This window comes from Paradesulfitobacterium aromaticivorans (assembly GCF_054657415.1).
Genome location: NZ_BAAHYT010000010.1, coordinates 517,719 through 575,389 on the forward strand (window position 1 = coordinate 517,719; position 57,671 = coordinate 575,389).

Below are 57,671 nucleotides of genomic sequence, written 5' to 3' on the forward strand. Positions count from 1 at the left end.
GGAATCGGAATCTTTTTTACGGTTTATGCCATTACGATTACCCTCAGCCGGCCAATGCTTGGGCGTATCGCCGACCAACATGGTTTTGATCTCGTGATCATTCCCGGGCTGGTCATCGTAACCCTGACTATGATTCTTTTCTATCTCTCTCAAACCTTAACGATGTTTATCTTGGCCGGGATTGTCTTCGGAATCGGGTTCGGCGCTGTCCAGCCAAGCCTGCAGGCCCTGTCCGTGCTCAATGTCCCGCCGGAGCGGCGCGGCGCAGCAGTCGGCACCTACTTCACAGCATTCGATATCGGAGTGGGCCTTGGTTCCGTGGTATGGGGAATAGTGGCTGATGCAGCGGGTTACAGTATGATGTATCTATTGAATGTCATCCCGGCGGTACTGGCTCTGGCATTCTACCTGGCATTCAGCCGCCAATCCCAGGTCGTACCAAAGAAACAGCCTTAGCCGCATCCACAGCCATGAAGCCAAGGTGAGTGCAGCCCTCCCCGCCCCCGGTCGCTTTTAATATATCTTTTTCTTTAGCGCCGGCTAAAGACGCTCCCTCCATGTCCTGCAAATTTGATACAGCCTGTTTGCATATTCGATCCGGGCAGCGCAGGATTGTCCCTTCTATCTCAGTTACTTGAAAATCTTCCCCACGACAGCTCAGATTTAAAATCATCTCGTGAAAAGAGTCATTAAAATTCACAGTGATTTGCCATCTCTCAGGCTGAGTTTGATAAACTGCTGTGTTTCTAAAGCGCGTAAACAAAGAATCTGTTCTCTCTTTCGGCTCAATGTGTTCCATGAACCGAGTGTTGACCAAGTCTAAGTTGCTGTAATACTTGCAAGACCCCTGGAAATTCTGATTCCAATAATCATCATAGGCTTCAGGGGTTGGGAAACCTCTGTCTTTATAAAGATAAGCTTCGGCCTGGATCACCGCCATGATGTTCTCCAGTACCAGCTCAACCAGCACCTGATCCCCTTTTAGGGCTTCTTTGACCTGCCTGCCCGACCCAAAGTAGGCTTGGATTCCTTGCAAGTTAGGCTTAATAATTCGTGGTTTAATTAAATGTTCCCCCTGTTGGCGGTAACATTCGATCTCTCCGCCCAAAATAACGAGATCACCGACCCCCACCCTGAGCCCAACCCGATATTCACTCTGAGTATCTAAGTAGGTCGTAACCACCAAAAGCTCACGCGTATTTACACGCGTGACGGAATGGTTCCAGAAACGCTGGTAAACCAGTTTCATCTTCTTACTCCTCCCACTCATCTGGATTGTCTGAGGCTGGCATTCAGCAAAATTATAACTCTTTTTCTTGAAGTCCGGCACTAATTTCAGCCTGAGCGGTAGGTTTCAGCTTCTTAACGGCCAACCTTCTTCTCCGATCAAGGGCACAAAACGGACCAAGCCCAAGCTTTCCTCCTGGTAATCGTGTTCTCCGTTCCGGCGCACTCTGACGAGTTCCTGCATTTTTTCATTCCCCACAGGTATGACCGGACGGCCCCCGACCTTTAGCTGCTCCTTAAGGGAGGCCGGTAGTTCCGGCCCGCCGGCGGTAACCAGGATTGCCTCAAAGGGAGCCGCCTCCGGCAAGCCTTTGGTTCCGTCCCCTAGGCGAACCTCGATATTCACATAGTTCAAGCGCGCAAAGCGTTCCCCGGCCTGAGTGGCCAGCACTTCATGGCGTTCAATGGTATACACTCTGGCTGCCAGCCGGGAGAGCACAGCCGCAGAATACCCTGAGCCCGTGCCGATCTCAAGCACCCTGTCTCCGGATTTTAACTCTAAGGCCTGGGCCATCAGCGCCACCACATAGGGCTGGCTAATAGTCTGCCCGGCCTCAATGCGCAAAGCCTCATCATCATAGGCATAATCGGCCATGTCCTTGGGCACAAAGAAATGGCGCGGCACTGCCTGCATTCCCGCAAGAACCGCTTCATCCGTGATGCCTTCCCGCTTAAGTCCTTCAACCATCCATCGCCGTTCTTCAGCCCGCTCTATCATCGGATCTTCAGCTTTCATCCTAATCTCTCCATTAAGGGTCTAAACCCACAGCCAACGGGCCCACCTGAACTTAACAAGTTGGACCATTTCGCCAGCGCAACCACCTGCCGCTTATCGCTTCGAATCAAAGGCTAGCCAACGGCTGGCTCACCTTAGGATATGCCCCGGACGCTTAAAGTATTATGCTTAAAGTATTTATAAGCATTATCCAATACCAAAGTATCGTTACTGTTGTAATGTTGATGGCTTGCCTTCCCTTCGACTTAGAAGACAAGAAAAGTGCACAGCTTGTGCTTCTATCCCTGGCCGAAACGGTAGGCGCTCGTCTGCGGCAAGCCGGTATGCAGGGAAGGTTGGTTTCAATAAGCCGCTGCACCAATGAATTTTATGACTATAGGACTTTTTTTTGCTTGCTATTTACACCTCGAATTTGGCAACGGCCGAAGATAACTCGTCAGCATGACCACTTAGTTGTACCATGGCCTGGCTCACCTTCTCCAGTTCAGCAGACACTCCTGTCGCCGCCGCAGCCACTTCCTGCGCCCCTGCGGCCCCCTGGCTGATCGTCTGAGTGACCCTGTCAATGGCTGCTTCCACGGAATTCACCATTTCGTTAAGTCTAGCCGCCGTACGTGCAAATTCATCCGTGAGGTTTAATATCGTACTGGCATCCTGCCCATACTGATTTCCAGTTTCTACAAGTTTATTATAGTCGGGAGCGACAACTTCGTTAATAAAGCGCAAACTGTTTGCTGCACCCATGGACAAATCTTCTTGGGCCTTGATAACTCTGCCAACCAACTCCTCTATCTCTTTCACAGTCTGGGAGGATTGTTCGGCCAACTTGCGCACTTCCTCGGCCACAACGGCAAAACCCCTGCCGTTTTCTCCCGCCCGAGCGGCCTCAATGGCAGCATTCAAAGCCAATAAATTCGTCTGGTCGGCAATAGCGGAGATTCCCTGAGTGAGGGCGGCGATCCTTTGCACAACTTTGGATTCCTCAATGGCCTTTTCCAAGGCCTCTTTTTCCTTTTCATAGATGCTGGTGGCCCTTGTTTGGGCTTCTTCAGCCTGCCCTTTAAGCTCCTTAGCTCGTTTTTCAATATCCTTGGCAACAAAGTTTCCATTGGTGGCGTTGTCCTCCAGTGCGCGAAGGGAGTATTTTAACTCATCACTGGAAGAAGCAATTTGTGCAGCCGCCACTGAAATTTCCTGGAATCCGCTCGATACTTGTTCGGTAGAGGCAGCGATCTCCTCCGAGCTGCTGGCCACATTGGCCACTGCTTCGGCCGAGTTTGTAGCCGCCTGGTTGACATCCTTGGTTATATCTATCGCCTTTGTGACCATTTCCCTGAGATTATAAGCTGCCTTCCCGAGATTAGCGACAAGCTCTCCAATCTCGTCTTTCCCGGCCTGAACTTCAACGACGAGGTTCCCTTGAGCCAGTGCTTCCGCCACCGTTTGACCTTTGGCAATGGAACTCTTGACTGAGCGGATCATCAAGACCAACACTATAATGGATATTATTACTGCCGCCACTAACATGACCAAGGCAAAAATGACAATCCTGTTCACCAAGGCTCGGACGTGGGCTGCCTCACTTTGCAGCATACTATCTTGGTAGGTCGCGAAATCGTTGATCGCCTTCACAGCCTCTGCATTGAGGGATGCGACAGCATTGGACATATATTGGACTGCCACCGCCTGCCCCTGAGTTTTGTAGAGGTCAAGCTGTATCTGTTGCTCAGGGGCATACTTGTCAACTTCGGTTTTAACGGAGTCTAACTTAACCCTCTCATCGGGCCTGACTGTGGTTAGCAGAAACTGTAAATCGGCGTCGCCTTTCTGCTTAGCGTCTTGGTAAGTCCGGATAAATTTTTCTTCACCTGTGGCTAGATACCCGCGGACACTCTCTCCCTGCGAAACAAATTGGAGGGCTAGGTCCTGAGCAGCGGTTTGCATGGGAACTCGGTAACTTGCCATGGCTTGCACAACTCCGCCCATGCTATTAACCATATAGTAGACAACGCCCACTATAATTGCCATAAGCAAAATAAGTATTGTGCAACTAGAAATAAGTTTTGTCGACAGTTTCACAATCCATTCCCCCTTAACTCTAAGTAATGGGCTGCTGAACAGTGAATAAATCCATCTAAAATTCTAATCCAGCCGCCCCCAAAATACACTCTGAAAATTTCGAGCAAAAGAATCCGGAGTCTGTCTTCCCACGGTGGGCCACTTAGCCTTATATGATGTTTCTTACAGAACTAAAGGTTTTCTCGATTGCGATAGATCTTGTCAGCCATCACCGCTTCAGGCTAAAAACCGTATTTTTGGTAGTAGTTTGTTAAAAGAAAAAATGCTATTTCCATGTACTATGATACCGAAAAACCGGTTAAACCCAGTATTTATGCGGTTTTTGCTGTTATTCAGCAGCCCCTGTTTAGAAAAAAATCTCCCGGCAGGCCAGGAGTTATTGCCATTTCTAGCCCATGATGCTAAACAGGGTCTAAATATGGCCCAAGGACAAACACCCGAAGGCGTTGTCCTTGTCACGATTACTAAAGGGCATATACTAGCAGCGCCAGTTTGCTTATCTTTCGACAACCATCGAAATTCCCTGTCCGCCACCGATACAAAGGGTTGCTAATCCCCGTTTAACCTCCCTGCGCTTCATATCATATAGCAAAGTTACAAGAATGCGTGCTCCTGAAGCACCGATGGGGTGGCCTAGGGCGATCGCTCCACCGTGAACATTAGTTTTATTCAAATCGAGGTTGAGTTCCTTGATAACTTCCAATGCCTGGGAAGCAAAAGCTTCATTAGCTTCTACGAGATCTATGTCTTCAATTTTTAATCCGGCCTTGGCCAAGGCCTTACGGCTGGCCGGAATCGGCCCTGTCCCCATGATGGCAGGGTCAACACCTGCCGAGGCCCAGGAAATAATCGTCGCAAGGGGAGTTAACCCCAGCTCTTGTGCCTTGTCACTGGACATCACCACCACGGCCGCTGCCCCGTCGTTAATCCCGGAGGCATTGCCCGCCGTCACAGTCCCATCTTTTTTAAAAGCTGGTCGCAATTTAGCCAGAGCCTCAGAAGTGCTGCCAAACCGTGGAAACTCATCCTGGCTGAAAATAACGGGGTCGCCTTTACGCTGAGGAATAGTTACCGGCACAATCTCATCCATGAACTTTCCCGCTTTTATGGCAGCTTCTGCCCTGTTTTGGCTTCTGACAGCCAATTCATCCTGTTCTTGACGTGAAATCGTAAACCTTTCCGCAATGTTTTCAGCTGTAATCCCCATGTGGACATTGCTGAAAGCATCGGTTAAACCGTCATTAACCATGGTATCTATCAGCATATCGTTTCCCATTCGGTAACCGGTACGTGCTTTAGTCAAGGCATAAGCTGCCAGGGACATGCTTTCCATCCCACCCGCGACGATGATATCGGCGTCACCGACCATGATCGCCTGGGCCGCACAAACTACAGCCTTCAAGCCCGAACCGCATACTTTGTTAATTGTCATGGCCGTAGCTTCCTGCGGAATTCCGGCCTTGATCGCAGTTTGGCGGGCCGGGTTCTGACCAAGAGCAGCGGTCAAGGCATTACCCATAATGACTTCGTCTACTTGCTCAGGCTTGATTCCCGCACGCTTAACCGCTTCTTTAACAACTAGTGCTCCTAGTTCGACTGCCGGCACCTGTCCCAAAGCTCCAGATAAGGAGCCTATGGGTGTACGCACGGCACTTACAATAACTGCCTTTCGCATTGTTTCCCTCTTTCTCCTCTTAACACAGTTTATCTTAGTCCCACAAGCTAAAGTGAAATCCGTCTCAACATTCAGCTGAAACCTCGCTTAAAAATTCTTAAAGACCTAGCATTTTTTAGATTGTGAAAGTTGAAACATAGGAGAAAATTAGTGTTCGCCCCCTAAATAGGCCGACTGAACCGCGGGGTTAGCAATTAAATTGGACGAAGTATCACTCAGAACAATCCGTCCGTTTTCTATCACGTATCCCCGAGTTGCGACCCGCAGAGCCATATAGGCATTTTGCTCTACGAGCAGAACCGTTGTTCCTTTTGAATTAATATCCCGTATAATCTTAAACACTTGTTGGATAATAACGGGCGCTAAGCCTAATGAAGGTTCGTCTAGTAACAACAGCTTGGGTTTAGCCATTAAGCCACGACCGATGGCTAACATTTGTTGTTGCCCCCCGGACAAGCTCCAACCCGGCTTGTCCGCGAACCGTTCCAGTTCCGGAAAGACGCTAAAAACATATTCGACATCTTTATTCATTGCTTTCATCGATGAGTTCTTAATTGCACCACCCAAGAACAGATTCTCTTTTACTGTTAAACCAGGAAATATCTTTCTGCCCTCGGGTACGTGCACCAAACCGGACTTTACAATAGCTTCCGGCTTTGTACCATCGATCTTAGTACCTAAGAATTCGATGGTACCCCGATTAGGCTTAAGCAATCCGGATATCGTCCTTAAAGTGGTTGTTTTTCCTGCTCCATTAGCTCCTAATAGAGCTACTATTTCCCCTTTAGAAACTTCTAAGGTAACATCTCGTAAGGCCTGTACTTTACCGTAAGAGGCCTCAATACTATTTACTTTAAGCATTGTCCTCCTCCTTCCCCAAGTACGCCTGGACGACCTTAGGTTCATTTAAGACATTTTCCGTTTCGCCTTCAGCAATTTTTTGGCCGAAATTCAAAACAATTGCCGACGTAGCGAGTTTTTTAACCAGGGACATGTCATGTTCAACCAAAAGCATGGTTAATCCAAACCCGTTTAGTTTTCTTAAAAGAGTAACTAGTTCATCAGTCTCGGAAGGATTTAGCCCAGCCGCAGGCTCATCAAGAAACAGTAACTTTGGTTCGGTAGCAAGCGCCCTAGCAATTTCAACCAGGCGTTGTTGCCCATAAGATAAGTTCTTAGCCACTTGGTTAGCCTTATCCAATAACCCAACAAATTCTAATGCGCTATAGGCTTTAGCCCTAATTCTATTTTCCTCTTCCTTAGCCCGAAAGTTAGGCACAAGTACACTAAATAGCCCCTGCTTTGTTCTACAGCTTTGTCCAACCATTACGTTTTCCAGTACAGTTAAATTGGAAAATAACCTGATATTTTGGAAGGTCCTGGATATGCCATTGGCAGTAATATTTTCAGGCCGTTGGCCACTAATATCCTTGCCTAAGAAGCTTATCTTCCCACTCGTTGGTTCATAAAGTCCGCTGCATAGATTAAGCATAGTAGTTTTACCTGAACCATTAGGACCAATCAAGGCTTTAATTTCACCGGCCCGAACTTGAAAATCTACCGAATCCACAGCCCGTAGACCTCCGAAATGTTTGGCCAAACCTTCAACTGTTAAAACGTTTTCCTTCATCTCTGTCTTTGGCAGGAGTTCATCTATCGCAGCCGGTGCTATTTTTGTTTGCCGTTCAAAAAATCGTTTCAATGGCATAGTTAAACCCCAAAGACCTTGAGGCATAAACAAGACACACAGAATTACCATTAATCCGTAAACGGCTACATAGATATTTTTCAGAAAGCGCAGCCATTCAGGTAAGAAAACGAGGAGCACTGAACCTACCAGTCCTCCAAAGACCGAGTTAGTCCCACCCACCATGGACATTGTCAAAAAGACCACGGATTGCTCAAAGCCGAAATTAGAGGGGCTGATATAATTGGCCCCTGCCGCATAGACAACTCCACCCAATCCAGCTAGTGCGGCAGACAAGATAAAAGCCATTACCTTTATACGATAAGTACGCACACCGGTTACTGCGGCGGCCATTTCATTTTCTCGTATCGCTTCTAAATTACGGCCTAAGCGGGAATGTTTTAGGCGGTAAGCAAACCAAGCCACTATCGCCACCACTACTAGGCAAAAGTAGAAATAGTTAGTATCCTGCCTAAAGTCTATCAACCCAAATAAACTAGGTCGGGGGATTTTGGATATGCCATCAGGACCATGAGTAACGCTGATCCAATTGTTAAATACAAGGGTCGCGATAATCTGAAAACTGATTGTAACCATGGCCAAGTAATGACCGCTCAGCCGTGACGTAGTTAGTCCAATAATCAAGCCAAAGATTACAGGGGTAATCATGCCTGCTATCAAGCTAGGCCAAAAGGGCCAACCCATACGCACCGTTAAAATCGCAAACGTGTAGGCACCTAATCCAAAAAATGCTCCTTGGGCCAAAGAAAGTTGTCCGGTGTATCCAAGCAAAATATTTAAACCGATAACAACAATCGAATAAGACATGGCCAAAAGCACCAAACTCATTGTATATCCCGATACATCTAATAACGGAAAACTGGCAGCCAAAATAAAGACCACAAGTACTACGCTAGTAGAAAGGGAAGGAAATTTGCGCTTAGGCCATTCTGTTTTGAGTTCTGTGTTCATATCTTGATTCCCCCTAAGCCTTTTCGGACACTTTTTCGCCAAAAATTCCTTGTGGCCTGAACAATAAAATCAAAATCAAGAGTATAAAGGCGAAAGCGTCACGGTAAGAAGCTGAAATATAGCCTGCTCCAAGTGCTTCAATAATCCCTAGACCCAGACCGCCGATGATAGCCCCGGAAATACTTCCGAAACCACCAATAATGCAGGCAGCAAAGGCTTTGAGCGAAATCATCACTCCCATTCCGGCAGTCACATAAATAATGGGAGCTACTAATACCCCAGCCACACCTCCGACAATAGAGCTATTAACAAAAGTTATTGCGATCATTAAATTAATTGGAATCCCCAATAACCTTGCTGTTTCCTTGTCCTGAGCGGTGGCTTGCAACTTCTTTCCAAGGAGAGTTTTCTCAAAGAAAAAGTATTGGACAACGACTAAAATTGCCGTAACAGCGATGACCAGCAGATACTGAGGGCCGATTTTTACACCGAGCAAATCTACAACCGTAGCTGTAAAGGGTGTCCCTGCTTGACGCGGTGAGGGACCAAAAATATATAGGGCTAGATTCTGCATAAAGATACTTGCACCAATAGTACTAATAATCACCGGCAAAAAGGATCTGTTCCTTAGAGGGTAATAAACACCGAGTTCAAACAGGATACCCATCACGGCCAAGATAATTACGGCTGCCATAAAAGCCACCCAGAAAGGTACATGCAAATTGAGAGTTAACACCGAGATAGCAAAAGCCCCAGCCATCGCGAAATCTCCCTGGGCAAAGTTTACGACGTTGGCGGCACGGTAAATGATAATCATGCCCAAGGCTACTAAAGCGTAGATGCTTCCTATTGCAGCTCCTGTTGCTAAAAGTTGAACCAATATGTCCAAACCGACTCGCCCCTTCTTGAAGGTGGAGAGGAGTCACCGAATGGTGACTCTCCTCTCCCTCCAGCGTTTAATTAGTTAGCCTTAATTACCTTGACAAAGATTGGATTACCGTTCTTATTCTGGGTTACTGTGTATGCATGCAAGCCATTGCCTTTGACATCAAAGGCGTATTCCCCTTCATTTCCAGTCCAGCCGCTAAATGACTTCAGGCCTTGCTGAACCTTATCAGGCGTATCACCGTTCTTAGCTATAATCTTTGAAAGAATGTGAACAGCATCATAGGCATAAGCAGAATACATATCGGCAACCGCACTGAATTTGGCTTTAAATTGCTCCGCATACTTCTTAGCGACTTCGTTTTGTTCGGGGAAGTAGTCTGTCACGCCATATAGCCCCTCCGCATTGGCTCCGGCCAGTTTTACGGTATTGGCGCTGGCTACTGCAGCTGAACCGATTTTAGCGGCATTAACACCCTGTTCGTGCGCTTGACGCATGATAATTGCCCCATCTTCTGGGTAAGGGCTCAAAATAACCATTACATCCGGACCGTATTGCTTCACATTGAGAATTTGAGCTGTATAATCGCCCGCGTGACTCGCCATTCCGATAGCTTTGGTGTCCACCCCAGGGTAATTCTTGGCTTCCGCCTCTAAGCTCTTTTTCCCATTTGTTCCGAATGCATCGGTGTCGAATAAAATAGCAATTTTCTTGGCCTTAATGTCATTAACAATGAATTGCATCATTACTTTCATTGCAATGCCATCGTCAGGGCGTATGCGGAAGATCCAAGGGTTACCGCTCTCGGTAATTGACGCTTCAGTTCCACCCACTAATACCGGGAGTTTACTTTTCTCCACGTAAGGCAAAATAGCCTGAACTTGAGTACTAAAGACCGGACCGATTACAGCTACTAGGTCTTTTCCCACAACCTTCTGGAAGGCTGCCACCGCACCGGGATTAGTGGACTGGCTGTCCTCGACCACCAGTTCAATCTGACGACCATCTACTCCCCCTGCAGCATTAATTTCCTCTGTTGCCAGTTTTGCACCATTAACTTCCATTTGGCCGGGTAAAGCGCCCGCACCACTTAGACCAGCTACAACACCGATCCGAATAGGCTGTTTACTAGTTTGTGCGCTTTCTGTTGAGCCGCATCCAGCTAGAAATAACAAGAGCAACGATAAACTTACAGCTAATAGTTTTTTCATTCTCCCAACCTCCTTAGAAATCTCGGTTTTCGATAAGCCCTCGTGACCTTCCCTCCCTTTCTATATTTAATTAAGATTTTGGAAACCGTTATTAAAATAACTCACAAAAAAACACACAAAATAACCTGACACTAGAAGCCAAGTAACTGTAAAATCTTATTTTTCAGACGAGGGCAATTCATTATATATGCAAACCCTGTGCCAGCTTGAATTGGTTTGAAATCACTGGATGATAAAGAGATTTTAAGCGTTTATGAATGTAGCATTCCTTGTAGCATTCTGTTGCGCTACAAAGTAATGTAGTGCTCCCCTCTGTCTCTACATATTTTGAGATAAATAACCTACAGGTTTTCTTTTTGTGAAATTATGTTCTTACAGTTTGCAAACGACCTTCTATTCCTCGTCGAACCGTACCTACCCTATATTAAGTCAGACGGCTCTCCGACTCATTCATATTAAGCATTCACAGGTTAGCCTTTAACTAATGATAAACATTCAACAAATTTCTAACTTTTCCTACAGGAAACCGGAATTTTTTCACTCAGCAGATGCACTGCATGAGAAGCAAACCTTGGTTCCGGCGGCTACAAAAATGGCGTGCCGGCGGCGAGGGTACAGTTAGCGTTCTTAAACGCAAATATGGTTTATCCATGAACTCTTGAACTCGGGTCTATCTCATTTTGGGATTTATAACACCCGACAAAACCGTTTTCAGCTTTCTGCAACTCCAATCCTCCCGTATGAATGCCATATTTATTTAGCTTACGATAAATTGTCGTTCGGGCAACCCCTAATTTTTTCGCCACCTTAGTAATATTACCATTATACTCGTCCAATAAATTAGACAGCGACTCCTTGTCACTATTGATTAAAATAACCTTGTCAAATGTGTCTCTGGTCTTCGTAAGTTCGGCCGGAATCAAGTCGAGCGTAATTACATTATTCGGAGCGATATTAATAGCCCGTTCAAGCACATTTTGTAATTCGCGAACATTTCCGGGCCAGGAATATTCCAAGAACAATTCTTCGACATGAGGAGAAAGACGTAATAGAGGTTTATTAAGTTGCCTACACATCTTTTTTATAAAGTGCTCCGCTAAAGCCAATATGTCATCCTTTCTCTCTTTCAGGGGAATCAGCTCTATACTGATTACGTTTAACCGGTAGAAAAGATCTTTACGAAAAGTACCTTTTTTTACTTCTACCGATAAATCCCGATTAGTAGCAGCAATAATGCGTACGTTAATTGGAATCACTTCCTGACCACCGATCCGAGTTAAGGTTTTCTTTTCCAAAACCCTAAGTAAAAGCGTCTGAAGTTCTAGTGGTGTTTCACCAATTTCGTCCAGGAATATCGTTCCTCCATCTGCCAATTCAAATTTCCCTGGGTTACCACCTCGTTTTGCTCCGGTAAACGCTCCATCTGCATACCCGAATAATTCACTCGCCATAAGTTCTCTGGGAATTGCTCCACAATTAAGGGCGATAAAAGGTCCATTTCTCCTGTTGCTTTCATTATGAATTGCTTGTGCTAACACATCTTTGCCTGTACCACTTTCACCCAAAAGCAAGACGTGGGAGTTACTCTTGGCCGCCACTTGACCTAAGTGTACACTAGCTAACAACTTTTTGTTTTGACCAATTAAATCATTAAAAGTAAGTTTAGCCTCGGTTCCATGCATTCTCTGCGCTTGCCGTCCTGATTTCGTTATTTCGTTGATTACGATTAATAACCCTTCGAGAATTTTATCCTGCCCAACCAGCAAACGACTCGTTACACAATAACACTCACATTTTTCTTTAATAAAAAGCTCAACCTCATAGTCTGTAACTTCCTTCATCTCAAGTACTATATGGACTAGAGGACTTGTGTTATCGGCCCAAATTTGTTTAATTTTTTTCCCTATAACATAGCTTTTTTCCCAACACAGTATCTTTGCTGCCACCTCATTTATGTGAGTCAAATAACCATCTAGGCCGAAAATCATGATTCCTTCTGCGATGGATTCAAAGATTACTTTTTTAGAATTCTCCGCGATTGTATAGTTAGCCTGAACTTGACGTAAAAACAACTCATTCTCAATAGCTTTGGCTGCTGCAACAACCATGCCTAGGGTATAGGAATGAACTTTATCATAAGAAGCCCTTGCATCAAGAACTCCGAGAATTTTTCCCTGAGCATCGTGAATGGGGGCAGCTGAACATGTCCATCGGTGAAAACAGCGAGAAAAATGTTCATAACTTAGTACCTGAACGGGGAAATCTTTTTGTAAACTTAGTCCAATTGCATTTGTCCCGACACTCTTTTCTGACCAATTGGCACCAATAATAAAGTTATCACTTTTATGACTATTCTGTGCATCGTCATCACCAATGATTTCCAATAAGTATCCGTCAGCGTCAGCGAAAGCAATGATAAACCCAGAATCTTCTACTAACTGACTCAGGTTTCTCATTACCGGAACACTGACTGAAATCAAGTCTTTATAGACTGACCGCCGTTGCTCAAGTTCATCCTTTGTTAGTATGTCATTTACCTTTTGGGCATAGGGGTTAAGCCCTAATTCCTTGCAAGTTCGCCAAGAGTCTAGAACCAGTGGTCTTACCGAATTGATGTCTGCCTGACCCGTTTGTACAAATTGTTGCCATACGGATCCTTGATCTTCTGTCATCTTGCTTACCTCCTAAATAATTCTTGGATGTTGCACCACTTGTTCCGCTTGAACAAATTTTATTCACGTTCTCATTCCGGAATCGAATAAAACCCCCCATACAGATGATGATGACTTGTGAACGTAATCAAATGGTCTATATATATAATTTGAGCATAAGACTTCTCTCACACACGAAGGAAAAACATATCGTTCAACATATTTAACGTGTCATCAACATGGCGTTCCGCAGCTTTTCCTGCCTCTTGCGGTTGGCCAGCCGAAATAAAGTCAGTGATTAATTTGTGCTGATTTAGAGATGACTGCATTTGACCCGGGATAGCCAGAAGCCGTAAACGGTACATGTAAACTCTTTGGTGTAGACTTTTGACCAATTCCAGCAATTCCACATTCCCGGTTTCCTCCGCAATTTTATAGTGAAATTCTTGATCGAAATAAGCGTAGGCCGGAACATCATTACGTTCAATAATCTTGGCAGACTGCTCTATAAGGTTATTTAATTCAAGTACTAAATCCTCGTTTCCACAAACATTTTCAACAGCCATCTTTTCCAAGGCTGCTCTTATTTGAAATAAGTCGCTAATTTCCTTTTTTGAAAGTACTTTAACAACTGCCCCTTTGCGCGGAATTATTTCAACAAGACCCTCAGAAGCTAAACGCTGCAAAGCGCTTCTTACCGGCGTACGACTGACTTCAAACCTATTCGCTAATTCAGGTTCAAACAGACGTTGTGCCGGTAGTAAACGTTGCTTAATAATATCTTCCCTTAAAATACTGTAGACAACGTAGTCAGATAAATTCGTTGTGTTTTCGGATGCTTGACTATAAGCTTCTTTTAGTAGTTTCTTCATTTCACAATCTCCCATATACATTTCGGTATACTAAACTGTATACATCTCTGTATATTATACTTCGCCACTTATACGAAAATTCCTTCTTAGTCTGAATCTTAAAATATAAATGTCAGCACTTTTATTTATAAAGGATATCTCGCCCCCATGGTAAAATCCTCATTAAAGACACTTGCCCTTGACCGTGGTTCTTCTACCAAAAACAAAGGGAGTTCCCTCTTTTGAACTGTAATCAGAGGGAACCCCCGAATTTGTGAAAGCCAAACTCCCTTATTCTCAAAACATCCTAGCTGGATAGAGATGTGTCAAGAGCAACTACCTATTCGTACCATTTTGATCCTTTAATAACGTTGTTCCACACCGTTATGTCATGATTCGGTAACAAAAACCCTTCATTGCGTTCTGCAATAACCTTTAGTCTGCGTAAAGATTGGTATGCTAGCGAGGGATTCCAGACCCCAGGTGCTACCACATCCCGGTCAATGTTTTCCAAAAGAGGTACAGCATCGGCTGCCAAAATTATAGTCTGACCAGAAGGAAGATCTATTACTACGGATTGATGCCCTGGACTATGGCCGCTGGTTAGAACAATGGTTATACCTGGCACTAAAATCTGGTCACCATCAATTAACTCCCATTTTAATCCTGGATGAGAAAACTCTTCTCTAAGATATCCACCTGAGTAAACATCTGGATGGCATGCATAACGATACTCTGCCTTTTGTACGATAACCTTAGCACTTGGAAATAATCTCAGCCCACCGGCATGGTCAAAATGAAGATGCGAAAGAATCACATGGGTTATTTCATCCGGCGTGAGGCCTATTTCGGATAGCCTGTTTACTGGATGATTTGCCTCTGAAATCTGGGGAATAAATACTTTGGCAAGGGAACCCCACGTTCTTAGCGGATCGCTCATCACATCTGGATTACAACCGCAATCAAACAAAATATTGTAGTCTTCAGTTTGTATGAGGTAAAGAGGAATAGGGATAATTATCCATCGATCCGTTCTTCTTGTGCTGATCGCAAGCCGGTTTTGATCAACTTTTAATGCGCCGCCATCCAAAACGTATAATCTTTTTACAGTAGTCTTTGGCATTTTGTTCACCTCTTAGCGAACTGGCCCCTCGCCGAAATGCACTTTGACCCACGCCTATCTGCCCTTAAACTCTGGAAGTCTATTTTCCATGAAGGCCTTTAAGCCCTCGAGAAAATCGTTACTTTCGAAGCACTGGTTTGCAGGATCTTCTTGAGCTTCTCTTATTATACCCGCACTCCAAATGTTTCTTTTCATGGCCTTTAAGGAGATTGGGGCATTTTTAGCAAGTGTCATAACCAAGTCATTTGTACGTTGCCATAAAACTTGTCGGTTCACAACTTCGTTTACCAGACCCCACGCCATTGCGGTTGAAGCACCAATGGTGTCACCTGTCAACAGCAGTTGCGATGTACGGCTAATTCCTATCATTTGTACTAAACGTGCTGTGTTTGAACGCGTTATGGAGATTCCTCTCCTGGCTGCAGGGATTCCCAATTTACAATTGTCCGAAGCGACCCTAAGATCACAGCCTAAAACCAGTTCTAGACCTGCCCCGAGAACATAGCCTTCTAAGATTGCCACGACAGGGAAAGGAAATTCTTTGAAGACAGATAATACCTGTTCCAGTTTTTCATGAAAGGTATGGACACGACCTGCCTGCAACTCTTGAATATCAGCACCCGAGGCAAAATTTCCACCTTCGCCGGAAATGATCAAAACCCGGACATCGCTTTTTTGTAGTACTCTATGACAATGAAGATTAAGTTCTTCTAACATTGACACCGTTAGGGCGTTTTTCCGCTTTGGATTTGAGAGTAAGATCCTGGCCATTGGTGGCTCGACAATTAACTGTACTCTTGGCGTTTGATTTCTCCCCCTCGAATAATCAATTCGGTTCCTCCCCATACCAGAAAAGCATGATATCTCAAAGTCCGGTTACAACTAATATTGGTAGAAACCTCGGCCTGACTTCCTACCTAAATAGCCAGCGCGAACCATCTTTCTTAACAACGGGCATGGGCGGTATTTGTCATCTCCGAATTCAGATTGCAATACTTCCATGACTGCCAAACATACGTCCAGCCCAATCAAATCAGCTAGGGCTAACGGCCCTAAGGGATTATTAGCGCCTAGTTTCATCGCAGTGTCTATATCTTCTGCGGATGCAACTCCCTCAGACAGGATGAAGGCAGCTTCATTAATCATGGGGATAAGCATTCTATTTACGACAAATCCCGGGGCCTCTTGTACTGTAACCGGTGTCTTGGCTAATTGTTTTACTAAGTCCTTGATTTGCTCGTAAGTCTGATCAGAAGTGGTAGCACCCTTAATAATTTCTACCAATTGCATTACGGGCACCGGATTGAAAAAGTGCATACCGATCACTTTATCCGCGCGTTTGGTTGCACATGCAATCTCAGTAATACTTAAGCTGGAGGTATTAGAGGCAAGAATCGTTTTCTCCGGGCAAATGGAATCCAGTTGCGCAAATACTTTTTTCTTCAGTTCCATATTCTCATTAATGGCTTCAATAACAAGGTCAACATCTTCGGCGCCTTCAAGTTGGGGGGTAGTTTTAATTCGCCGAGTAATGTTTTGGTACTCTCCTTCATCAATCTTTCCTTTTTCAACCATTCTGCTTAGGTTTTTCTGGATATTTTTAATGCCCTTTGCCAAAATCTCGGCCGAAACGTCGTATAAAACTACATCCAATCCAGCCTGAGCTAAAACCTGGGCAATACCTGAGCCCATGTTTCCGCCCCCAATTACTATTGCACTTTTCATAAACCAATCACCTCGTTTCTCCGTATTTGTCCTTAATATTAGTAACCTAAAGAAACCTGAGAAATATATTATTACTTTCTTCTAGACCCTTTCTAGTGCTACGGCCATCGCCGGACCACCGCCAACACATAAAGAGGCAACTCCTATTCCACTGTTCCTACGTTTCATTTCATAGAGCATGGTAACGATAATCCTGATACCGGTGCACCCTACCGGATGACCCAATGCAATTCCTGAACCGTTGGCATTAACTTTCTCCAAGTCCAGGTTCAGAATTCGATTGACAGACAAGAACTGAGCAGCGAAAGCCTCATTTATTTCAAAGTAGTCGACATCTTCCAGCTTCAATCCTGCGTAGTCCAAAGCTTTCGGAATGGCATAGGCAGGACCGATACCCATAATTTCAGGTGCTACGCCGAAAGATGCTGTCGCTAGCACTCGAGCTAAGGGTTTAATGCCCAACTCCTTGGCCTTTTCTAAGGACATTAAAACTACTGCTGCCGCCCCATCGTTGATACCTGCAGCATTGCCCGCGGTAATAGTTCCATTTTTCTTAAACGCCGGCTTGAGTTGGCCCAAGTTATCCAACGAAATATCCGCACGCGGGTGTTCATCGGTATCTATAATGGCTGTTCCCTTTTTAGTCGCGATCTCGACGGGAACAATTTCGGCGGCAAATTTACCACTTTTAATTGCACTTATAGCCCGGACATGACTGGTATATGCTAGTTGGTCCTGTTCACGGCGGGAAATATTATACTTTTCAGCAAGGTTTTCAGCCGTATTTCCCATATGATAGTTACAAAATGGGTCTACGAGCGCGTCAAGCAATAAGCTATCTTCAATTGTCCCATTTCCCATTCGCAAACCTTGGCGAGCATTCATGAGGAGATAGGGTACTCTAGACATACTTTCTAAGCCGAGAGCAACACTAATGTTTGACTTGCCCAACAATATTTGTTGAACAGCAATTTCAAAAGCACGCATTGCCGATGCACACTGCTGGTCTACCGTTGTCGCAGCTGCTTCAATCGGAATGCCAACCGCCAGCTGAACTTGCCTGGCGGGATTACCCTTAGCTCCAGCCTTGTAAACCATTCCAGCTACTACGTCTTCAACCTGTGCGGGCAATATGTTAGCTCTTTCAAGTGCCACTCGCACTGCTGCGACACCAAGTTCAACTGCCGGAACATCTTTAAAATACCCTAAAAAATCACCTATTGCAGTCCGGGCTGCCCCCACAATCACAACTTCTCGCACTCGCGTCTAACCTCCTTGAATATAAATAGCAAATTACCCTAGGAAGGCTAAAATTAGTTTTACTGTTATAAGACTTAACACAGTTGTAACAAAGGTAGCGCTGGACACGAGTTCAGGCTTGGAGTTAAATTTTACGGCCATGGTATTAGCAGCTACCGCCGATGGAGTTCCCGCCATTACAACGAGGACCTTGCCGGTAACATCGAACGGATAGCCAAAGATCAGAAATACTAGTATCACGGCTATGACAGGTGCTATGAGCAACTTAATCCCAATTGCGCTTATTATGAGTTTATAGGAAGGAATAATCGTGCTCGCTCTGGAAAGCTGAAGGCCCAACAAAATTAATTCAGTTGGAACGGTTGCATCACCCAGGAGACTTACCGTTCTTAATATAATGTCCGGAGGCGTAACTTTCATTAAGTAAAGGCTTAGTGCTAGGATAAACGCATAAATTGAAGGCATTAAAAGAATGTTCTTAAGAGCCGTTTTGGTGGAGTCAACGTCCCCGCGCGAGGCAATGTACACGCCAAATGAATTAATAATTAACACACTTACCATCAGGCAGAGTACACCCCGTTCAAAGCCCCTTTGCCCATAAGCGAAAAGAACGATAGGCAAGCCATAATTACCTGAATTGGGAAAAAGCGAACTGAGTAGATAAGCGCCTTTGGTTTCGATATCAATCTTCAACAAACGGCACAGGCCCAATCCCACAACCCACAGGCTGAAAAAAACCAATGACATAACGACGATAATCCCCGCCAAATCCGCCGGCTTAATATCCGCCTGGGAGAGAGAGGTAAAAACCAATGCAGGTGTAAAGATATAAAGGCTGGAATTCGCAAGGGTCTTTGGATCAAGGTTCAATGTTTTCCCAACCACGTAACCGACTAGAATTGAAATAAATACTGGACTTAATGCTTCCATTCTCTTTCCCCGATTTAGATTTATCTTCCAGTCCGTTCGGCCAAAGCTTCAAAAAAAGCGTCTATTCTGGTCTTTACCTGTGCTTCCGAAAAATGCCGCGCATCAGCCATGTCTGAATCAATAATCAAACCTGGCAATCCAAGCTTTTCGTAAACAAGATTCTTTAGATCAACCTGACCAATACAATATGCCCTACAACTCCAATTGGAGTGCAAAACGATACCGTCTATCTTATACTCCTGCGCAGCCCTCAACACAATATCTTCTTTAAGAGTTAAGGGCGAGTTGCCCCAAGTCAGAGAAATATACTTCCGAGCAAGGCTTTCAAAAGGTTTCTTCTTGTCTAACCTGCATGCCCACTTTAGAGTGAAATATTCTACCGGAAAGACTGCCCCTTTTTCCTCAAAGTAGTTAAGAAGGGACATATTATACCACATTGGCAGCCAGTCCCAAAGTAAACGGTACTTCTCCTCAGCGATTAGACTAACACCTTGTTCCACTCTCTCCCTAACTTCGTCCCTTAGTTTAGTAAAATATTCCACTGCTCCTTCGGTTCCGGCATTACTTACCAATAAATACACGGCCGTGAAAGCATCCTCTGCACCCATTGGCGTTGGTTTATTCTTTCTGTATTCAAGAATATCTAGCCATAGAGCACCGGCTTGGTCCGATAATTCTATCCTACGTTCTAATTTCTGTGCATCAAACTTCTTGCCAGTATGTTTCTCCAGAAAAGCAATAAGATCTTGAAGTTGATCCACATAATAATCAATGCTTTTTTGGTCTACATCCTCAACTCCGCCGCAGGATACATTATAAGGCACGTCAAGCACAAATAACGGACGGTTAAAGTACTCACTAAGATATTCAAACCATTTCAAGTGGGGATCACAGTTTCCTGTAGTTGCTAACAAAAAGTCCGGTTTAGGCAGATCGTGCCGTAAGGTCGACTTTCCCGTCAGCAAAGAACCTACAGTCGTTCTAAAGTAGGAACAAAGGTCTTTAGAATAGCCCTGGCTTTCAGCAACTTGACAAAAATTAACCGATTCCCCCTTGGCTGCACATAAACAGGAGTAATTCTCCGGGTACATTATCGGAATATCAAAAGCATAAACCAATTCAGCGGGAAAATAGGCAGTTGACCAGGCAACAGGCTGGTTAGCCTGGTTAGCCTGGAAAGCCGCCAAGTAATCGTTCTTGGCAATTCTCCCTTGTTCCCGCGTGCTATTTAATTGCCTCGTTGCCCGCCTAAGCGCACTATCGTTTTCCATTTTTACCCTCCTGTCAATTAGCAAGTTTGCCAACGCGCTTTTAGCCCCATGGGTTCTGGCTTAAACAGTGCGGAATCCATTAGCTTAAGATCCTTTGAAATCACAGGAACAAAGTTCATTTGAGCAAGTATGTCTTTTTCCAGATCAACTCCCGGAGCAATCTCAGTCACTACTAAACCCTCTTCTGTTAACTCAAAAACGCAACGTTCGGTAACAAAGATAACCGGTTGCCCCTTTTGAACGGCTAATTTAGCGTTAAATGTAATCTGCTCAATTTGATCCATGAATTTCTGTTTTGTTCCATCTTTTTTGATACACATTTGCCCGTTATTAATTTCGATCTCGCTGGATCCTGCGTTCATTTGACCACAGAAAACCACCTTTTTGGCGTTTTGAGTCAAGTCAATAAATCCACCGGCACCCATGGCCGTCTTCCCAAATTTACTGACATTAACATTGCCCTGACAATCAACTTGGGCAAACCCCACGAAAGTATGAGTCAGTCCCCCACCGTCATAAAAATCAAACATGTAGGGCTGGTCAATATAGGAATCGGCATTAATCGCTGCACCCAGCCCGAGACCTCCATAAGGCACGCCTCCTATTGTTCCTGATTCTACCGTCATGGTAAGAAAGTCATTGCAACCCTCTTCCAATAAGACCATCGCCATATCGGCAGGTATTCCGACCCCTAAATTTACAATGGCGTCCGGATACAACTCTAAAGCAGCCCGCCTAGCAATAATTTTTTTGGCGTTTAGAGGCAGTGGTTTAACTGTATTTATCGGGACTTTTATATCCCCACTCCATCCTGGTTGTTCGGGAAGAGCACACGACATTCTAAGGTTCTTTTCGTCCTGAACAACTACTATGGCATCAACAAGAATCCCCGGAACCCGAACTTGTTTAGGATTTAGACTGCCGGCTTTGACTAAACGGTCCACTTGCGCAATAACAATGCCGTTTGAGTTATGCGCAGCCATAGCCATGGCCAAAAGTTCCAAGTGCATCGGTTCTCGTTCAGTCGTCAGATTTCCTTTTTCGTCAGCCGTAGTGGCTCGAATAATAGCCACATTAATAGGAAAGTACTTGAAAAAGAGTAGTTCTTCGTTATTGATCTTAATCAACTGGACCATTTCGTCTTTGGATATCGAATTCCAGCGGGCGCCCTGTTGGCGAGGATCGACAAAAGTGTTTAAGCCAACGCGGGTTACTACACCGGGGCGTTTGGCAGCGATAGCACGGTAAAGGTCACAGATTACCCCCTGGGGTAAATTGTATCCTTCAACTTTATTTTCTCCTACCATATTAGCTACTCTTGGCGCCAGGCCTACATGACCCACAATTAGTTTTCTTACAAAACCTTCGTAACCGAAATGGCTGTTCCCCCTAGCTTCAGGGCCATCGTCTCTATCCCCCGGGCCGGCGGAACACATAATACCCAAGTTCTTCGGGTTTCCGGTTTTCAAAAACCTTTGTTTAAGCGCAATCACCACTTCTTCTGGATAGCAAAAACTAACAAAGCCGCTTACTGCTACTAAATCATTATCTTTTACGAGTTCTGCCGCCTGTTCTGCGGTGATAACTTTGTTTTTCATTCCAAACCCACTCCTGCGTTTCTTTTCACAATCAATAAGAACTAAATATCTATGGTCAATTCCGATACGCAAGAAAATGCTTCATGTCAGCCTATTTTTTCACCTAACTTAATACTGTCTGCAGCCAAAAATTCTTTAGCCATCATTTTTTTCCCATCGCCTAGTTGCAGTCGCTCTATAAGTATCCCTCCGTCTATTGTTGCCACTATGACACCCTTGTCAGAGACATCGACAATAGTACCTGGCTGCTCTGAGGGATATGTGCTGTTTACCTTCTTGGCCTGCCAAATCTTTAGCGTCTCGCCGCGAAAAGTGGTCTGTGCCCCTGGCCATGCATCGCTCGCCCTGATCGTGTTGTATATTTGTTGGGTGGGCTGGGACCAGTCTATCGTAGCTTCTTTGATGCTGAATGGATTATTATAGGTAGATTGGGAAAGGTCTTGCACGATGCGCGGGGCCTTTCCTTCCCTGATAAGCCTAACGGCTTGGGAAAGCAAATCCACACTTTTTTGCAGTACGCAACCAAAATATATACTCTTAAAGGTATCATCCGGTCCAAGCGGTACTGCTTCTTGTAAAATAAGGTCACCTGTGTCAATTCCTTCGTCGCAATAATGAATGGTTATCCCAATCTCCGGTTCCCCTTTGTATATTTGCCAGTTAATAGGGAATTGACCCCCATTTTTGGGTAATAGGGATGAATGGTAATTCACTGCTCCAAGCCGGAAACAATCTAACACTTGGCGGGTAAAGACATACCTCTTATTACCGGCAGAAATCGCCAGGTCTGCCTGCCAATTCTTAAGTTGTTCCAAAGCCTCCGGAGTTTTAATGTTCTTCCACTCATACACTGGGATGTTATGCTCAAGGGCTGTCTTCTTCAGCATAGCGGCTCGATGGTTCTCAGGCTTTAAGGGCGGAATAACCACAGCAATGATGTTTTCTTGCTGGTTTAATAAGGAGACGAGACTTTTTTCCCCAAACTCAAACTCTGACGTAAAGAATACTGTGCGCATGTTCCTACCTCCGTTACTTCTTAATCTTACTCTTTTTTCCGATCTGTCGGAATTTCCCTCGGTGCAACCCCTGTGTATTTGGCGATTACATCGGGTAAAATACGGAAAGGCACTCCGTCCTTCATTTCCTCCAAGGTACTAGCAAGAATGCCCGGCAAGAATGATATACCAACCAGAACCTCCATGTGCAAAGGATCATAGCCAAAATCAGCCAAAAGAGCTCCTGCCGCACCGTCGGCGTTAATTACTATTTCCTTGCCGCGCAAACTCATAAACTCGCTGTGAATAGCTTTATATAGTTTGGTCTTCAACCCAATGACATTGTATTTTTCTGCTAGTTGAAACAATCTAATTGCTCTAGGGTCAGCCGTATGGATGGGATGGCCAAACCCAGGAATACGACGTTTCTGGGCCACACACTCTGCGGCAACTTCCTTAGCAACATCCGCTAGATTTTCCCCGTTAGATTCAAGCTTAGCAAAGGCTTCGTTAATAAACTCAGCTACATACCTAGTTGCTCCGGCCTGATAGAAACCGATCCCCAAAAGACCGGCAGCACAAGCAGCGATAGGATTGGGATTACCTGCCGCGACAAAACGAGCAATTGCTTCCGAGCTGTCTATAAAACCATGGCTAATCACACTGGATAAAATAGCATCGGTAACCTTCGCTTCTCCCTCACTCGGCAATTCTCCTTTTAAGGTTAAAGCAACGATTTCAGGATAGCTGAAATTCCCCATCAAGTCCTGCAGGGCGTATCCCCGAATACGAATCTCATTGGGCTTGACATCACAAACGGAACTTCTGAAATACCCGTCCCATTTTGCTAGCCTTTCTGCTGCATCCATTCTTATTCCTCCCTACTTATTTAAGACTAACAAAGTGGCCTCTCCATCGAGAACTAATTCCCCACTTTGAGTAGTACAAGTGGTACGCAAACGAACCCGTTGTTTCCCCTCTATCTTTTCAACTACTTCCGCTGTCGCCACAATGGTGTCTCCCGGCCGTACAGGTGCCAAAAAACGGAGTTCTTGCTTTAGATAGACAGAACCAGGGCCGGGAAGCTTGTTGCCTACAACATTGGTGATTAAGGCAGCTGTAAAAAACCCATGGGCTATTTTCCCTTTAAACATGGTATTTTTCGCATATTCCTCATCAGTATGCAATGGGTTAAAGTCGCCACTGACCCCCGCAAAATTCACAATATCCGCTTCCGTGATCGTACGCCTTATACTTTCTTTGTCTCCAACCTGGATTTCGCTGAATCTCTTCTCTTTATACATCTGAAATCTCCCTTCCTATTTCGCTGTTTTTTGCATTATGGTTTCTTGGGCGATCAATGCTGCTCCTAAAGCCCCCATAATTTGTGGATTTTCCGGCACATTGATGGAATAGCCAAATTTCTTTTCCAGACTTTTTACAACCCCTTGGTTCTTGGCAACACCTCCGGTCATCACAATATCAGGGCGGGCACCCAAACGTCCGGCCATGGCAAAGATTCGGTCGGATATGGCATCATGCAGCCCGGCAATTACCTCGACCCGGGGGGTTCCTTGAGAGATCTGGGAAATAACCTCTGATTCGGCAAACACAGTGCAGATGCTGCTAATCTGCACCTTCCTGCAAGCAGTACCGGACAAGCTCCCCATTTCCGCAAGATCCACATTCAAAACCCTTGCCATATTTTCTAAGAACCTACCGGTTCCGGCAGCACATTTTTCATTCATCTGAAAATCTACGACTCTACCCTCTTCATCCAACCAAATAATTTTACTGTCTTGCCCACCAATATCAATAATGGTGCGCGTTGATGGAAATAAATAATGTGCTCCCTTGGCATGACAACTTATTTCGGTGACCACCTTGGTAGCAAAGGGGACGTTCGCCCGGCCGTAACCGGTAGAAGTTACTGCATTAAGATCTTGAAGCTTGAACCCATGTTGGCTGATAATCTTTTCGATTGTTTTGATGTTTTGACTTGGGTCAGGGTGGGTCGGGACAACCTCAGCAAATGATACCGTTTTGTTGCTTAACAACAGAACCTTGGTGGTTGCCGAACCAATGTCAATTCCAAGTGCATACATCTCACTCCCCCCCTTTTTCACTAGTTAGTACCTTCTGCTCTTGATTGCTTCGATAAAGGCTTGTATTCTAGTCTTTAGCTGACCATCCCCAATAGAAACATGGTCGCTTTCTATAAACAAGGTAGGCACGCCATCTTTCGTTAAATCTTTCTGGATTCCCGGGATCTGGTGAAGATGTGTGTCACAGAACTTTAGACTATAAAGTATAACCCCTTCAGCCCTATAATCCTCAATTTGTTTTTTGATGTGGTCAGTCCGGTCATCAGGATGCATGCAAGGGCACGGTACTTTTTCCAAGTAACCCTTAGCTAACGCCTCCAGCGGGGATAAGTTTTCATCGATTAAATCCCCGAAATAGCGTCCTCCGGTACATGTATCATCGTATACAATGTCAACTCCCATTTCCTCCATGAACTCATATAAACGGGTGTCATCTAAGGGCGCGCCGGTAACTAACAATCTAACATTGTCGTTTGAGGATGGTTCCTGAGTTGCGAACAACTCTAAAGCCTCTTGTAAAAGACTAATACTTTCTTTTTTAGGCAGAGTCATTGAAAATAAAACAAGGCTGAGAAATTCAGACCCTTTGATCTTGGGCCGTTTACTTTTGCGTAATGCCGACAATTGTTGGAGCAATTGACGATATGAATTGTGTTCCTTTACAGCACGACTTAGAGCTGCATCGTCAATAACAACACCAAACTTCTCCTCCAAAGCAGCAATCAGTTTGCTTAACTCAGTTTGGAAAAACTTTTGGGCCCTTGGAGTAGTAATATGCGGATTATTTAGTTGATAGAAAAACGGCATTTGGACATTGGATCTCCAAACATCGTATAACTTACAAAACGTATCACAGGTATTAGCCATTACTATACCTTCCATGAAGGAATGGTCTCCCCTTAACCCGCGCTCAAAACAACTTCTGGCAAAACCACAAACGTTCACCTGCAAATGCTGATCGGCCAATGGAGTAGGTTTCTCATCCCCTGTCACATTGTATGGGACCATACCTGCAGCGCTGATAATCTCTTCCGGAGTATAAATGCACGTCCACCCTAGGTATTTATAAGAGTTCTGCGTAATTCGCGTGCGGTACCGCAATATTAGGTCCTGCACTTTTGACATGTGACTCCCCTCTTTTCCGATTGTTGTCAATGATCTTTCATTTCGTTTAAGATGCAATTCATATACCAATGTTTAGTGTTTTATCTCATCTGGCACATAAAAAGTCTGTAAAGAACGCTAAAATAGTTATAAATTCCGGTTTTCTTGCCCTTAATTGCAAAATCTCTATCAGAATTTAGAGATGGGACTTCGAACTTTATAGCTCAAAAGTGTTACTTTTTTGTACCATCCCATTGTAGCGTTTCATACCGCTACAGTTAAATAATCCTGCAAGGCTTAAGTTGGATAAACGAAAAACCCCTTGCCCGTCTTTCGTCCTAAATAACCGGCTCTGACCATTTTTCGAAGCAAAGGACAAGGGCGATACTTTGCTTCACCAAATTCCCGGTGATAGTTATCCAATATATCTAAACACACATCTAACCCAATAAAATCGCCCAAAGCCAAAGGACCGATAACTAAACCCCCACCTAGCTTCATGGCTTCATCTATGTCTTCAGCCTTTCCCACACCCTCGGATAGTAGATAGCAGGCCTCATTAATCATAGTGATCAGTAAACGGTTCACGATAAAACCCGGGGATTCATTGACAATTAAACATTTTTTACCCAGTAGTTGTAGAAAATTAACCGCCTGCTCGATTACCGCCTGGGTTGTACAAGGAGAAGGAATTACTTCGATTAGGTGCATACGGGAGACCGGACTAAAAAAATGCAAACCCAGAAAACGTTCCGGTAATGTAACAGCCCTAGCCATTTCGCTCACACTAAGAGAGGACGTATTTGTAGCTATTATGGTTTCATTAGACACAAGCCGTGACAACTCGCCTAGCACCTGTTTTTTTATCTCTATTTTTTCCGTTACTGTTTCCACCAACATTCCGAAGGCGCACGCATCGGAAAGATTGTTGAGCAAATGAATCCTGCCGCTAATCCGCTCCAGCTCTGTAGGTGTTAATTCTTTCTTCTTGACTTGTTTTTCTAGCCTTTCGGTAATACTCAAATAACCCTTCGCCAATTGAATTTCTGAGATATCATAAAGATAGACCTCAACCCCTGATTCAGCTAAAAATTGTGAGATACCCGTACCCATGGTTCCTGTTCCAACCACAAGTACACTGTTTATGTCCATTCACTCACACCTTCCACGATGCCCTTCTCTCATCAATCAACTGGTTGCCGCTTCAGTGAGACCTTACCTTTTCAAACCGGCTAAATCTCTGGCGAGTTTCTTCTTATATTCCAGATTAGCCATACGGCCAATCATAATTCGTTGTGCTTGGGGAGAGCCGGCACCGTGCATCGACTCAGTCCGATAACCGACTGCAGCCGTACCTAAGGTAAGGTTTTCTACCAAGCGCAGCAAACGAACTCTCTCTTCAGTTGAAATTTCCGCAATACCCTGTAGGTACTTTTTCAAGTAAGGTCCCATGGTAGGGTGAGAAAAATCTTTTTCCGAAGGAAGGGTAACCATGAGCCCCCCGGCAATATCCTCGGCGAGTCGGGTTATCTCATAGGGAAACCGCGTCACGTTTTGTTTGCATACATTGGCCAGTAAAATGTCCACTAAATAAGTGCCTGAAGGAGTCGCATTTCCCTTGGCCGAACAAGCTATTCCGCAGGCGTAGAGAGTTTCATTAAGGTGTACCATTTCCACCAATTTGTCCTTGATGTGGCTGGCACGGGCGGTACCTTGGCATTCAGCCAACGCAGCGGCCGCTCCGATTAAGACATCGCCAACACCAACCTTGCATCCGCCATAACTCTGGCGGTGATAGGCCGCAAAACGTTCCACCATGCTCCCGCTAAAGCGGTACTCCCCGCACATAAATACCCGCTCCCAAGGAACAAAGACATCATCGAAGATTACAACCGCTTCCTGTCCCCCATACCGGGCATTACCAACATCAATATGGCCGTTTTCTAACTTGCGGGTGTCACAAGACTGGCGTCCGTAAACATAAAAAATACCTTCCGTGTCCGCCGGCAGGGCAAAACATACTGCGTACTCGGCTTCATCCTCTCCCATCGTCACAGTAGGCATCACAATAATTTCGTGAGAATTTACAGCCCCAGTTTGGTGGACCTTGGCCCCCCTCACAACTATCCCTTGTTCGGATTTATCTACTACTCGCAAATACATGTCAGGATCTTGTTGCTCGCGGGGGCGCTTACCCCTGTCCCCTTTCGGATCAGTCATAGCGCCGTCACAAACCAAATCATTTTCTTGGACGTAGGCCAAGAAATCATTAAATCTTTTATGGTACTGGGTTCCCAGTTCCTTATCCATCTCGTAGGTTACGCTAGCAATCGCGTTCATTGCGTCCATACCCACACAGCGTTGAAAACAGGAACCAGTTTTTTGACCTAAGAGCCTTAACATATTTACTTTTTTAATTAAGTCTTCCTTGGATTGGTGGATATGGGTAAAACGGTTTACTGTTTTACCGCTAAGATGAGATTTCGATGTCATTAATTCTTCACATTGAGGATCGTGGGCAAGTTCATAAGTTAAGGCAACAGAGTTACGGGAAGGGGTGATGACCGGATTGTCCCCTATATCAGTTATTTCCTCCCCAAACATAAAGACTTTAAAATTCATTTGATTTAGGCTATCTAAATACTCAGATCCGATTTTCAAAACACGCGACTCCTTTCGATTTTTCCCTTTATTCAGCCAACCATCCGCCGTCAACAACTAACGTTTGTCCTGTCATGTAACTAGAGAGGTCTGAACCTAAATACAAGGCAGCTCCGACCAGTTCACTCACATCACCAAGCCGTCTCATTGGAATTTTTCTAATGATGTGCTGATATAACTGTAAGTCAGAAAGTTCTTCAGAATTCATTTCCGTTTTTACATATCCGGGGCAAAGAGCATTGACCCGGATATTGTATTTGGCCCACTCCAAAGCAAGGGCCCGCGTGAGTTGGATCACCCCCCCTTTTGATACGCAATATGGTAATATACTTCGTTCACCAACCAGACCAAAAATTGAGGCCACGTTGATAATTTTGCATCCCCCCTTCTGCATCATCTTTTTGCCTACCGCCTGGCTACAGAAAAACAGCCCCTTAAGATTAAGATCCATTACCCTGTTCCATTCAGAGGGGTTAATCTCCACAGCCGGTTTAGTGACTGCTGTCCCAGCGTTATTGACTAAAATATCTATTTGGCCAAAGTATTCATAAACTGTGTCAACAAGTTTATGAATACTGTCATAGTTAGAGACATCAGCTGGCACAGCCAAGGCACTTAGACCTTGACTGTTTATTTCTTGCGCTACTTTCAAACATTCGTCCTGATGACGACTTACGACTACAGTGTGTGTGCCCGCTTCAGCAAAAGCACGTAAGATCTCATAGCCGATACCTTTGGTACTACCAGTTATAACCGCTACTTTTTCCTCTAGACCGAAACTTACCGTTGTCAAATATCCTCACCATCCCGTTGTTTCGTGTCCAATTCTGCTATACAGGCAACAATACGGTTTAGTAGTTGGTTTGATGCAACTTCCCAACCATTGAAAGTCTGCCCAGCCACCACTATGACCGGTCCTGTAAACGGTGGACGAGTTGCACAGTCCCTAGCACAACCGCTTAAAACTATGAGAACTTTGATACCGTCCTCATCCCAACGTACAAACTGTTTATTTGGAAATTCACACTTTAGTTTGGCTGCCAATTCACCGGTGTTAATGGCCGGATTACAGTTACCGCAGTATTTCAGTCCAATTTTGTCAATCATAGTGGGCCCGGATCAACAATTCTCTTCCCCGATACAAGCTAAACATTTGGCAAACAGTTTTTTGTTCTCCAAATTAGCCTGGCGCAAGATCTGTACCCTTTGGGCTTGGGGTGAACCGGCTCCATGCATGCTTTCAACAAGCGCCGTACCGCCGGTCATATTTTCTATTAAGCGGGCCATTTTAATCCTGCTCTCAGGTGGAATTGTGTCTACACCGCTAAAATATTTTCTTACATATCGACCGATTTCTGGGTCGTAAAGGTCTTGCTCCGACGGGAGAGTAGCAATGAGACCGCCTGCGAGGTCATGGGATAAACGACAGATTTCATAGATATTGCGGGTAACTTTCAGTTTGACTATATTGGCCAACAGCGGGTCCACTAGAAACGCTCCTGATGCGGTAGGCCTTCCCTCAGCAGAGCAAGCAATTGAACAACAGTACACGCTTTCAGTAAGATAAACCATTTCAGTAAGTTTGTCCTTAACATGGGAGGCATTGGCCGTTCCGTTGTAGTCCGCCATCGTAGCAGTCGCGCCTATAATGATATCGCTTACCCCACCCTTGCAAGCGCCGTAGTTTTGCCGGTGATAAGAAGCGAATCGTTCAACCAGTTTGCCCGCAAAGGCATATTCGCCGCACATAAAAACCCGTTCCCAGGGAACAAAGACGTCTTCCAAAACTGTTAAGGCCTCTCCACCAACTACTCCATATTGAGGATTGCCTTGGTCTATCCTGCCATTTTTCCTGTCATCGTTGGTTTGACGGCCGAAAATGTGGATTACGCCTTTGGCATCTGTCGGAATAGCACAGGCAACGGCATAGTTCTTATCGTCCGGACCCAAAGCGACAGTGGGCATAACCACCATCTCGTGGGAGTTGACTATCCCGGTTTGATGCACCTTGGCTCCTCGAATGATAATGCCTTCCCTGTTTTTATCCACAAGATGAACATACTGGTCAGGATCCTTTTGCTGGCTGGGTTTACGCCCCCTATCCCCTTTAGGATCAGTCATTGAACCGGCAACCATCAGGTCATTTTCCTGCACATACTGAAGATAGTGACGTAGGCGCTGATGATACTCAGTTCCATATTCGGCATCCATCTCATAAGTAACACTGTAGATTGCATTTAAAGCATCCCAACCAACACAACGTTGAAAACAGGAACCAGTGCGTTGTGCTAGCATCCGAAGCATTTTTATCTTTTTGACTAGGTCTTCCGAACTTTGGTGAATGTGAGTAAACCGATTAATCGTTTTTCCGGACAAATGCGAAGTGGCAAGGATTAGGTCCTCAAATTCTTCTTTGTGGGCCAATTCATACGTCATAGCCGCTGAGTTAATGTGAGGCCTAATTAGCGGGCTGTCGACGGGATTATCAATTCGTTTGCCCATAGCATAGACCTTCGTCTTTAAGGTTCGGAGGCTATCAATATAAGCCGCCCCGTTCTTTAACGTCACTTTTCTTCCCCTTTCTTACCTTCGATACTCTGTATCCTGTACTAATCACTTAACATTCGCAAACAGTTTTGTGCCAACGACTATATGCAATTTTTGTGCCAATGAGCCTGTGCTAGAAATATGCCTCTGAGAAAAGCAAGTTCTACGGGAAAAATCCAGTAATTCCACTCATTATAAGTGCAAGGCATATTCATACTACAACCTATACACGTACTAAACTGTAGCGACTTCATGTAACAATTCACTGTAGCGTAACAGTATAAGCGAAAGCGAAAGCGAAAGCGAAAGCGAAAGCGAAAGCGAAAGCGAAAGCGAAAGCGACAGGACCCCTATTCGTTAGAGGTTCTGTCGCCTTTTTCAAAAGACTATTTTCCCAATACTCAAATTGTACTTTCCTGATCTTATATCCTGTTAAAGAATCTTAGGAAAAGCAAATGTACCTACTTTCCTCCCGCACCTACGGAATCGTCAACGGCCCCAGCGGCATCACCGCAATTTTACAATCCGGGCCGTAGTTAGCCCGCAACTCCTGCACAGTCTGTGCGATATCCGCACATGGCTTAAGCATAGCCTTGCGCACCTGCTCTTCCGGCAACGCAGAGTAGACATAGACATCGGCCCAGAGCTGAATGATGGCTTGCTTCTGAACCTGCCACTGATCGAGCATGGAAAACGAAGGATCATTAATCAGGTCCAAGATTTCCTGAGGAGTAGTGCGCATCTCCAAGATTTTAGCATAGTTGCCATGATTGGGCAGGCCGTCACTACACTCGGCGGCGCAGATAATTGTTCCGCCTTCTTTGACAATTCTCTGGGCGGCACTCGCACATGCTCTAACTCCCGCAGGAGCCAGGGCACCAGCTTGTCAACCTTGTATTAGGGCTTGTTTTTCTGCCTTTTTCAACTGTAGGAGCGCCCGCCAACCCATATACACCCAGACCAGAACAAAAATATGGAAAGCCACCCCGAAATAATCTTTAACCGCCAAAAGAATCAGACAATCTAATCCGTACAAAATCATCCCGGTTAAGTAAGCCCAGCTTCTTTTTTTCCTTGCAAATACCGCCAAAGCGAAAAATGCCATGGTAATCGCATAACTCACTATTCCTGCCACCCACTTGCCCTTTTCTCCGAAAGCCAGGCCAATTCCATCTAGGATCTGGCTTATACCAAGACCGATTACAAATGTTAGTGATAAATTAAAGGCAAGATGGAAAAGAGAATTGAGCAAAGAAAACATACCGACAAAGACAAACCAATTCGCACCGGATATAAGCCGTTTCTCTATTTTGGCCCGCTCAGTTGCTGATTCAGATGCTATTCCGGCATGTCTTTTAAACCCTTACTTGTTTCCTGGGGTAAATAATTTGGGTACGTAAAAATGATTGGGCATTCATCAACCTGACCCGCTAATAGCGCTCCAGCCAAAGCATCAGGATAATCATCACCCCTAGCTAAGAAAACCTTCGGTTTATTTTTCGAGAAAGATGCCCAAAGAGCGTTTGTATCATAAATATTTACCCCGGATATACCGATAGCCCTAGGGTATGATTTTACTGGAGAACTGATTAAATTACCAATAATTAGTACGTCACTCTGCAAGTCGCAAAAACTTTTTTGCGCCATAGTTAGACCAGACTCGGGAACCAGTAAGATCGGAATATTCTCGTAAACTGCTGATGCAGCTACCGTAAGGGCATCGTTAAAGTTATTATCACTAACTAACAAACAATGATAGCTTTTTCATTATTATCCCCATTTCCGCGAAGTTTCGCCAATTGTGATACTTCTTATATGATTCTGACAAATCGCCCTTAATTCATGCCATAACTTGGATTATTTGGGGTTTTTACTGAGAAATGAGTCTTTAGACCCAGAAGAGCCGGGACTTTCGTCCCGGCTCTCTCCAGATGAAGGCAAAGCAACCTGATTGGGTTGCTTTTGCTCATATAGAATGCGAATAGCTAGTGTTTCGTTCCGTCCTTATCTTATTGCTATCTCCTACCTTGCTGCCACAGGATTAATCAAACTCAGATACTCCTGCAAGGACAGCGCATGGGGCTGGGTGTTGCTGCGGATTTCCTGAAGCGCGCGCACCACCGCGCGCGCGGTATCCATCGAAGTGAGGCAGGGCACGCGGTGCTCGGCAGCCAAGCGGCGCAGGAGGTAGCCGGTGCGTTCTTCCGGCTTTCCTTTGGCGGGGGTGCTGAGGATAAAGGAGAATTCCCGGCGGCGCACAGCCTGCTGCAGCTTCTCACTGCCTTCCCCCACTTCCTCCACTTCCTCCACTTGCACGCCGCAGAGAGCAAGAGCTTTGGCTGTATCTCCCGCAGCTTTAACCCCGAATCCCAGGTTTGCGAGCTGGCGTGTAAGAGTCATGGCTTCCGGGCGGTCTTTCTCCGCTACCGTAACCAGGATATCTCCATAGTCCGGCAGCGGCACATTGGAGGCGGCGAAAGCCTTGGCCAAGGCGTGCCCGAACTGGATATCCATCCCTAACACTTCTCCGGTCGATTTCATCTCCGGCCCCAGGGAAGTTTCGACCTTGGTCAGTTTCTCGAAAGAGAAGACCGGGGCTTTAACGACTACAAACGGAACTTCCGGAGCCAGCCCGTGTTTATAGCCCAAATCCTTGAGTTTCGTGCCCAGAGCCACTTGCACGGCCAGACTGACAAGCGGGATTCCGGTCACTTTGGACAGAATGGGCACCGTACGGCTGGCACGCGGGTTAACTTCTAACACATAAACTTTCCCCTGAACCACCACAAACTGGATATTCAAAAGCCCGCGCACCCCGATCCCCTCAGCGATGCGGCAGGTGTAATCCTCAATTTGCATAATTTCATTCGGAGTCAGGCTCTGAGGAGGGTAGACTGCAAAGCTGTCCCCTGAATGCACTCCGGCTCGCTCAATATGCTCCATAATCCCGGGAATTACAGTGCTCTCCCCGTCCGCGACCGCATCAACCTCTACTTCTTTTCCCTCCAAATACTTGTCAACCAGGATCGGGTGTTCCGGGGAGAGATTAATGGCTCGGCGCAGGTACTCTTCCAATTCTTCCACGCGCTCTACCACTTCCATCGCCCGCCCGCCGATCACATACGAAGGACGGACTAAAACCGGAAAACCCAGGTCGGCTGCAATCTCTTTCGCTTGATCCACGGAAATGGCAGCGCGCCCCTCGGATTGCGGGATTCCCAGGCTGCTCAAAAGCTGAGCAAAACGCTCCCGGTCTTCCGCGATGTCGATAGCGTCCACCGAAGTCCCGAAAATGCGCACCCCGGCACGGCTTAAGGGACCGGCGAGATTGATCGCGGTCTGTCCGCCGAACTGGACCAAGACTCCGTCAGCTTGTTCCTTATGGACGACATGAAGCACGTCTTCCGTGGTTAGGGGCTCAAAATACAGTTTATCCCCGGTGTCAAAGTCGGTCGAAACCGTCTCCGGGTTATTGTTAATCATAATGGATTCGACTCCGGCCTCTTGTAAAGCCCAGAGCGCGTGCACGGAACAGTAGTCGAATTCGATTCCCTGTCCGATCCGGATCGGCCCTGACCCTAAGACGACCACTTTCGGACCCGTATGCACTTCGACCTCGTCTTCCTCTTCATAGCTTGAATAATAGTAGGGAGTAGAAGATGCAAACTCTGCGGCGCAAGTGTCTACCGTCTTATACACCGGTACAATTCCTAGGGCAAAGCGCTCCGCGCGTATCTCTTCTTCTTTGTGTCCGGTCAGGCGGGCAACGGCCAGGTCTGAGAACCCCTGAGTTTTAGCCAAGCGGAGAAGTTCAGGAGTGAGCGGACCCTGTTGCAAACCACGTTCCAAACTGACGAGGTCCCTAATCTTATTCAGGAAAAAAGGGTCAATACAGGTCAAGTTCTCCACCTCAGCGATGGTCCAATCACGGCGGAAAGCCTCAGCAACAGCAAAGAAGCGCTCATGGTCAGCCTTGGCCAGCTTGTCTTCGATCTCGATCTCCGTCCAACGCCCGGAATCCGCGATCCGTAAACCAACCGTTCCAACCTCCAGCGAACGCGCGGCCTTAAGCAAAGCCGCTTCCAATGTTCTCTCCAAAGCCATCACTTCCCCGGTGGCCTTCATCTGCGTGCCCAGGCGGTTGTCGGCTGCGGGGAACTTGTCGAAAGGCCAGCGCGGGAACTTCACCACGACATAGTCCAAGGCCGGTTCAAAACAGGCACTGGTGTGCCCGGTAACCGGATTCGTCAGTTCCGGCAAAGTAAAGCCTACCGCCAGCAAAGCTGCCATCTTGGCAATAGGATAACCGGTGGCTTTTGAGGCCAGGGCGCTTGAGCGGCTAACCCGGGGGTTCACTTCAATGACTACATATTCCCGGCTCTTGGGGTTTAGGGCGTATTGCACATTGCAGCCCCCGTTCACCCCTAAAGTGCGGATAATTTTGAGGGACGCGGCCCTGAGCATTTGATACTCGACATCAGTCAAGGTCTGAGAGGGCGCGACGACGATACTGTCCCCGGTGTGAATCCCTACCGGGTCGATGTTTTCCATGTTGCACACCGTAATGCAGTTGTCGGCAGCATCACGCATCACTTCGTATTCGATTTCTTTCCAGCCGGCCACACTCCGTTCGAGCAAACACTGCCCGATCGGGCTGGCCTGCAGCCCGCGCGCCAGAATCTCGTGCAGCTGCTTCTCATTCTTGACGATGCCGCCGCCTGTCCCCCCCAGGGTATAAGCAGGGCGCACAATAACGGGAAACCCATAGCTAAGCGCAAAAGCGTCCCCTTCATCCAAGGTGGTGACAATCGCGCTCTCAGCTACAGGTTCCCCGATTGTAAGCATCGTCTCTTTGAAGGCCTCCCGGTCTTCCGCCTTATAAATCGTCTCGGCATCACACCCGATCAGGTCGACACCGTAACGGGCAAGAATCCCCTGTTTTTCCAACTCCATGGCCAAATTAAGCCCGGTCTGCCCGCCCAGAGTGGGAAGCAGCGCATCCGGCTTTTCTTTGGCGATAATCACGTCCAGCCTTTCCGGAAGCAACGGCTCCAGGTAAATCCTATCCGCCATTTGACTGTCCGTCATAATGGTGGCCGGGTTGCTGTTGACCAGGACTACTTCGAGTCCAACCTCGCGCAGTGCTTTACACGCCTGAGTTCCGGCGTAATCAAACTCTGCTGCCTGTCCGATGACAATCGGCCCTGAACCGATCACCATGATTTTCTTCCACGCCGGATTAAGAGGCATGCTTACCCCTCCTTTCGCTCATCAACTGAGCAAACTCGTCAAAAAGGTAGAGGGAATCATTCGGTCCGGGCCCGGCTTCCGGATGATACTGCACGGAAAAAATGGGCAGTTCCCGGTGTGCCACCCCTTCCACCGTCTGATCGTTCAAGTTGCGGTGCGTCACGATGAGCGGGGTATTTCCCAAACTCTCAGTCCCCACCGCATACCCATGGTTTTGCGAAGTAATATTGACTTTAGCGGTACGCATATCCTGCACCGGCTGGTTCCCGCCCCTGTGCCCAAACTTTAACTTGTAGGTGTCCCCTCCCAGGGCCAGAGTTAAAAGCTGGTGCCCCAGACAGATCCCGAAAACAGGGCGTTCTCCGATTAACTCCCTGATGGTTTCGATCCCTGCTGTAACTACCTTGGGGTCGCCAGGGCCATTTGAAAGGAAAATTCCATCCGGATTAAGGGCTAAGATTTCATCAACCGAGGTATTGTAAGGCACAACCGTTAAGCGGAAGCCTTTCTCCCGCATCGCACGCAAGATGTTCCCCTTTATCCCGAAATCCATTACTACGACGTGATACGGCTCGTCAGCAGTGTCGGGCGCTAATCGTTCCGCTTTCCTTTTCGTATCGGCACTTTTCTCTATCTTTGCCGACTCAGAGCTCACTGACTGTGGGACGTTTGCCCCGGGCAGCGCGGTCCCGGCCGTTCCCGCTTGTTGTGTCAGCGGAAGCGGGGACAATTCATATCTTTCTTTGGTGCTTACCCGCGCTACTACATCTTGGGGCACTTCCCAAGCCTGCAGTTTCTTAACCAATCCGGTCAGGTTCTCCAAGTCAGTGGTAATCACGCCTTTCAAGACCCCGTGTTCACGGATCAGGCGCGTAAGCGCCCTTGTGTCTATCCCTTTGATCCCGACAACCCCGGCTTGAGCCAAAGCCCGGGACAGGTTCTTCTCCAACTGCCAGTGATTCGGGTCGCGCGCAGCTTCTTTAACAATAAACCCCTGCACCTGAATGTTCGTAGATTGGTTATCTGCATGATTGACACCGTAGTTGCCGATTAGCGGGTAAGTCATACAGACAATTTGGCCCGCGTATGAGGGATCAGTTAGCACCTCTTGGTAGCCTGTCATACCCGTGTTAAAAACAACTTCGCCCCAGGTTTCCCCACTGGCACCAAAGGATTCGCCCATGAATATTTTGCCTGTTTCCAAGACCAATGCTGCTTGCATTATTATAAGTCTCCCTCCCCGTGCATTTTCCAACTTTCTTGTTGTGATTAAAATGCATCCTTGGTTCACGGCCTTGTCACTAGTTATCCCCTATAAACTTGCGTCAACACTTCATCTAAGATCACCAGGGCCTGGTCAATCTCCTCTGTGCCGGCAATCAGCGGCGGCAGGAAGCGCAGGGTTTTACCCCCCACACAGTTAATAAGCAGTCCTTTTTGGCGGCAGCTTTCCACGATTTGCGACCCTTTTTCTCCGACCGGAAGCCCGATCATCAGGCCGCTCCCCCGTACTTTTTCAGTTAAGCCGTACTTTGTTGCCAACTCCTGCAGCTTGCGGCTGAAATCCTGTCCCCGCTCCTGCACTCCTTCCAGGAATCCTGGAGCCAGCATAACCTCCAGCACCGCACACCCGACAGCCGTAGCCAAAGGGTTGCCCCCAAAGGTCGAAGCATGGTCGCCGGGCTGAAACCCTGCGGCCGCTTTGTCTGTGGCCAGCATAGCCCCGATCGGCACCCCGCCGCCGAGAGCCTTGGCCAAAGTCATAATATCAGGGGTAACTCCGTTCCACTCATAGGCAAAAAGCTTACCTGTGCGTCCGACTCCGCACTGCACCTCGTCAAAAATCAGGAGGGCTCCGTATTGATCACAGAGTTCACGCGCTTTACGCAGGAATTCCGAGGTGGCCGGATATACTCCGCCTTCCCCCTGAATGGGCTCAATCAAGATCGCCGCTGTGTTCTCGTTCACCTTTTCTTCCAAGCCTGCGACATCATTCAAGTCCACATAAGAAAAACCGGCAGGCAGAGGATCAAACCCATCCTGGTATTTCTTCTGTCCGGTCGCGGTCAAAGTCGCGAGCGTGCGCCCGTGAAAGGAATTATTCAAAGACACAATTTCGTATTTGTGAGGCCCATAGTACTTCTTAGCAAACTTGCGCGCCAGTTTAATCGCACCCTCATTGGCTTCAGCTCCGCTGTTGCAGAAAAACACTTTATCGGCGAAAGAATTCTCCACCAGCTTTTCTGCCAAGGCCACCTGGCTCGGGATCCAATATAAATTTGAAGTATGAAGAATGAGTTCTGCCTGCTTTTGCACCGCTTCTACGATAGCCGGATGGCGGTGCCCCAGTGAGTTTACCGCAATCCCGGTAAGAAAGTCAAGATAACGCTTGCCCTCCAGATCCCAGACCCAGACTCCTTCTCCCCGGGCAATCGCCATCGGCAGCCTGCCATAGGTATTCATCACGGCCGCCTGCCCGCGGCGAATCAGTTCTTCGGTCCCTATATTTTCTAACACTTATTTCCCCTCCAGAAAATAATTTACACAAACATGGTCCCAATCCCGCCGTCCGTAAATAATTCCAACAGAATCGCGTGCGCCAGCCGTCCATCCAGAATATGCACACTGCCGACCCCGCCTGCGAGCGCATCCACACAGCACTCCACTTTAGGCAGCATTCCCCCGCTTAGAACACCTTGCGCGCTTAAAGCAGGAACTTCTTCACGCCGGATGACTGAGATCAGGGATTCAGGATCGTTCACATCCCTTAGGACTCCGCTCACATCCGTGAGCAGCAGGAACTTGTCAGCCTTGAGGGCTTCCGCAATCTTGCCTGCTGCCGTATCCGCATTGATATTGTAGGTCTCTCCCTGCTCCCCTCCGGCCACCGGTGAAATGACCGGAATATAACCCTGGTCGAGCAGACTTTCCACAATGTCCGGAGATACCTTCTGAATCTCTCCCACATAGCCAAGGTCGATCTCTTCCATTTCCCCGTCTTGATTTTTAAGTTGCATCGGCTTTTTAACCGCCTGCAAGAGCTGGGCGTCCTTGCCTGACAAGCCCACCGCCCGGCCCCCGAACCGATTCAGGAGGGAGACGATTTCCGTCGTCAATTTCCCCACGAGGACCATGGCCGCAATTTCCATGGTTTCCGCATCTGTCACCCTCAGCCCCCGGATAAACTGGCTCTCTTTTCCCACTTTCTTAAGCATGGCATTAATCTCCGGCCCCCCGCCGTGGACCAGCACAGGGCGGATGCCAACCGACCGCAGCAGTAAAACATCGAGCATGACGGATTCCTTCAGCACCGGGTCGACCATCGCATGCCCGCCATATTTAATGACGATGGTTTTGCCCGCAAACTTTTGAATATACGGTAAAGCTTCGACCAGTACCCGGGCCTGGTCTAAAGCTTGCTCGCGCGCGCTCATCTCTTCACTCCTAACTTAACCCTATCCTAATCCTTAATGCTTAAACCGTTCCCTAATGGTGTTCTGACTACTGACTACTGACTACTGACTACTGACTACTGTACCTCATTATTTACGTCGTATAGCTCCCGTTGATCTTCACATATTCGTACGTCAAATCACAGCCCCAAGCCGTTGCGGCGGCACTGCCGCCGTTAAGTCTGGCTTCGATCACAATATCTTTCTGAGCCAGCACCTGCTTGGCTTGCTCGTAGGGGAAATCCACCCCGCGCCCACCTTTGGCAACTTGCACCTGCCCTAAATAAATATCCGCCTCTGCCGGGTCGAAATCGGCACCCGCATAGCCCATCGCAGCTAAAATCCGGCCCCAGTTGGGGTCTTCCCCGAACACGGCTGTCTTAACCAGGCTCGAACCACAGACACTCTTCGCAAGCTTGCGCGCATCCTCTTTCGTTTTAGCCCCGGTCACCCGGACCTCAAGAAATTTGCTCGCCCCTTCCCCATCGCGGGCAATCTCCTGCGCCAGCTTAATCGTAAGTGCTTGTACCATCTCCTTGAAGTTGTCCCAGTCAGGGCCGACAGGCTCAATCCCGGATTCCCCGTTTGCCAGGAACAAGATGCAGTCATTAGTGCTGGTATCCCCGTCTACAGTCACCATGTTAAAGCTCTCATCAACCGCTTCCTGAAGCAGGCTTTGCAGCTTGGCGGTAGGCACCTGGGCATCTGTCGTAATAAATCCCAGCATCGTGCCCATATTGGGGTGAATCATCCCTGAGCCCTTGGCCATCGCCCCCAGGCGGATTACCCCGCTCTCACATTCTAATTCACAGGCAAACTCTTTAACTGTGGTGTCTGTGGTCATGATCGCTAACGCCGCTTTATGGGCATTGTCGTAGATGCTCTCATAATCACCGGTGGCTCCGCCCTTAGACCCCTTTTCCCTAACACTCTGCCGCATCTTGTCCACTTCAGCCGTGGCCGCTTCAATCCCGTTTAGAACGGTCGGCAGCGGCATTTCCACCCCGATGACTCCGGTCGAAGCAACGAGGACATCTTCAGCCTCAAGCTTCAGACAGGCGGCAGTCTTAGCGGTCATCTCAGATGCAGCTTTGTCTCCCGCCGCGCCCACACAAGCATTGGCATTGCCGCTATTCATCACCACGGCCTGGGCTCTCCCACTTTGCACGCGTTGCTGGCTCAAGAGCACAGGATGCGCTTTAACCAGACTGCGGGTAAAAACTCCCGCTGCCTGGGCCGGTACCTCTGACAGGATAACAGCCACATCGTATTTATCCCGGTACTTAACCCCGGCCTGAACCCCAGCCGCATAAAACCCGCGTGCTGCTGCGACCCCGCCCGTAATCCATGTCCAATTCTCAGTTTTAGCTTTACTCTTACTTGACATCCTACCCTACGCTCCTCTATCTCAGTCTTCTCAGGCCACATGACTCAATCTCACTTTTTAAGGCCACATCCCTGTGCCGGTAAGCCCCAGCTCTTCCGGCAGCCCGAAAAGAATATTCATATTCTGAATCGCCTGTCCGGATGCTCCCTTGATCAAATTATCAAGCACAGACACCAGCACCGCCCGCCCGGTACGTTTATCCAAAGTCAGCTGCAGAAAGGCGTGGTTGCTTCCGGCCGCGAATTTGGTCTGCGGCCAGGTACCCGGCGGGAGCAGGTGCACAAATTGTTCTCCCTCATAGCTTTGCTGCCAACATGCATGCAGATCCCCTTCTTCTACTCCCGGCTGAACTTCCGCGTATATCGTTGAAAGAATCCCCCTAATCATGGGTACTAGATGCGGGGTGAAGTTTATTCTTACCTCAAGCCCTGCCGCCCGGGAAAGTTCCTGTTCGATTTCCGGAGTATGGCGGTGCTGAGCTACCCCGTACGCTTTAATATTCTCGTTTACTTCCGAATAATGCGTGCCAAGATTGGCCCCTCTGCCCGCGCCTGACACGCCTGACTTAGCATCGACAATGATGCTCTGCGGACGCACGAGTTTGGCCCGCAAGAGCGGAACCAAGGCCAACAAAGTTGCTGTCGGATAACAACCGGGATTCGCCACCAGGGATTTTCCCTTGATCTCTGCCCGGTAAAGCTCAGGCAGACCATAAACCGCTTGCTCAATCAAATCCTGAGCCGGGTGTATGAGTTTATACCACTCTGCGTAAACTTGCGGTTGACGCAGTCGAAAATCCGCTCCCAGGTCGATAACCTTAATCTTTTTGTCCAAAAACTCCTGGGTCCGTGCCGCCGTGAGCCCGTGGGGCAAAGCACAAAAGAGGACATCGAGATCCGGCACTTCTTTTTCATCTTCCAGGACTAACGGCACTTGGCCGTATAAATGCGGAAATATTTCTGCATAAGGCCGCCCGACCACACTGGATGTGCCCAAATATACGATCTCCGCTTGCGGATGTTGTTTTAATAAGCGTACGAGTTCTTGGCCGGTATAGCCTGTTGCTCCTAAAATTCCGATTTTCATCTCAGTCTGTCCCCCAGCAGTTTAGTTTTTGCTTTTTATAATTATACATTCAAGCGCATAAACATTCAATGGATTTTATCAGGGAGGTATCGTTATTTTAAGTCAAATGAAATTCAAACCGCTCACTTATTTTTCCGCATATAAGAACCACGCTCTTAGAATACTAAAGCAAGACTGAATTAAGAAAAGAGCGGAAGGTGGCTGAATCGTGAAAATTTACCGTGTTAACATGTCCGACTTGTCCTTCAAAATTGAGGATATCCCCAAAGAATGGGAACACCTAGGTGGACGGGCTCTGACTTCGGCTATCATAGCCAAGGAAGTGGACCCGACCTGTCACCCCCTGGGTTCCAAAAACAAGCTGATTTTTGCCCCAGGGCTGTTAACAGGGACCATGGCGGCGAATTCCGGCCGCCTGTCAGTCGGCTCCAAAAGCCCTCTAACCGGAGGGATAAAAGAGAGCAATTCCGGGGGCAGCGCTTCGCAAAGGCTGGCCAAGCTTGGTGTTAAGGCTCTTATTATTGAAGGGAAGCCTAAAGAAGCTAAGTTTTACAGCCTTCACGTCGACAAGAACGGCGTAGAAATTAAGGAAGAAACAGAATTCCTGGGCAAAGGCAACTATGAAGTGATTCAAACTCTGGCAAAGCGCCACGGCGAAGAAACCGGAATTATGAGCATTGGCCAGGCCGGGGAACACCTGATGGCAGCCGCCAACATTTCCGTTAAGGACCCCAAAGGCCACATCCGCAGTGCGGGCCGGGGCGGCCTGGGAGCAGTCATGGGGTCCAAGCAGATAAAGTATATTACCCTTGATGGTACAGACGGGCTGGGAGTCGAAATTAAAGACAAAGACAAGTTTAAGGAAGCAGCCAACATCTTTAATAAGGGGCTTGTCCGGCATCCGGTCAGCGGGCAAGCCCTGCCGAAATACGGCACAGATGTCCTGGTTAACATCCTCAATGAAGCGGGCGGGCTGCCGACCAAGAACTTCCGTATGGGCCGCTTTGAAGGCGCGGAAAAAATCAGCGGGGAATCTATGTATGACACGATTATGGAAAGAAAAGGGGATCCGACCCACGGCTGCCACATCGGTTGTGTTATCCGCTGTTCCCAGACCTATAATGATAAAGACGGCAAATACCTTACATCCGGCTTTGAATATGAAACGATTTGGGGTTTTGGAGCCGGCTGCCTGATTGACAATCTCGACATTATCGCCGAAGCCGACCATCTCTGCGATGACTTCGGCATTGACACCATTGAAATGGCTGTGACCATGCAGACCGCGATGGAAGGGGGCGTACTTCCGTTCGGAGATGGGCCCGGCGTCTTAAAACTGTTGCATGAAATTAAAGAGGGCACCCCTCTCGGGCGGATATTAGGCAACGGCTCGGTTATAACCGGCAAAACTTTCGGTGTCACCCGGGTCGCTGCCGTCAAAGGACAAGGAATTCCCGCCTACGACCCGCGGGCAGTTAAAGGAATCGGCATCACGTATGCGACCACCCCTATGGGGGCAGACCATACAGCCGGCTACTCGGTAACTGCTAACATCCTTAAAGTCGGAGGACATGTAGATCCGTTGCGCAAAGAAGGAAGTGTCGAACTCTCGCGCACGCTCCAGATTGCAACTGCTAGTCTGGACAGCGCGGGGCTCTGCATCTTCACAGCTTTCGCCGTGCTCGACTATCCGGAGGTGGCTCATGCGATCGTCGACATGATCAATGCTCAATACGACTTGAATATGACGGACGATGACTGGTTTGAATTCGGGAAAAACGTCCTGCGTACTGAACGCAAATTTAACCAGGCCGCCGGTTTCACCAGCAAAGATGATCGCCTGCCGGAATTCTTCAGCGAAGAACTCCCGCCTCACAATGCAACCTGGGATTTCAGCGGCGAGGAAATAGATGAGGTTTTCAACTTCTAAACAAATAAAAAGGAGGACCCCATATGGATGTAACGGTTAAGCTTTTTGCAGACCTGCGTAAAGGAAAGGAAAAAGAAATCAAAGCCGAACTAAGCGACAACACTACCGTCAGAGATGTAATTCAGAGCCTGGATATTTTACCGGAAGATGTGGCCATTAGCTTCATAAACGGACGTGACGCTAATCAAGATCAGTCCCTCCAGCCGGGCGACACTTTGTCTCTGTTCCCGCCGGTAGGAGGAGCGTAACACCATACCACATACGATCAGAGCCCACTAGTGAGCCAAAACACAGGCAACGCCAATTAAGGGACTGCCCAAGCCGGATAAGCCTGGGACAGTCCTTCTAATTTTGGGGTTGCTCGCCGTTCAGACCCTGCCGCCCTTTTTCTGACGCAATTCTCGTTTGACTTTTTGCAAAAGTTTGACATCTGTTAAAACGTCCCAGCCTGTAAATGCTAAGGCCTGCACAGCCAACATCATCAGGCTTTCCCCTTCATCAGAGATAACGGCACGGGCGAAACTGCGCGTGTGCGGTATCTCCGTCCCGGAACCGAGCATTAAGTACGGATGGATGGATGGGACAACTCTGCTGACATTCCCCATATCCACTGACCCCATCGCTGTTTGCGGAGGGGCGATTTTTCGCACTCCCAACTCACGCAGGTTGTCACTGAAACACTCAGCCAAGGCCTTATTCGTCCACATCTCATCATAAGAGAACTCAAACCTACGCCAGCTCACTTCGGCAGATACCTGAGCAGCCGCTTCCCGGGCACAGCGTACCACCTTTTCCGTTAGCTCGTTCAAATCCTTACGCCGCGGAGCCCTCAGGTAAAACCTGGCCACCGCCCTCTCCGGAATAATATTGGGCGCAACCCCGCCTTCCGTAATAATCCCGTTAATCCTGACATCATCCGCAACTTGCTCTTTCAATTCCCGCACAGCCATAAAAAAGTCAATAAGCCCGTCAAGGGCGTTAATTCCATAATAAGTGGCAGCTACAGCGTGGGCTGCTCTTCCGACAAACGTAAACTCCAAGGCATCAAGGGCAAGAGAGGAGATCTCAGCTACATTTTGACTTCCGGGATGAAACATCATCGCCGCGTCAATTTCCTTGAAAACCCCTTTCTCCACTAAAGTCACCTTAGCGCCGCTGGTTTCTTCGGCTGGAGTTCCTACCACCAAAACTTCACCCGGAAGTTCAATGCTTTTGCTCAGAACCACCGCTGCCCCCGCCGAACTGGCTCCGATTAAGTTATGCCCGCACCCATGCCCAACCTCGGGTAAAGCATCATACTCAGCCAAAAATGCAAGGCGCGGCCCGGGGCGTTTTCCTTTGTAGGAAGCCAGAAATGCCGTTTCCATGCCTCCAAGCCCACGCTCAACCCTGAACCCGTGTCTGGTTAAGAACTTGCTCAGTAAATCCACTGCCAAAAATTCCTGATAGCCAAGTTCCGGGTGCTCCCCGATGCTTTTCGCTACCTCCCAGATCTCCCTACGCAAATTCTGCGCTTGGTCCTTAAAAAACCCCTTAATTGCATCCATTAGCTTTATCCCATCTCTCTCTTTGTTGTCCTTGTCCCTCTAGTTCGCCGAAGGTGTCCTTATTTCAGTTATACACATCAGGAGTATGACTGTTACTCCAGTCAGCGCCCAGGAATACTCCTGCCAAATTAACTCCATCCCTTTAACCATCGAAACCAACAAGTTTAGCTTTGGCACGAAAAACTGCCATAAAGCCCCCATCCCCGTGAGCCACAATAGTCCCAGGAGGAGAAGCCCTGCTACCAGGATGCTTCCCCCCAGCCCCAGCACCAGCCCCCAGCGACGCCGCTGGGCCAAGAGGAGTGCTTCCTCAAAATCGACCGGTTGGGCGAAGATCTGGGCCATAACATTAGCTTGTAGTTTATTTAACAGATTATCCGGGATATCTTTATCTTGAAATAGTTGAGTCCACGAAATTTCGCTGTCCGTTATAATATCCCTCCTTAGCTAATAACTGTCTGAGTTTTTCTTTTCCCCGGTGGAGGTAAGTCTTGACACTGCTTACCGGAACCCCGAGCACCTGAGCAATTCAGTCGAATACATCCTGTTCCGAAGGCAAGACCCGCCGCAGAAAATGCCACAGCGGCTCTTGGTAACGCTCAACCAGCAAGGCATACTGCTCATGATTCCCCGCAAGTACCTGGCGAATAATTTCTACATCTTCCAATTCTTCGGCCGCTCCAATCAGTAAGGTAAAAGACACTATCCAGGGCTTCTATAGTTAGTACGCCAAGCTCTGCCTGAAAGTTTCATAATTTCGCAAATTTTAGGCATGCGCTGAGTTAACAAGTTTCCTGAATTCTCATGAGTTTCATAAAGTTCATGGGCCAATTATTTTCATTTTTCTTTTGAATCTAATTTTAGCCCATTTCCATAGGGCTCTGCAACCTAATGTATCTAATAAATCCGTTTGCCAAATGCTGAACAAATAAGGCCCACGGCCAGCTCTGCCGTTTTGTTCTGAATATCCAGGATCGGATTTACTTCCGCCACATCCATACTTATCAACAACCCGGACTCAGACACCAGTTCCATGCCTAAATGAGCCTCCCGGTAGTTAATACCACCCTTCACTGGAGTGCCGACTCCGGGTGCTTCTGCCGGGTCTATGACATCAAGGTCAAAACTGACATGAATACCATCCGTTCCGGTGGCAGCGATCTCAATACTCCGGGACATAACTTCTTTCATCCCTAATTGATCAATGTCACTCATGGTAAAAACAGTGATCTGGGAACGGTGTAAGGCCGCACGCTCCTCCGGGTCAAAATCACGGGCTCCGATAATCACGGTGTTTTGCTCCCGTATTTTCTGATGAGTTCCGCCAATCACGGTCAGTTCGTTTGCTCCGATTCCGTTAGCTACCGCCAAAGGCATCCCGTGGATATTGCCGCTGGCCGTCGTTTCCGGCGAGTTGTAATCCCCGTGCGTGTCAAACCAGATCACTCCAAACTTACGGTCACCTGCCGCCACTCCGGCCAAAGACCCTATCTCAATACTGTGGTCCCCACCCAGTACCAGAGGAATAGTGCCATCTGCCAAAGCCCGGGCCACAGCCTCTTGCAGTTCTTCACTCACTTTTACAATCTCGGGTAGATATTTTAGCTGTTTATCTTTAATCTCACGCGTCTCAGGCACGGGTACATCCAGATTGCCCATATCTTCAACTTCCCAGCCCAAACGCTGCAAACGGGCGTTGAGCCCGGCATAGCGGATAGCGCTCGGCCCCATGTCCACCCCGCGCCTGTCCGCGCCCAGGTCGATGGGCACCCCGATAATTCTGATTTTTCTCTTACTCATCACACTGCCCCCAGTCTAAACCTCTTTCAGCCGCTTCTATTATGCTTTTTACCCCTCAGTTTTTATGCAAATGCTTAAGTTATTTTACGAACCTCTTATGCACGTAAGGAGAAGTCATCGCGCCCAAGAGCCCGGCATAGCGCAGATTAAACTCAAGCACTGATCCTACACTCAACTCAGGTGCGTTCGTTAAATCAAGGATAAGGTGGTCTGAACTTGCCCCAAATATTTTAAGGCGCTCATCCCGCGGGCTAATTCCTTCAGGCGGGACATCCTGTCTGCCCAAAGCCAGAATTGCGCGGCGGCGCCACCCTTCATCTTCAAATTCCGGAGTTTCTCCGAACGCATCCTGGCCGATATGGCCAACCGGCACAGTGGGTTTATCCTGGGATTCGAGTACTTCAGCCCTCAGGACGAACGCATCAGGAGCAGCACCCGGGAGGAGTTGGCGCTTGACCGTTTCTCGTCCCAGCAAGATTCCTTCTCCGATTCGCAGTTGGTTAATTCCTTGGGTCAGTTCCCCCTTCAAAAGCAAAGGGAGGCTGGCTGAGTTTCCTCCTGAGATTACCTTAAGGTGCAGCCCGCATCCTTTCTCCAACTCCCCGGCTAGTTCTACAAGCTGTCCGAGATTTTTGGCGTTCGGAATCACACCCCCGTAGCAGGCCAGGTTCGCTCCCAGCCCTTCCACGATAAGACCAGGCATGTTCTGGGCCTCCTGAGCTAATTCGGGCAAATTCTCAGCCCAGATCCCTTCACGCAGATCCCCCAGGTCAACCATCAGGATCACCCGGTGCGTCTTGCCCTGACGTTTGGCTTCCTGGCTCAAAGCTCTCAGTACCTTCAGCTCGGAATTTAGGCTAACCTCGGCCAAGCGCACCGTATCCTCAACTTGGGAAAGACCAGGCAGGCGCAAAAGCATTAAAGGGACATTCGGGAAATGTCGGCGCAACCGTTCCAGGTTCTCAAGCCGAGCATCAGCCAGCATTTTTACCCCAGCACGGAGTATTGCCCCCGCTATCTGCGGTTCAGCCAACACGGCCTTGGTCACAGCCACAACCTCAATGCCGGCCTGGTGAGCCAAGCTTAAGACGGTTTTGGCGTTATGTTCGACTTTTTTAAGGTCTATTACTATTTCAGGCAGCATCTAAAACCCACCCCATGTTCGATGTTCGTGGTTCGATATTGGATTCCAAGTATCATATATTGATGACTAAGGACATTCAAAAATCGTTTTCCCATTGTTTAATTAGTGGTTGCCGTTTGGGCAACCTGATCGTCTAGTTTTCGATTCCGAAGGATTCCTGTAAAAGCTTCCAAGCTCCGGCTCTGTGCTCGCCGGCAATAGCCCCCAGCGCTGCCATGATATAATCGCGGTCAAGGAAAAAGGCCACATCCCCGCGCGGGAGCAGGTAGTCTCCAGGGCCCTCCACACTTGCGCTCACTATCTGCAGGCCATTGGGCAGACGGGTTAAAGCCCCCCCGGTTCCGAGCACCCAGCGCACGCGCACCAAATCCCTGCCTTCGACACGGGTAATTCTGCCGCCACTTCCGTAAAAATGCCGTAAGCGCCCACTGTGGCGCACAAGCGCGGTCCGCGCCGCAAAAGAAGTTAACTCCCGGCTCAAGGCTATTTCCTCTGCGGTCTCCGGCATTGCCTTTAAGTGCTTAGCCCACTCTGGGCCGTGGTGCTTCTTAAGCACATCTTCCCCGATCAAATCGACCACATGGCGGGCATTGACATAAACCCCCAAATCCCCTTCGACCGTGCGCTTGGCCAGTGGTTCGGGGGCGAGAGCAAGTTTCTGGTTTTCCTCACTGCCGGCAGTCACAGAATGGACATCCGTTGTAGCCCCACCGACGTCAAACACCAACACATCTCCCACTTCCTCATACACGAGCAGAGCCGCCTGCATGACTGCCCCCGGAGTCGGGCGCAGCGGCTTGTTTATTATCTGCCTGATTCCCTGCATGCCCGGAGCTTCCGTAATGTGTTCTTCAAACACTTCCTGAATCACTTTTCTGGTCGGCTCTACATTGAGTTGATCGATATCCGGGTAAACATTAGGCACTACTTTCACCGTTAAGCCAACTGTGCTCAGAGTTGAGGAGACTGTTTTAGCTGCAGCACTGTTGCCCGCATAAATCACCGGAATCCGCCAGTCTACTTCCTTGAACCACACGGCCAGCCGTTGCGCATTTTCCGTGACCAGCTTGCGGTCTCCGTGATCCACTCCGCCCGCTAACAGCATAATATTGGGACGAATATTTACGATTTCCTCCCAATCCTCCCGCGTCAGTTCCCCAGCAGTCTGGTAGCGCACCACCGCCCCTGCTCCCAAGGCTGCTTCCCGAGCAGCTCTTGCCGTCATTTCAGGCACTAGGCCGTGTACCGTCATTTTAAGCCCGCCTGCTGCCGAACTGGTAGCGTAAAAGGGGACCCCTCCCAGCTCCCCTACCGGCCCGATCTTTGCTTCCAGATCTGTAACCGCCTGGCGCAGTCCCACCCCCACATCCCCCTCGGCAACCGTCGTGGGGGCGAGCCCTTGGGCTAAGAATTTCGGATTCTCGGTATCCAAACCGACAAATACATTAACAATCGTGGTGGTGCTCCCAATTTCCGCGACCAGCACTTTCTCCATATTCTCACCCCGGATTCGATATTCGATGTTCGATGTTCGTGGTTCGTTGTTGCTCCCGCAACTTAACTAAAAAGCTGGCGACTTCTATCCCCTTGGTGCCCCGCCCAAAACCACCGTCCATGCCCCAAGCTTTCGCCAATTCCGGCTTAACTTGAGTACCACCGCCCAACAGAATGAAGCGCTCCCGCACCCCACGCTCGACACAGAGCTGGTGCAGACGCTCCATATTGAGTCTGTGCACTTCCCCATGAGTAATAATGGTACTGATTAAAATTGCATCAGCCCCCACTTCCAGCGCTGCATCCACAACCTTGCTCACCGGTACGGAAGTACCCAGATAGTGAAACTTGATCCCGAACCCTTCAATTCCCCCGTGCTTAATGTCGAGAATCTCCCTTAACCCCACAGAATGCTCATCTTCCCCTACAGTGGCCGCCACCACATGCAGCGGCTCTGCGGCAATCTTACTCCTGATTTCTTCAGGGCTCAAAACTTCTTCCTTGGCCGGTATTTTCAAAGCCTTGGGATCAATCTTAATATTTATTTTTCCTTTGATTTCCACCAATGTCCCCTCAGCCGGGTGAAGCACCTGCTTGTGAATCACTTCCGCATCCTCTAAGTTCATGTTCTTCGCTATTTCCAGTGAAGCAAAATGGGCAGTACGCTCATCTGTCGGCAAAAACATGGTGACACTGACAATCCCGTCCCCTGCCCATTCCACTTCCGGCCTTAGGACTTGCGCATGGAACGGCCGGCTTCTTTCTAGCCTTTTGTCCACATTGTCCTCGGGGTCAAACTCGTCGATAAACTTTATTTTCTCCGGAACACACAGGGTGCACCCGTCAATGGCAGCACAGGGATGCTCATAGTCTGCGGGCACGTGGTTAGTCCCGTAATGCGCGCACACAGGGGCAAAATAATCCTCTGCCCGCTCCACCACCTCGAAGCCGATGCCCCCCTTATGCTCCCTGGCGATACCATCTCCCTTGCGTTCAGGATAAAAACCGGAATCAACGAAAAATCCCTGGCTCACAGCCTCAAAATATCCCCCGGCAGCGAGTATTTCTTCGAGAAAGAGAACCGCCCTTTCCTTAAGCTCCCTTACCTTGGCCCCCACAGCCCCAGCGCGCTTTATTTCCAGTATCTCCTGCAGGCCGTCTAACCCCAACAAGGCCTGTTTGGCAGTGTTGATTGCCTGAATAGAGTTATAATGCCAGGGAACATTGCGTCCCTCATCCGGGGTGATTGTACTCTGGATATCAGCCGAAGTGAGTCTGGAGAGGAGCACATTTAAAGTATGCGTGACCGTTGCTTCACGCGTGTCTGATCCAATATACTTGGTGTTCATTTGCGCCCGCATACGGTACCCTTGAAAAAGCTCTCTCAGAGCCACGGCATATGGTAAATCCAGCCGCAGGGCGGGAGCAGGAGGAGCAGTCGGCGGTACCGTGGAGAGTGCAATCCGGTCCTTGGGCATCCCTACTGAAGTAGAGTAGGCGCAGTTCAAAGCATGCTGTACCAAAAGTTCAGGCATTACTTTCCACGCCTCACGGGCCGTGGCATTGGCATTATGCGCCCCGTCAATCTGGACCATTTCCCCCCAGTTCATGACCGTCTTGGCCTCGGCCGCATCCACAAAGGAACGGACAGCATTGATATTGCGATAGAGCACATTGTATTGCGGGTCCTGGTGCGCTCCGTTTACCCCTTCCTCCGCAAAGAGCACCGCAACCTCCGGTCCTGCCACCCCGCTCACATAGGAATGGAGATTGACCGGGCGGCCCACTTCATCCTCCATTAAATCCAGGGCCTTGCGCGTGGCCCGCAGCTGCTTGCGGCTGATGGGGACCCCTCCGACACCCTCCGGGGTGCCTTCGATCAAACCGTCAAAATGGCTCTGGCCCGCTGTGCGAATCACCATGATGTGGTCGGCCCCGTTAAACACAGCCATGCGCATACGCCTCAGATCATCTTCAAAGCGACCGGAGGCAATTTCAGAAGTTATGGTGCACTCGGGCTGCGGGTCAATTCCACCGAAAAAACCGGCCGCCGGGAGCGCTTGACCTGATTTAAGTCCCTCTGAAACCTGCAGGTATGTAAAGGGTCCCTCATTTTTGACCGGCACTGCTATACGCCAGCTCCAGCCGCGCCGTCGTGGGCAGTAATGTTTGAGATCAGCGAGTATATTATCAACGTCCAGCTTTGCTTCCGGGGAAAATTTGTTCACGTCTTCTGTGCTCATAGGCCATACCCCCCGCCACGCCCCTCGCCCAAATAAAGTCCAAGCTCATCCCAGCCTTCCCCGCGCGCCAGTTCCGTTCCGGCCTGGTCGATCGTTAGATTCTTTAATTTGGCATAACGCCAAACGCAGTGCCCGGCCCCATGCCCGAGCAGCCCTTTGCCCAGCGCATGCTTGACAACACCCTGGGTCGTAGGGCTGTCCAGACCCATGCGCAAAAGCACCGAGCGCTCAAGCGAGGGTGTGGTATGAGTGCGCGCTAAATCCAGCAAAGGCCGTACAACTTCATGTGCCAGTTGCCAAAAGCGCTCCCCCAGTTCCTCCTCGCTTAGGTTAGCCAAGTGTTGCCGTCTTACGGCATAATCATCTCCCCGTGCTTGCGCCATCTCTTAAGCCCCCTTTACTGCTTATTACTGTGGTTTCTGTCCCGCGCCAGAAAAGCCCGCTCCTGCTCTACGCGCGAGCGCCCCCAGCGCGTTTCCTCGGCCAGAAAGAGGATGTCTTCCTCCGTTAATTCCGCTGCCCCGGCCCGCGCCAAGGAGTTCTTCAGATAGCTATGGCGGATTTGATCAAGGTCGAGCTCTACCGTCCGAATCTGATTCGGATGCTCCGGGATAATGATACTTTCCCCCGGCACGCTTGCACGTGGGTCTCCCCGTTTCACTTCAATCCCGTTTTCCCGGGCGAATGTTAACTGGGCCTGCGGATGTTTGCCAGCCCCTGTATATTCAGTTTCCTGGACCACGATTATTTGCTCTTCGTTCATCCCCTGGGCCAGGGAAAACGCCGCCGCCAACGAGGTATTTCCTGCCGGACCCCGCTCCAGCCCTTCAAGCTGGGCTAAGGCCTCCGTAATATAAAAGGCCTCCCCTTGGGTGACTGTCACATAGCGATCCAAATATCTTAAAGGCCTGGCGGCATTGCGCGGGACATCCGCTCGGTCCGGCCACACCGCAAACGGCAGCCCAAACCCGGTATGCCCGGTGGTGAATGATTTGCGATTAAAATCGCGGTCACTGGCCATATGCAGCCCGGTCAGATCGATGCTGGCCCCGATAACCGCAGCCTTACAGCCGACTTTTCTCAGCCCACGAGCGGTTCCGGTCACATTCCCACCCCCGGCATGGGTGACTACAACCACGTCGGGGTCGCGACCGGTAATTTCTCTGATCTGCGTAACCAACTCCCAGCCCAGGCTTTCTACCCCGGCAATCCCAAAAGGAGTGTACAGAGAGGCATTGAAAAATCCGGTCTCTTCCAACAGCATCAGAAAAACATAAAACAGCTCCGGCCCCACGGAAAGTTGGATCACTTCCGCCCCATAGGCTTCACAAGCCCTGCTCTTTTCAATGATTTCCGGCTGCCCCCGCCCCTGGGAATCAAAAACCTCCTGCACAATAATGCAGTCGAGGCCGCGCATCGCCGCCTGGGAAGCAACTGCCGCCCCGTAATTGCCGGAGGTGGCGGCCATCACCCCAATGTATCCCCGCTTCTGCGCTTCATACACAGAGAGCGCTGCGCGCCGGGCCTTAAAGCTTCCGGAAGGGTTCGCAGCCTCATCTTTAACAAAGATCCGGGCTCCTTTCCCTTGCGGTGCGCAGCGTCGCGCCAAAGCCGTGAGGTTGTGAAGTTCCAACAAGGGAGTATCCCCGACTCCGGTCGCTTTTTGAATCCGGCGCGCCTCTTCTAAGGAGTAGGCTACGGTTTTCATCATCTCTTCATAAGCGAAGGCGATCTTGCCCCTCTCAAACAGGGAATAATCGATGCCGCTCGACTTATGCAGGATCTCCCCTTTGCGAGCCATTACGTCTGCGTAACTAAGATGAGAACTCATGTTATCACCACCGTCAATTCATACCAGTCTATTTGCCCCGCAGCAGTTCCGCCAATTTCTCCCTGATCTGTAGAAGTTCAGGCTGCGGCCTGCCAAATGTATGGGCGTAACGCGGCTCGGTAGCAAGCATACGTCCTTCCACTTCGCGGCCAATACGGGTTTTAATCCTGACTCTCTCACCCACCTGGGCGCTCTCATTAAGCAAAAAACCGCGTACCCGCATTTCTAAAGGCACGGCTTGCGTATCAGGAGGAATCTGGGGCGCACGCTCCCCGGGCGTTAATATCTCCTTCCAAATCTCAACCCAGTCTCCCTTGCGGGCTAAGTCTCTTAAAGTTTCTGCCATTAATTTTTCATCCCCTATGCATTTTGATTGCTTATTTTTATTCCTGGCCTGTTCTCCAGGCGCTAATCTCTCTTAAATCCCCTAAGACTGCGGCCGGTACCGGCACTTCCGCCATACTGAGCAGCCCTGGCCGCGCCGCGATCACCTGAGGAATCATATTAACAGCCATGGCAATCGTGCCTAAGCCGCCGGGGATTTCCGGCTTAATTGCCAGCTTAATTTCAGGCACCCCTTCAATTTCTATGTAATCCCCCGTAGCTACCCCTCCAAGCTGGGGCAAAATCTGCTGTGGGTGAACCAGCTCGATCCGGGCTTCCCCCGCCACATATCCGCTGGCAGTATGATAACAGCCCGCCACCTGCCCGGGTTCAACCTTTACATGTTGTGTTTCCCGCCTAACTTTCGAGACGATCGGACGGCGTTCTTCCTCAATCCTCTCAATTTCCCAACCCAAAGCCCGGGCAATCATATGAATAGACTCTTGAAACCCCACATGCCCGACAATCTCACCGCTGGCAAGCCCCTGTTCAAATTCTGTGACCGTAGTCCCCACACCTTGCGTATGCATAACCGTGGGGCCAAACGGGGAGAGATCATTAACCCTTGTGGCCTTAATGCGCCGGACTTCCTGACACGGGCCGGTTAAGGCCAGGATGAGCGTATCCAGCACAAAGCCTGGATTAATTCCGGTCCCGAGTACACTTACCTCTTGTGCCTTAGCCCGGTTGTCTATTTCCAAAGCCAGCTCCGGAGCCTGTACCCACGGATAAGACATTTCCTCGGCAATTGTGATGATGTTTAGCCCCTGCCCAACCCCGGCGTTGATCTCCTCCACAACCTCTTGCGTAAACGAGGAAGTCGCCAAGAGCATAACCTCCGCCTGCTCAGGCCAATTTCCACCAACTGTAGGAGGAAACTCTACTTTCACCCCGTAATTTTCCAAGCCCAATAATTCCCCAAGATCTTTCCCTGCCTTAGTGGGATCGCGATCAAAAGCAGCGACAACCCGGACCCCTTTTTTCTTCAACAACAGACGGGCAATCCCACTTCCCATCGCCCCCAAGCCCCAGAGTACAATCTTAATATCCGGCCTCATTCCGCTTCCCCCCATCTTGATTCAACCCTAGCATCTTCGGATTGCGTAAATCCTATTCTTTTCGAAAATGCTGCCTAAGCGGTAATTCTGACAGGTGCCCTCAGTTTTTTTACCTCTAAACCCATTTCCTTATAATATGCAGTTTTCCCCTCTTGACGATGTTGTCCTTTTCTAATAATATAATAAGTACAATATGTTAAAGGGGAGTAGCTCTCACAGCAAGGTCGTCAGTACGGGTCGATGAGACCCCGGCTTTGTTGGCAACGCTGAACGTTGTAGGCCAGACCTTTACCTTCTTAGGGTAAAGGTCTTTTTATATAATTTAGAGGGGAGATGATTTGATGAACGGATTAGGCAATCAACTGAAAACTATAACTCTGATGAGTGTCTTAACAATTCTGGTAATTCTTATCGGAAGGGGCCTGGGCGGAGAGCAAGGAATGATTATAGCCTTTATCTTTGCCCTGATCATGAACGGGGGGAGCTACTGGTTTAGCGATAAAATCGCTTTAACCATGACCCGCGCTGTTCCGCTTAGCAGGGAAGAGAATCCTTATCTTTATGAAATAATAGAAAGGCTCGCTTATCAAGCCGGACTTCCCATGCCCAGAGTGTATGGGATTCCCTCAAACCAGCCCAATGCTTTTGCCACCGGGCGCGATCCGGCTCATGCCGCCGTGGCTGTAACTCAGGGCTTGCTTCAGATTCTGAGCCGCGAAGAATTGGAAGGAGTGCTGGCCCACGAACTGGCTCACATCAGAAACCGCGATGTTTTGATCAGCACGACGGCTGCCGTCATGGCCGGAGTTATCACCACCGTCGCCAACTGGGCGCAGTGGGCCTTGATGTTTGGCGGCCTCGGAAGTGATGACGACGAAGGCTCAGGCCTGGCAGCGCTGCCCTTAATCATCCTCGGCCCTCTTGCCGCCATGCTCGTACAGATGGCTATCTCACGCTCACGCGAGTATCTCGCAGATTCCACCGGAGCGGAAATCGCCGGCCAGCCCTACGGCTTGGCTAGTGCCCTTGCTAAATTAGAGCGCGCTTCCACCATGGTGCCGATGCAAGTGAACCCCGCGGCCAGCCATCTCTTTATCGTGAATCCTTTGCATGGGCAAAGGCTTATTTCTCTGTTCAGCACACATCCTCCGATCCCGGAGCGGATTAAGCGCCTCAACAGCATGGATTTGCGTTAACGGGACCCTATTGATGACAGCTTCAAACAGTGTCTTTAAGCCTGAACTAAGAATGAGAAACCCCGTACCACTTTAACGGTGATACGGGGCTTTTTTCGCGGCTCTAACTATAACGTTTTTAGTGACATCGTAAATACACCTGATCTTATACTTACATTTCGACCTAACTTTATATGTTTACCTTTGTTTAACGCTCTGAGCCTTACTCAAATAAGTACACAACCCCTCATAAACCGCCATCCCTAATTTTTGCTGGTACCCGGGATCTTTCAACATTTCCTCTTCCGTCGGATTGGATAGGAAGCCCACCTCAACTGTAATCGCTGTCCTGTTGGCCTTTTTCAAGATAAATAAATCCTTATTCCCTTTAGCAACCCTTTTGCCGTTGATGGCTGAATTAAGACTTTGCTGCACGGCCTGGGCCAGATTTTTCCCTTCCGCAGAGTCCGCGAAGTAAAAAACCTGAGCTCCGCTGAGCTTTTCATTGGGAAAACTGTTGGCATGAATACTAAGGT

Annotated in this window: 53 protein-coding genes and 1 pseudogene (2 of these 54 cut by a window edge); 5 read left to right on the forward strand and 49 right to left on the reverse strand. The window is 48.4% G+C overall.

The features are described 5' to 3' along the window. Positions 1-456, forward strand: the 3' portion of a protein-coding gene (locus tag ACYQ2N_RS07945; RefSeq protein ID WP_459998655.1) for an MFS transporter. The gene continues 738 nt to the left of window position 1, outside the view; only the last 456 of its 1,194 coding nucleotides appear in the window; its start codon lies off the left edge, out of view; its stop codon occupies positions 454-456. Here ACYQ2N_RS07945 and ACYQ2N_RS07950 read toward each other — a convergent pair. Both ACYQ2N_RS07950 and ACYQ2N_RS07955 read right to left on the reverse strand, forming a co-directional pair. After that, positions 416-1,249 (reverse strand): DUF2889 domain-containing protein, encoded by an 834-nt coding sequence (locus tag ACYQ2N_RS07950; RefSeq protein ID WP_459998657.1) that lies wholly within the window; start codon positions 1,247-1,249, stop codon positions 416-418. The two genes, ACYQ2N_RS07945 and ACYQ2N_RS07950, sit on opposite strands and share 41 nt — an antisense overlap. A gap of 105 nt (positions 1,250-1,354) precedes the next feature. After that, positions 1,355-2,023, reverse strand: coding sequence for a protein-L-isoaspartate(D-aspartate) O-methyltransferase (locus tag ACYQ2N_RS07955; protein WP_459998658.1), 669 nt, complete (start codon positions 2,021-2,023; stop codon positions 1,355-1,357). A 224-nt stretch (positions 2,024-2,247) separates the two neighbouring features. Here ACYQ2N_RS07955 and ACYQ2N_RS07960 point away from each other — a divergent pair. Continuing rightward, positions 2,248-2,382 (forward strand): annotated as a pseudogene (locus ACYQ2N_RS07960) (DinB/UmuC family translesion DNA polymerase); the annotation flags it as partial. 40 nt (positions 2,383-2,422) lie between these two features. On the opposite strand, the gene ACYQ2N_RS07965 reads toward ACYQ2N_RS07960, so the two are convergent. The 34 genes from ACYQ2N_RS07965 to argC form a co-directional block, all read right to left on the reverse strand. Next, positions 2,423-4,102: a methyl-accepting chemotaxis protein gene (locus ACYQ2N_RS07965; RefSeq protein WP_459998660.1), complete on the reverse strand. Its 1,680-nt coding sequence runs from the start codon at positions 4,100-4,102 to the stop codon at positions 2,423-2,425. Positions 4,103-4,598: 496 nt separating this feature from the next. Continuing rightward, entirely contained in the window at positions 4,599-5,777 is a 1,179-nt protein-coding gene (locus tag ACYQ2N_RS07970; protein ID WP_459998662.1) for an acetyl-CoA C-acetyltransferase, read from the reverse strand. 147 nt (positions 5,778-5,924) lie between these two features. Then, complete coding sequence (locus tag ACYQ2N_RS07975; RefSeq protein WP_459998663.1) at positions 5,925-6,638, reverse strand: ABC transporter ATP-binding protein; 714 nt, start codon at positions 6,636-6,638, stop codon at positions 5,925-5,927. Further along, positions 6,631-8,436 carry a branched-chain amino acid ABC transporter ATP-binding protein/permease gene (locus tag ACYQ2N_RS07980; RefSeq protein ID WP_459998664.1) on the reverse strand — a complete coding sequence of 602 codons (1,806 nt, stop codon included), beginning with the start codon at positions 8,434-8,436 and terminating at the stop codon, positions 6,631-6,633. The genes ACYQ2N_RS07975 and ACYQ2N_RS07980 overlap by 8 nt, the downstream gene beginning before the upstream one ends. A 13-nt stretch (positions 8,437-8,449) precedes the next feature. Continuing rightward, entirely contained in the window at positions 8,450-9,325 is an 876-nt protein-coding gene (locus ACYQ2N_RS07985) for a branched-chain amino acid ABC transporter permease (RefSeq protein WP_459998665.1), read from the reverse strand. A gap of 71 nt (positions 9,326-9,396) precedes the next feature. Continuing rightward, positions 9,397-10,533 carry an ABC transporter substrate-binding protein gene (locus ACYQ2N_RS07990; protein ID WP_459998667.1) on the reverse strand — a complete coding sequence of 379 codons (1,137 nt, stop codon included), beginning with the start codon at positions 10,531-10,533 and terminating at the stop codon, positions 9,397-9,399. Positions 10,534-11,177: 644 nt separating this feature from the next. Next, positions 11,178-13,205 (reverse strand): sigma-54-dependent Fis family transcriptional regulator, encoded by a 2,028-nt coding sequence (locus ACYQ2N_RS07995; protein WP_459998668.1) that lies wholly within the window; start codon positions 13,203-13,205, stop codon positions 11,178-11,180. A gap of 167 nt (positions 13,206-13,372) precedes the next feature. Continuing rightward, the gene (locus tag ACYQ2N_RS08000; RefSeq protein ID WP_459998669.1) at positions 13,373-14,056 is read right to left on the reverse strand and encodes a GntR family transcriptional regulator; all 684 of its coding nucleotides are present in this window, start codon (positions 14,054-14,056) and stop codon (positions 13,373-13,375) included. Positions 14,057-14,375: 319 nt separating this feature from the next. Continuing rightward, entirely contained in the window at positions 14,376-15,158 is a 783-nt protein-coding gene (locus tag ACYQ2N_RS08005; RefSeq protein WP_459998671.1) for an N-acyl homoserine lactonase family protein, read from the reverse strand. Between the two features lie 54 nt (positions 15,159-15,212). Next, the gene (locus ACYQ2N_RS08010) at positions 15,213-16,004 is read right to left on the reverse strand and encodes an enoyl-CoA hydratase/isomerase family protein (RefSeq protein ID WP_459998673.1); all 792 of its coding nucleotides are present in this window, start codon (positions 16,002-16,004) and stop codon (positions 15,213-15,215) included. A 36-nt stretch (positions 16,005-16,040) separates the two neighbouring features. Further along, positions 16,041-16,883 (reverse strand): 3-hydroxybutyryl-CoA dehydrogenase, encoded by an 843-nt coding sequence (locus ACYQ2N_RS08015; RefSeq protein WP_459998674.1) that lies wholly within the window; start codon positions 16,881-16,883, stop codon positions 16,041-16,043. An 81-nt stretch (positions 16,884-16,964) separates the two neighbouring features. After that, positions 16,965-18,143, reverse strand: a complete 1,179-nt coding sequence (locus ACYQ2N_RS08020; protein ID WP_459998676.1) for a thiolase family protein — start codon at positions 18,141-18,143, stop codon at positions 16,965-16,967. Positions 18,144-18,176: 33 nt separating this feature from the next. Beyond that, entirely contained in the window at positions 18,177-19,073 is an 897-nt protein-coding gene (locus ACYQ2N_RS08025) for an AEC family transporter (protein WP_459998677.1), read from the reverse strand. A 20-nt stretch (positions 19,074-19,093) separates the two neighbouring features. Further along, on the reverse strand, positions 19,094-20,344 hold the full coding sequence (locus tag ACYQ2N_RS08030; RefSeq protein WP_459998679.1) for a 2-hydroxyacyl-CoA dehydratase subunit D: 1,251 nt from the start codon (positions 20,342-20,344) through the stop codon (positions 19,094-19,096). Between the two features lie 17 nt (positions 20,345-20,361). Continuing rightward, positions 20,362-21,942, reverse strand: a complete 1,581-nt coding sequence (locus tag ACYQ2N_RS08035; RefSeq protein WP_459998680.1) for an acyl CoA:acetate/3-ketoacid CoA transferase — start codon at positions 21,940-21,942, stop codon at positions 20,362-20,364. Between the two features lie 86 nt (positions 21,943-22,028). Continuing rightward, the gene (locus ACYQ2N_RS08040; protein WP_459998682.1) at positions 22,029-22,958 is read right to left on the reverse strand and encodes a methionyl-tRNA formyltransferase; all 930 of its coding nucleotides are present in this window, start codon (positions 22,956-22,958) and stop codon (positions 22,029-22,031) included. 26 nt (positions 22,959-22,984) lie between these two features. Continuing rightward, a complete protein-coding gene (locus ACYQ2N_RS08045) occupies positions 22,985-23,806 on the reverse strand; it encodes a citryl-CoA lyase (protein ID WP_459998684.1) in 822 nt (273 codons plus the stop codon). Positions 23,807-23,818: 12 nt separating this feature from the next. Beyond that, positions 23,819-24,241 (reverse strand): MaoC family dehydratase, encoded by a 423-nt coding sequence (locus tag ACYQ2N_RS08050; protein WP_459998686.1) that lies wholly within the window; start codon positions 24,239-24,241, stop codon positions 23,819-23,821. A gap of 15 nt (positions 24,242-24,256) precedes the next feature. Next, a complete protein-coding gene (locus ACYQ2N_RS08055; protein ID WP_459998688.1) occupies positions 24,257-25,042 on the reverse strand; it encodes an acyl-CoA dehydratase activase in 786 nt (261 codons plus the stop codon). A 24-nt stretch (positions 25,043-25,066) separates the two neighbouring features. Next, positions 25,067-26,167, reverse strand: a complete 1,101-nt coding sequence (locus ACYQ2N_RS08060) for a 2-hydroxyacyl-CoA dehydratase subunit D (RefSeq protein WP_459998690.1) — start codon at positions 26,165-26,167, stop codon at positions 25,067-25,069. Between the two features lie 276 nt (positions 26,168-26,443). Further along, entirely contained in the window at positions 26,444-27,298 is an 855-nt protein-coding gene (locus ACYQ2N_RS08065; RefSeq protein WP_459998691.1) for a 3-hydroxyacyl-CoA dehydrogenase family protein, read from the reverse strand. A gap of 63 nt (positions 27,299-27,361) precedes the next feature. Continuing rightward, complete coding sequence (locus ACYQ2N_RS08070; RefSeq protein ID WP_459998693.1) at positions 27,362-28,807, reverse strand: 4-hydroxyphenylacetate 3-hydroxylase family protein; 1,446 nt, start codon at positions 28,805-28,807, stop codon at positions 27,362-27,364. A 28-nt stretch (positions 28,808-28,835) separates the two neighbouring features. Beyond that, positions 28,836-29,600: an SDR family NAD(P)-dependent oxidoreductase gene (locus tag ACYQ2N_RS08075; protein WP_459998694.1), complete on the reverse strand. Its 765-nt coding sequence runs from the start codon at positions 29,598-29,600 to the stop codon at positions 28,836-28,838. Then, on the reverse strand, positions 29,597-29,914 hold the full coding sequence (locus ACYQ2N_RS08080; RefSeq protein WP_459998695.1) for a hypothetical protein: 318 nt from the start codon (positions 29,912-29,914) through the stop codon (positions 29,597-29,599). The genes ACYQ2N_RS08075 and ACYQ2N_RS08080 overlap by 4 nt, the downstream gene beginning before the upstream one ends. Positions 29,915-29,926: 12 nt before the next feature. Further along, positions 29,927-31,375: a 4-hydroxyphenylacetate 3-hydroxylase family protein gene (locus tag ACYQ2N_RS08085; protein WP_459998696.1), complete on the reverse strand. Its 1,449-nt coding sequence runs from the start codon at positions 31,373-31,375 to the stop codon at positions 29,927-29,929. A 457-nt stretch (positions 31,376-31,832) separates the two neighbouring features. Next, positions 31,833-32,228 (reverse strand): nickel-dependent lactate racemase family protein, encoded by a 396-nt coding sequence (locus tag ACYQ2N_RS08090; RefSeq protein ID WP_460000489.1) that lies wholly within the window; start codon positions 32,226-32,228, stop codon positions 31,833-31,835. Between the two features lie 12 nt (positions 32,229-32,240). Next, complete coding sequence (locus ACYQ2N_RS08095) at positions 32,241-32,477, reverse strand: hypothetical protein (RefSeq protein WP_459998698.1); 237 nt, start codon at positions 32,475-32,477, stop codon at positions 32,241-32,243. Between the two features lie 215 nt (positions 32,478-32,692). Beyond that, the gene (locus ACYQ2N_RS08100) at positions 32,693-33,103 is read right to left on the reverse strand and encodes a cell wall-binding repeat-containing protein (RefSeq protein ID WP_459998700.1); all 411 of its coding nucleotides are present in this window, start codon (positions 33,101-33,103) and stop codon (positions 32,693-32,695) included. A gap of 273 nt (positions 33,104-33,376) precedes the next feature. Then, complete coding sequence (gene carB, locus ACYQ2N_RS08105; protein WP_459998702.1) at positions 33,377-36,604, reverse strand: carbamoyl-phosphate synthase large subunit; 3,228 nt, start codon at positions 36,602-36,604, stop codon at positions 33,377-33,379. Next, positions 36,594-37,826, reverse strand: a complete 1,233-nt coding sequence (carA, locus tag ACYQ2N_RS08110) for a glutamine-hydrolyzing carbamoyl-phosphate synthase small subunit (RefSeq protein WP_459998703.1) — start codon at positions 37,824-37,826, stop codon at positions 36,594-36,596. Before carA ends, carB begins: the two co-directional genes overlap by 11 nt. A gap of 83 nt (positions 37,827-37,909) precedes the next feature. Continuing rightward, entirely contained in the window at positions 37,910-39,121 is a 1,212-nt protein-coding gene (locus tag ACYQ2N_RS08115; RefSeq protein WP_459998704.1) for an acetylornithine transaminase, read from the reverse strand. 23 nt (positions 39,122-39,144) lie between these two features. After that, positions 39,145-40,038, reverse strand: coding sequence for an acetylglutamate kinase (argB, locus tag ACYQ2N_RS08120; protein WP_459998706.1), 894 nt, complete (start codon positions 40,036-40,038; stop codon positions 39,145-39,147). Positions 40,039-40,150: 112 nt separating this feature from the next. Continuing rightward, positions 40,151-41,443: a bifunctional glutamate N-acetyltransferase/amino-acid acetyltransferase ArgJ gene (gene argJ / locus ACYQ2N_RS08125; protein ID WP_459998707.1), complete on the reverse strand. Its 1,293-nt coding sequence runs from the start codon at positions 41,441-41,443 to the stop codon at positions 40,151-40,153. Between the two features lie 57 nt (positions 41,444-41,500). After that, on the reverse strand, positions 41,501-42,529 hold the full coding sequence (gene argC, locus ACYQ2N_RS08130) for an N-acetyl-gamma-glutamyl-phosphate reductase (RefSeq protein ID WP_459998708.1): 1,029 nt from the start codon (positions 42,527-42,529) through the stop codon (positions 41,501-41,503). A 208-nt stretch (positions 42,530-42,737) separates the two neighbouring features. On the opposite strand from argC, the gene ACYQ2N_RS08135 reads away from it, so the two are divergent. Further along, entirely contained in the window at positions 42,738-44,459 is a 1,722-nt protein-coding gene (locus ACYQ2N_RS08135; RefSeq protein WP_459998710.1) for an aldehyde ferredoxin oxidoreductase family protein, read from the forward strand. 23 nt (positions 44,460-44,482) lie between these two features. Beyond that, positions 44,483-44,707 (forward strand): MoaD/ThiS family protein, encoded by a 225-nt coding sequence (locus tag ACYQ2N_RS08140; protein WP_459998711.1) that lies wholly within the window; start codon positions 44,483-44,485, stop codon positions 44,705-44,707. Positions 44,708-44,827: 120 nt separating this feature from the next. On the opposite strand, the gene ACYQ2N_RS08145 is transcribed toward ACYQ2N_RS08140, so the two are convergent. The 12 genes from ACYQ2N_RS08145 to ord all read right to left on the reverse strand — a co-directional run bounded on the left by ACYQ2N_RS08145 (position 44,828) and on the right by ord (position 55,960). Beyond that, a complete protein-coding gene (locus tag ACYQ2N_RS08145) occupies positions 44,828-46,006 on the reverse strand; it encodes a M20 family metallopeptidase (protein WP_459998712.1) in 1,179 nt (392 codons plus the stop codon). 39 nt (positions 46,007-46,045) lie between these two features. Beyond that, positions 46,046-46,351 (reverse strand): hypothetical protein, encoded by a 306-nt coding sequence (locus ACYQ2N_RS08150; protein ID WP_459998714.1) that lies wholly within the window; start codon positions 46,349-46,351, stop codon positions 46,046-46,048. Between the two features lie 43 nt (positions 46,352-46,394). Then, positions 46,395-46,535: an RNA polymerase sigma factor gene (locus ACYQ2N_RS08155; protein ID WP_460000490.1), complete on the reverse strand. Its 141-nt coding sequence runs from the start codon at positions 46,533-46,535 to the stop codon at positions 46,395-46,397. Continuing rightward, entirely contained in the window at positions 46,536-46,709 is a 174-nt protein-coding gene (locus ACYQ2N_RS08160) for a hypothetical protein (RefSeq protein ID WP_459998716.1), read from the reverse strand. A 194-nt stretch (positions 46,710-46,903) separates the two neighbouring features. Further along, positions 46,904-47,806: an arginase gene (gene rocF, locus ACYQ2N_RS08165; protein WP_459998717.1), complete on the reverse strand. Its 903-nt coding sequence runs from the start codon at positions 47,804-47,806 to the stop codon at positions 46,904-46,906. A 79-nt stretch (positions 47,807-47,885) separates the two neighbouring features. After that, positions 47,886-48,950, reverse strand: coding sequence for an alanine/ornithine racemase family PLP-dependent enzyme (locus tag ACYQ2N_RS08170; RefSeq protein WP_459998718.1), 1,065 nt, complete (start codon positions 48,948-48,950; stop codon positions 47,886-47,888). Positions 48,951-49,083: 133 nt separating this feature from the next. Continuing rightward, positions 49,084-50,445, reverse strand: coding sequence for a GlmL-related ornithine degradation protein (locus ACYQ2N_RS08175; protein WP_459998719.1), 1,362 nt, complete (start codon positions 50,443-50,445; stop codon positions 49,084-49,086). Positions 50,446-50,449: 4 nt separating this feature from the next. Then, positions 50,450-52,687: a D-ornithine 4,5-aminomutase subunit OraE gene (gene oraE / locus ACYQ2N_RS08180; RefSeq protein ID WP_459998720.1), complete on the reverse strand. Its 2,238-nt coding sequence runs from the start codon at positions 52,685-52,687 to the stop codon at positions 50,450-50,452. Continuing rightward, entirely contained in the window at positions 52,684-53,070 is a 387-nt protein-coding gene (locus ACYQ2N_RS08185; RefSeq protein ID WP_459998721.1) for an ornithine aminomutase subunit alpha, read from the reverse strand. Before ACYQ2N_RS08185 ends, oraE begins: the two co-directional genes overlap by 4 nt. Positions 53,071-53,084: 14 nt before the next feature. Then, positions 53,085-54,518: a 2-amino-4-oxopentanoate thiolase subunit OrtB gene (gene ortB, locus ACYQ2N_RS08190; RefSeq protein WP_459998722.1), complete on the reverse strand. Its 1,434-nt coding sequence runs from the start codon at positions 54,516-54,518 to the stop codon at positions 53,085-53,087. Between the two features lie 28 nt (positions 54,519-54,546). Next, positions 54,547-54,864, reverse strand: a complete 318-nt coding sequence (gene ortA / locus ACYQ2N_RS08195; protein ID WP_459998723.1) for a 2-amino-4-oxopentanoate thiolase subunit OrtA — start codon at positions 54,862-54,864, stop codon at positions 54,547-54,549. A 37-nt stretch (positions 54,865-54,901) separates the two neighbouring features. Beyond that, complete coding sequence (gene ord, locus ACYQ2N_RS08200) at positions 54,902-55,960, reverse strand: 2,4-diaminopentanoate dehydrogenase (RefSeq protein ID WP_459998725.1); 1,059 nt, start codon at positions 55,958-55,960, stop codon at positions 54,902-54,904. 341 nt (positions 55,961-56,301) lie between these two features. On the opposite strand from ord, the gene ACYQ2N_RS08205 reads away from it, so the two are divergent. After that, positions 56,302-57,156: a zinc metalloprotease HtpX gene (locus ACYQ2N_RS08205; RefSeq protein ID WP_459998726.1), complete on the forward strand. Its 855-nt coding sequence runs from the start codon at positions 56,302-56,304 to the stop codon at positions 57,154-57,156. Positions 57,157-57,333: 177 nt separating this feature from the next. Here ACYQ2N_RS08205 and ACYQ2N_RS08210 read toward each other — a convergent pair whose 3' ends face one another. After that, a protein-coding gene (locus ACYQ2N_RS08210) for an N-acetylmuramoyl-L-alanine amidase (protein WP_459998728.1) crosses the window boundary here: on the reverse strand, positions 57,334-57,671 show its end. It continues 394 nt past the right edge of the window; the window shows 338 of its 732 coding nt (coding positions 395-732); its start codon lies beyond the right edge, outside the window; it ends in the stop codon at positions 57,334-57,336.

Coding starts and splice junctions, on each gene's coding strand:
- ACYQ2N_RS07950 (WP_459998657.1), bottom strand. CDS start 1,249: ATGAAACTGGTTTACCAGCGTTTCTGGAACCATTCCGTCACGCGTGTA.
- ACYQ2N_RS07955 (WP_459998658.1), bottom strand. CDS start 2,023: ATGAAAGCTGAAGATCCGATGATAGAGCGGGCTGAAGAACGGCGATGG.
- ACYQ2N_RS07970 (WP_459998662.1), bottom strand. CDS start 5,777: ATGCGAAAGGCAGTTATTGTAAGTGCCGTGCGTACACCCATAGGCTCC.
- ACYQ2N_RS07975 (WP_459998663.1), bottom strand. CDS start 6,638: ATGCTTAAAGTAAATAGTATTGAGGCCTCTTACGGTAAAGTACAGGCC.
- ACYQ2N_RS07980 (WP_459998664.1), bottom strand. CDS start 8,436: ATGAACACAGAACTCAAAACAGAATGGCCTAAGCGCAAATTTCCTTCC.
- ACYQ2N_RS07990 (WP_459998667.1), bottom strand. CDS start 10,533: ATGAAAAAACTATTAGCTGTAAGTTTATCGTTGCTCTTGTTATTTCTA.
- ACYQ2N_RS07995 (WP_459998668.1), bottom strand. CDS start 13,205: ATGACAGAAGATCAAGGATCCGTATGGCAACAATTTGTACAAACGGGT.
- ACYQ2N_RS08000 (WP_459998669.1), bottom strand. CDS start 14,056: ATGAAGAAACTACTAAAAGAAGCTTATAGTCAAGCATCCGAAAACACA.
- ACYQ2N_RS08005 (WP_459998671.1), bottom strand. CDS start 15,158: ATGCCAAAGACTACTGTAAAAAGATTATACGTTTTGGATGGCGGCGCA.
- ACYQ2N_RS08010 (WP_459998673.1), bottom strand. CDS start 16,004: ATGGGGAGGAACCGAATTGATTATTCGAGGGGGAGAAATCAAACGCCA.
- ACYQ2N_RS08015 (WP_459998674.1), bottom strand. CDS start 16,883: ATGAAAAGTGCAATAGTAATTGGGGGCGGAAACATGGGCTCAGGTATT.
- ACYQ2N_RS08025 (WP_459998677.1), bottom strand. CDS start 19,073: ATGGAAGCATTAAGTCCAGTATTTATTTCAATTCTAGTCGGTTACGTG.
- ACYQ2N_RS08030 (WP_459998679.1), bottom strand. CDS start 20,344: ATGGAAAACGATAGTGCGCTTAGGCGGGCAACGAGGCAATTAAATAGC.
- ACYQ2N_RS08035 (WP_459998680.1), bottom strand. CDS start 21,942: ATGAAAAACAAAGTTATCACCGCAGAACAGGCGGCAGAACTCGTAAAA.
- ACYQ2N_RS08040 (WP_459998682.1), bottom strand. CDS start 22,958: ATGCGCACAGTATTCTTTACGTCAGAGTTTGAGTTTGGGGAAAAAAGT.
- ACYQ2N_RS08045 (WP_459998684.1), bottom strand. CDS start 23,806: ATGGATGCAGCAGAAAGGCTAGCAAAATGGGACGGGTATTTCAGAAGT.
- ACYQ2N_RS08050 (WP_459998686.1), bottom strand. CDS start 24,241: ATGTATAAAGAGAAGAGATTCAGCGAAATCCAGGTTGGAGACAAAGAA.
- ACYQ2N_RS08055 (WP_459998688.1), bottom strand. CDS start 25,042: ATGTATGCACTTGGAATTGACATTGGTTCGGCAACCACCAAGGTTCTG.
- ACYQ2N_RS08060 (WP_459998690.1), bottom strand. CDS start 26,167: ATGTCAAAAGTGCAGGACCTAATATTGCGGTACCGCACGCGAATTACG.
- ACYQ2N_RS08065 (WP_459998691.1), bottom strand. CDS start 27,298: ATGGACATAAACAGTGTACTTGTGGTTGGAACAGGAACCATGGGTACG.
- ACYQ2N_RS08080 (WP_459998695.1), bottom strand. CDS start 29,914: ATGATTGACAAAATTGGACTGAAATACTGCGGTAACTGTAATCCGGCC.
- carB (WP_459998702.1), bottom strand. CDS start 36,604: ATGCCTCTTAATCCGGCGTGGAAGAAAATCATGGTGATCGGTTCAGGG.
- carA (WP_459998703.1), bottom strand. CDS start 37,826: ATGCAAGCAGCATTGGTCTTGGAAACAGGCAAAATATTCATGGGCGAA.
- argB (WP_459998706.1), bottom strand. CDS start 40,038: ATGAGCGCGCGCGAGCAAGCTTTAGACCAGGCCCGGGTACTGGTCGAA.
- argJ (WP_459998707.1), bottom strand. CDS start 41,443: ATGTCAAGTAAGAGTAAAGCTAAAACTGAGAATTGGACATGGATTACG.
- argC (WP_459998708.1), bottom strand. CDS start 42,529: ATGAAAATCGGAATTTTAGGAGCAACAGGCTATACCGGCCAAGAACTC.
- ACYQ2N_RS08140 (WP_459998711.1), top strand. CDS start 44,483: ATGGATGTAACGGTTAAGCTTTTTGCAGACCTGCGTAAAGGAAAGGAA.
- ACYQ2N_RS08145 (WP_459998712.1), bottom strand. CDS start 46,006: ATGGATGCAATTAAGGGGTTTTTTAAGGACCAAGCGCAGAATTTGCGT.
- ACYQ2N_RS08150 (WP_459998714.1), bottom strand. CDS start 46,351: ATGGCCCAGATCTTCGCCCAACCGGTCGATTTTGAGGAAGCACTCCTC.
- rocF (WP_459998717.1), bottom strand. CDS start 47,806: ATGAGTAAGAGAAAAATCAGAATTATCGGGGTGCCCATCGACCTGGGC.
- ACYQ2N_RS08170 (WP_459998718.1), bottom strand. CDS start 48,950: ATGCTGCCTGAAATAGTAATAGACCTTAAAAAAGTCGAACATAACGCC.
- ACYQ2N_RS08175 (WP_459998719.1), bottom strand. CDS start 50,445: ATGGAGAAAGTGCTGGTCGCGGAAATTGGGAGCACCACCACGATTGTT.
- oraE (WP_459998720.1), bottom strand. CDS start 52,687: ATGAGCACAGAAGACGTGAACAAATTTTCCCCGGAAGCAAAGCTGGAC.
- ACYQ2N_RS08185 (WP_459998721.1), bottom strand. CDS start 53,070: ATGGCGCAAGCACGGGGAGATGATTATGCCGTAAGACGGCAACACTTG.
- ortB (WP_459998722.1), bottom strand. CDS start 54,518: ATGAGTTCTCATCTTAGTTACGCAGACGTAATGGCTCGCAAAGGGGAG.
- ortA (WP_459998723.1), bottom strand. CDS start 54,864: ATGGCAGAAACTTTAAGAGACTTAGCCCGCAAGGGAGACTGGGTTGAG.
- ord (WP_459998725.1), bottom strand. CDS start 55,960: ATGAGGCCGGATATTAAGATTGTACTCTGGGGCTTGGGGGCGATGGGA.
- ACYQ2N_RS08205 (WP_459998726.1), top strand. CDS start 56,302: ATGAACGGATTAGGCAATCAACTGAAAACTATAACTCTGATGAGTGTC.